Origin of the sequence: Amycolatopsis sp., assembly GCF_036008905.1 — a bacterium.
Taxonomy (GTDB): domain Bacteria; phylum Actinomycetota; class Actinomycetes; order Mycobacteriales; family Pseudonocardiaceae; genus Amycolatopsis.
On sequence record NZ_DASYMU010000016.1, the window covers coordinates 1 to 55,076 of the forward strand.

Consider the following 55,076-nt stretch of genomic DNA (forward strand, 5'->3'; position numbering starts at 1 on the left):
GGACCTCACCGAATGGATTCTGTAGCACGCCCTCGTAGAAGCAGGTCACGACGCCCGAAGTCCCCACGTCCAGCTGTCGTACGAGCTCACCCGCGTCAAGATGGCACGACGTCGACCAGACGACACCCACCATCATCCCCCCACACCCCGGCACCCCACCCACCATTTTCCACAGCTCACGATGGCCCCCAGGGCCCCACAAAGCTGTCGACAGATGGCGACAGACCTAGTTCACGGTTTCGAGCATGGTGGCGGTGGAGGCCAGGTCCAGCCACGAGCTCCAGCCACCCGCGGCCGTCGCGGGCTCGGCCCACGGCATGGAGCTCCGCACCAGCCGTACCCCCTGCCGGCCCAGCCACCGCAGCAGGACGCCCACTTCCTCACCGTTCGCACCGAACAACGGCCCGGGCTCCGGCAACACCGTCTCCGCCGACGCCACCAGCGCCTCCACCACCGGCATCGGCGGCGTCCCGCGCCGCGCGACGCCCGCGGACGCGAGCCGTCCGTACCTCAGCACGGCGAACTCCCAGCCCCCGTTGCCGTCCGGATGCGCGGCCACCAGCTCCGGAATCCGCGCCAGCGAGGCCAAGCGATGCGCTCTGTCCACCGCCCGCACCAACCCGGCGAGTTCGTCGCGATGGCGCGCCGCCTGCTCGAAGTGTTCAGCCTCCGCGAGCAGCTCCAGCTGCTGAGCGGCAGCGCGTAGTGGATCGCCGCCGCGCCCGGCGATCAGCTCGGCGACCGCGGCGACACCGGGGGAGTATTCGTCGGCGCTCTGACGGCCGTCGCAAGGCGCACCGCAGCGGCCGATCTCGGCGAGCACACACGGCGTGCCCGCCGGGGACTTCGTCGAGATGCGCTGGGTACACGTGCGAAGCCCCGAAGCGCCCGACAGAGTGTCGGCCGCTTCGCGTGCCGCGCTCTGTGACCGAAAGGGCCCGAGCGTCCCGTCTTTTGCTATACGCACCACCGAAAGCCGGGGGAACGCCTCCTCGGTGAGCCCGACCCACCATGACTTCTGCGTGTTCTTCGAACGCCGGTTGTAGGCGGGTCGGTGCGCGGCCAGCAGACGCAGCTCCCGCACCTCGGCTTCCAGGGAATGCGCGCACTCGATCGCGTCGACCCGTTCGGCCAGCGCGACCATTTCCCGGATCCGGCCGCGGCTTTCCGACCCGGTGAAGTACTGCCGGACGCGGCGGCGCAGGTTCGACGCCGTGCCGACGTAGAGCACTTCCTCGCTCGGTCCGCGAAACAGGTAGACCCCGGCCGTGGCCGGCAGATCCGCGGCCATCCCGCGTTTCTTGCGCTGGGCGTCGCTGACTTCGGGCAGGTAGTCGAGCAGCTCTTCGAGTGAGTGCACGCCGACGCCGCCGACGCGTTCGAGCAACGAATGCAGCACGTCGACCGTCGCGCGGGCGTCGTCGAGCGCCCGGTGGTTCGGTGTCGTGCGGGCGCCGAGGAGCGCGGCCAGCGCCGACAGCTTGTAGCTCGGCGTCTCCTCCCGGGGAATCACCCGGCGGGCGAGCTTGACCGTGCACACCACGGCCAGCCGCGGCCACAGGTACCCGTGTTCCTGGCAGGCCGCGCGCATGAAACTCGTGTCGAACCCGGAGTTGTGCGCCACCAGCACCGTGCCCGCGATGAACTCCAGGAACGCCGGCAGCACCCGCTCGATCCGCGGCGCGTCGTGGACCATCGCCGTGGTGATGCCGGTCAGCGTCACGATCTGGGGCGGGATGGGCATCCCCGGGTTCACGAACGTGCCGAACTCGCCGAGCACCTGCCCGCCCCGCACCTTGACCGCGCCGATCTCGGTGATGCCGTCCGCTCCGTGCCTGGTCCCGGTCGTCTCGAGGTCGAAAACCACGAATGTCGTGTCCCGCAACGGTGTTCCCAGTTCATCGAACGAGAGTTGCGTCTCCGGCCGTCGCCCCGCATCCATGATCGGCACCCTAGGCGCGACCACCGACAATCTCCGGCAGGCGCGGTGCCGTGGCGTGCGCAAGGCGTCCCATCCAGCGCACGGTCCGGCGTTGAGGCCTACGCTGTGCCAATGCACCCGCAGCCCGCCGAGCAGGACCAGCCCGAGGACGCCGTATCCGGCCCTTCGGGTGAACTCCCGCGGGCGGAAGCGGCGCCCGAGGCCGAACCCGTCGACTGGGCGGAGCTGCCGGAACCGGTCCGTGACCGGATAGCCGAGCTGGCCGCCGCGGCGCTGGGGAAACTGCAGACGGTCGACGTCCCGCGGCAGCTGCGGCCGGTGGCGAAGTTCGCCCCCGCCAAGCGCGCCAAGCTGGGCGCCGGCGCGCTGATAGCCACGCTCGGGGAGTCCTCCCGGTTCCGCACCGCGGTGCTCGAATGGCTGCGTGACCACCGGCCGGACGCGCTCGACCCGAACTCGGCCGACTCCGTCGCCGGGGCGGCCGCGGCGGTGCTGCTCGGTGAGTCGAGCGCCACGACCCGCGTTCGCCTGGTCGCGAAGAACGCCGAAGAAACCACTTTGCGGGCTGAGCGCGATGCCGCGGTCGCCCGTAACCAGCGCCTGGAAGCCGAGCTGGAACGGCTCCGCGCCGAAGTCGTCGAAGCGCGCGCCGCCGCCGAGAGCGTTCGTGGTGAGCGTGAGGCCGACCTCGACAAGCTCCGTGGCCGGTTGCGTGAGCAGGGCGTGCTGCTGCGCCAGGCCAAGGACGCGGCCGAGCTGGCCCGTACCGACGCCGGTCGGGGCGAGGTCGAACGCTCGGCCGAGCTGAAGGCGTTGACGGTCAAGCTCGAGCGGGAACGCCAGCGCGCGGCCAGTGAGCGGGTCCGTGCCGAGCGGGCCGTCGCGGACGCAGAAGTCGCCCGGCAGTCGGCGAAGGAAGCGCGCCAGGCCGACGAGGTGCGGCTGGCGTTGCTGATCGGCACCATCGACGGCGCGGTCAACGGGTTGCGTCGCGAGCTTTCGCTGGGCGACGGCGGGCAGCGGCCCGCGGACACCGTGCGCGGCGCGAGCGTCGGCATGGCCGAAGGTGGCCGGGTGCAGGACGTCGTCGCGCTGGACAGGCTGCTCTCGCTGCCGACGGTCCATCTCATCGTCGACGGCTACAACATCACCAAGACCGGCTATCCGGAGCTCGCGCTCGCCGATCAGCGCGACAGGCTGGTCAACCAGCTTTCGGCGTTGGCGGCCAGGACGGGCGCCGAGGTCACCGTCGTGTTCGACGGCGCCGGCGTGCTCTCCGTGCCCGCGGCCACCCCGCGCGGTGTGCGGGTGCTGTTCTCCGACCGGGGCGTCCTCGCCGACGACGTCATCAGGGCGCTCGTCGCCGCCGAGCCGCCCGGCCGCCCGATGGTGGTCGCCACCTCGGACCGCGCCGTCGCCGACTCCGTCCGCCGCCACGGCGCCCACCCCGCCCCCGCCGCGGTGCTGGTCAGCCGCCTGGGCCGGGTCTGAGTCACGCAAAGCGGGAGCAAGGGACCTTTACTGCCGTTTGGCGGTAGTAAAGGTCCCTTGCTCCCGTCCTTTACGGCGATGGGGAACCGCACTGTGGAACGGCACTGTGGAAACACATTCGGGACGCCGTTGTGCGGCACCGATACCCAATCGGACCCGTGCCGGTCAAAACTGTCGGTGGTCGAACTTAATGTGCGTGAGAGGAAGCCAACGAGCTCGAGGAGCGAGCCATGAAGCTCAGGCCGGACGCCGTGGACATCGGCGCTATGGACATCGACGACGTCGATACGATCCTCGTCGATTGTGATCGGTGTGAAGTCCGTGGTGACGCCTGCACCGACTGTGTGATCAGTGTGTTGTTCGGCGCTCCGCCGGTCGCCGAGTGGGACGTGGACGAGCAGCGTGCGATAGACGCGTTGATCGCCGGCGGCCTCGTGCCGGGGCTCCGGCTGCTGCCGATGGTTCCGGGCGCTGAAAGGCCGGAATCGAGGCCGTTGAATGCCCGTCGGCGGCCCGCGTGAAACACCCGGTTCGGGTGGCGCGCCGAGCGGTCGTTCGAGTTAGGTGAACGGTCGGTAATCGATTTTCTCCCAGCTTGTGCCATCAGTCACACAGATCTTTCCTTCCAGGTCCGATGGTGTTTCGGCGCATTACCCACAGTTTTGCCCGTCCCACTGGTGGACGTACCGGCCATCGTTTCGTAACCTTACCGAGATCTCGTGGCCGTAAGCCGTCACAAAAAGTGGTGGCTACGCGGGATTGTCGCCGAGTCAGCTTCGTCGGGGAGCTGAAACGGAACCACCGCGCCACCAATCCAGTTGCGGTAGAGCTCTGCTTGACGGCGGGGCCGTACCGAACGGGTGCCTCAGGTACGCGGCGGGAAGAGGGCCCCCGACCTTTTCCCGGATCTGGTCCCGTCGGCGGCCGACAGCAAAGGAGACACGCGCGACGTGCAGTCGCATCCCATCAAGCGCGTTGTTTCGGGCGCATTGGCAGCCACCGCCGTTATCGCGGCAGTGAGTTTCGTCCAGTCCCCCGCCACCGCTGCCCCAGCCCCTCAAGTTCCCCCGACCGAAACCTCGGACACGCTCGCCCAGTACCGCGACCTCGCGGCACAGGCCGAGAAGATCAACGAGGAGTACCTCAAGGCCCAGGACGACTTCAACGCCAAGCAGGCCGAGTTCGACAAGGCCACGCAGGACCTGGCCGCCGCCACCGACGCGGGGACCAAGGCCACCGGCAACGAAGAGCGCTACCGCGTCGACGTCGACAAGTTCGCCGGTGCCTCGTTCACCAGCGGCGTCCAGCTGAACAAACTTTCCGCGTTGCTCGCGGGCAGTTCGGCACAGGACTTCCTCGACCGCGCGTCGGCGCTGGACGTGCTGGCCACCGATCGCAACCGCGCGCTGACCAACCTGACCGGCGCCGTCGACCAGGCCTCGCGGGCCTCGAAGACGGCGGCCGACGCGCAGGCGCGGACGCAGGCGGCCAAGGACGCGGCGGCCAAGCTGAAGGCCGATATCGAGGCTCGCCAGAAGTCGCTGCAGGACCAGATGAAGCAGATCGAAGAGGCCAACAAGAAGCTCACCGCGGCCGACAAGGCGGCGCAGAGCGACAAGGGTGGCTCGATCCCCAACGTCAAGGCTCCCGGGCCGGCGGCGCAGGCCGCGGTCGACGCGGCGCTCGCCAAGCTCGGCAGCTCCTACGTGTGGGGTGCGACCGGACCCGGCACCTTCGACTGCTCCGGCCTGATGGTGTGGGCCTACAAGAAGGCGGGCATCACGCTGCCGCGGTCCAGCCGTGAGCAGTCCACCTTCGGCCAGGCTGTCTCCCGGGACCAGCTGCAGCCGGGTGACCTGGTGTTCTACTACTCGCCGGTCTCGCATGTCGGCATGTACCTCGGCAACGGCCAGATGGTGCACGCGCCCACTTCGGGTGACGTCGTCAAGATCTCGCCGCTGCAGGCTCAGTACGCCGGAGCCCGCCGCCCCGGTTAACGGGCGGACGGGTTCACTCGCCCTGGTGCGCACCACTAGCCGTGGTAACGCACCAGGGCGTTGGTGCGTTACCACGGGGGGTGGTGCGTTACCAGTAGCCTTCCCTTGTGCTGAGGACGCTTCTCGTGACCAACGACTTCCCGCCACGGCCCGGCGGCATCCAGAACTATCTGAACTCGCTGGCCACCAGGCTGCCCGCGGACGATCTGGTGGTCTACGCGCCGTCGTGGGAGGCCAGTTCGGGTTCGCACGGCGAGTTCGACGCCGCGGCCCCGTTCGAGGTGGTCCGGCACCCGACCTCGCTGATGCTGCCGACGCCGGACGTGCTCCGCCGCGCGAAGGAGATCATGCGGTCGCGTGAGTGCGAGGCCGTCTGGTTCGGCGCGGCGGCCCCGCTCGCCCTGCTGGGGCACTCCCTGCGGGACGTGGGCGCCCGCCGGGTCATCGCGTCCACCCACGGCCACGAAGTCGGCTGGTCGATGCTGCCGGGCGCACGACAGGCCCTGCGGCGCATCGGCGACACGGCCGACGTGCTCACCTACGTCAGCAAGTACACCCGCACCCGGTTCGCCGCGGCCTTCGGCCCGATGGCCGGCCTGGAGATGCTGCCGTCCGGCGTCGACACCGAGCTGTTCCGGCCCGATCCTGGAGCCCGCGAGGAGATCCGCGCGCGGCACGGCCTCGGTGACCGGCCGACGGTGGTGTGCGTTTCCCGCCTGGTGCCGCGCAAGGGCCAGGACATGCTGATCCGGGCGCTGCCCGAGCTGCGCGAGCAGGTGCCGGACGTGGTGCTGCTGCTCGTCGGCGGCGGCCCGTACCGCAAGCACCTGACCGGGATGGTCGACGAACTCGGCGTCGGCGACAACGTCGTGATCACCGGTTCCGTGCCGTGGCAGGAACTCCCCGCGCACTACAACGCCGGGGACGTCTTCGCGATGCCGGCGCGGACCAGGGGCAAGGGCCTCGACGTCGAAGCGCTCGGGATCGTCTATCTGGAGGCGTCGGCGGCGGGGCTGCCCGTTGTGGCGGGGAACTCGGGCGGGGCGCCGGAAGCCGTGCTCGACGAGGTCACCGGGCATGTCGTGGACGGCCGTGATGTCGGCCAGCTGCGGGAAACCCTCGCCTCGCTGCTGCTGGACCCGGTCCGCGCCCAGCGGATGGGCCAGGCCGGACGCGAATGGGTCACCGAGAACTGGCGCTGGGACGTGATGGCGGAACGGCTTTCGGGGCTGCTGTCCGGTGGGCCGATCGCGGCCGTGCGCTGATGACGAACCGTGAGCTGTCCGCCGGGCGAAGACTGTTCCTCATCGCCTACGTGCCGGGGCCCGTGGTCGCGCTGGGGTTGTCGCTGTCCCTGGTGCTGAACACCCCGTCCGGCGAGATCGAGACGGGCACGGCCTGGGGCGTGGTGCTCTGGGTGGCCGTCTCCCTCGGTTTCCTGACGTTCGGTTACGCGAAACGGAATTCACCGAGCTGGTGGCCGAAGATCGTCGCTGTCAGCGTCTTCTTCTTCGGCGCGCTGACCGGGCTGGCGGCCGCGACGGTGTTCGTGGTCCACGACATGCCGGTGGGCGTGGCGTTCGGCCTCGGGGCGGCGGTGTTCGTGGTGTGCGGGATAGTCCCGTGGGTGGTGGTGACCCGGGCGGCCACGAAGGTGATCGAGTTGCCTGCCGCCGCGATGGTCGAGTCCGAGGTCGAACTGTCGTTTCCCCTGCGCGGTGAGGACGACGGCTGGTTCCTGGTCGGCCAGGACGAGGTCCAGGTGCGAATCCGGCGGCGTGTCCGCCGTCAGCTGGACGACAACCACGACGACCGGGTCGATTTCACCGGGATCCGGGAGCTCGAGATGATCGAGCTCCGCGAGCAGGAGAAGACCCATGTCGGGCTCGGTTACGAGGCCCACGCCACCGACGGCCCCGCGGTGCGATTGCTGATCCTCAGCGACAGTCGTAGCGACGAACCCGAGGAATGGATCGTGGCGACCGATCGGGCGTGGGAAGCGATTCAGGCCATCGAAGCACGCCGCTTGCCCTAGCGCGGATTTCGCGCCAGCCGTCCAGTTCGGTGACGAGGTCGGGGTCTTCGACGCGGTGGCGATGGAGCAGGGTGATCCTTAGTCGTAGCGCTGCGCGGGATGGTTCGGGTCGTCCACGCGCACGACGACGTCGGCCGTTTTCGCCGGTGTGGCCTCGTCTTCATACCGTTCGTACGCCGGGATAGCCCACTGGTCTTCCTCGGGTAGCCGGCGGCGCAGCGCGTTCGGCGAAAGCCACAGATGCACGCTGACGTCGACGTCCAAGCCGCGTCCCAGCAGCATTTCCCCGTCCAGCAGCAGGACTCCGCCCGGCGCGAGCGGGACCCGTTCCGCGCGGGTCGCGCGATCGCGTGCGGCGTCCCACAACGAGGGCAGGATCTCGCCGCTGCCCTCGCTGACCAGCGGATCCAGCACCTCACGCCGCAGCGCGCCGACGTCGAGCCAATCGGTGTAGCGGGCGTCGGGATCCTGTTTGCCGTGCTCGAAACGCAGCGACGCCGGCCGCAGGAAATCCACCGCGGAAACGCGCACGGTGTCGCGGCCGTGCACCCGCAGCGGCTCTACCAGGGAGTCCGCGAGCTCTGTGGTGTTGGTCGCACCGGCGGCACCGTCCACGAGCACGGTCGTCCACGGACGGTCCGTGACCTCCAGAACGCGCTGGGTCAGTTCTTGGGCCAAAAGAGCGAAGGAAACGGGGCGGTAGCGCACATTGACGATCCTGCACTTGGGGCCGACCCGGGAAACTGTCGGTACCCGATGAGATGATGGATATATGAGCGAAGTGGGGCGTACCGCGGATGCCGGTTGGCAGATAGGCGTTTCCAAGACGGTGGCGTATCCCGTCGCGGACGTCTGGGAGTTCCTCGTCAGCAAGGAAGGCGTCGAGATCTGGCTCGGCAAATGCCCGGAGCTGCCGCGCAAGAAGGGCGCCACCTACGAGACGGCGAACGGCACCGCGGGGGAGATCCGGAGCTTCCACGAGGCGGACAGGGTCCGCCTGACGTGGCGGCCGAAGGACTGGGAGCACGACTCGACACTGCAGGTCGCCGTCTCCGGCTCCGCGTCGAAGACCACCCTGCGATTCCACCAGGAATGGCTGAACGGCGCCGAAGAGCGCGAGCTGCAGCGAACGTATTGGAAGGACGTGGCCGAACGCTTGGTCACCGCGCTCGACGAACGCTGAGGGACGCGAGTGAAATTAGGCGAGGAGTTTTTCCAGAGTCCGCACGCGGTGGCGGAGCTGCTCAGGTCCGAAGGACCGGCGCGGCCGGTGACCATGCCGCGCGGGCTGAAGGCGTGGCTGGTGACGGGATACGCCGACGCACGCGCGTTGCTGGCCGATCCGAGGCTGAGCAAGGACAGCGGGAAGGCGCACGAGCTGTTCGCCCGCCAGGCCGGCGTGACCAGCGCGGAAACCCCCGCACTCGCCCGCCACATGCTGAACAGCGATCCGCCGGACCACACGCGGTTGCGCAAGCTGGTGAACAAGGCGTTCACCGCGCGGACGGTGTCGAGGCTGCGGCCGCGGATCGAACAGATCACCGACGACCTCCTCGACACGATGGCCGGGGCGGACTCGGCCGACGTGATGGAGAAGCTGGCTTCGCCGTTACCGATCACGGTGATCTGCGAACTGCTCGGTGTGCCGGAGGCCGATCGCAAGGCGTTCTCGGGCTGGTCCAACACGATTCTGTCGGCCGCGGCCGCCGGTGAGATCCAGCAGGCCGGGTTCCTGATGAACGGCTATCTCACCTCGCTCATCGAGGCGAAACGGGAATCCTCCACCGAAGACCTGCTTTCGGACCTGGCGCACGTTTCCGAGAACGGCGATCAGCTGTCCCCTGGTGAGCTGGTGGCGATGGCGTTCCTGCTGCTGGTCGCCGGGCACGAAACCACGGTGAACCTGATCGGCAACGGGGTGCTCGCGCTGCTCCGGCATCCTGACCAGCTGGCCAAGCTGCGGAGCGATCCCGAGCTGCTGCCGAACGCCGTCGAAGAGATCCTGCGCTACGACGGCCCGATCAACCTCGCGACGCTGCGGTTCGCCCTCGAACCGGTCAAGGTCGGTGACGTCGAAATCCCCGAGGGCGGGTTCGTCGTCATCTCGTTGCTGGGCGCGAATCGCGACGGCGAGCGCTTCCCAGAGCCCGAAGACCTCGACATCACGCGTGCCACGGGCGGTCACCTCGCCTTCGGGCATGGCATCCACTACTGCGTCGGCGCTCCGCTGGCCCGGCTGGAAGCAGAGATCGCCATCGGCCGCCTGCTCGCGCGCTTCGACGACCTGACACTGGTGGGTGACCCCGGGGAACTCCGGTGGCGCGAAAGCACCCTCGTCCACGGCCTCGAAACCCTCCCCGTCCGCTTCCGCTGACCCGCGTCCGCGCGCGATGTCTCGCGCGCAAGAGGTCGCCATCTGTCGACAGATGGCGACCTTGCAACTGAGCCGGGACGGGCGCGGCTGGGTGGGTGGCACGTCGTAGGGTGCGGCTATGAGTCCGGAGGAGTTACTGGCGGCCGACGCCGAACACGTCTGGCATCCGTACGCGCCGATGCCCGGCCGGGTCGAGCCGTTACTGGTGACCGAGGCGAGCGGGGTGCGGCTGAAGCTGGCCGACGGCCGCGAGCTCGTCGACGGCATGTCGTCGTGGTGGGCCGCGATCCACGGGTACCGGAACCCGGTGCTCGACGCGGCGCTGGCGGACCAGGCGTCCCGGATGAGCCACGTGATGTTCGGCGGCCTGACGCACGAACCGGCGATCACGCTCGCGCGGACGTTGGTGGAGCTGACGCCTGAACCGCTGCGGCACGTTTTCCTGTGCGACTCCGGGTCGGTGTCGGTGGAGGTCGCCATCAAGATGTGCCTGCAGTATTGGCAGTCGTTGGGGCGCAAGGGAAAGCGGAAGCTGCTGACCTGGCGCGGCGGCTATCACGGTGACACGTTCCAGCCGATGAGCGTCTGTGACCCCGATGGCGGAATGCATTCGTTGTGGCGCGGGACGTTGACCGAGCAGGTGTTCGTGCCCGAGCCGCCCGCGGGCTTCGGCGCCGGAGTCGATCAGTCCTATGTGGACGTTCTAGCCGCGGCCATCGAGGCGCACGCGGATGAGCTCGCGGCGGTGATCGTCGAGCCGGTAGTCCAGGGCGCGGGCGGGATGCGGTTCCACGATCCCGGTTACCTGCGCGCGTTGCGTGAGCTCACCGAAGCGCACGGGGTGCTGCTGATCTTCGACGAGATCGCGACCGGGTTCGGCCGGACGGGCCGGATGTTCGCCGCCGAGCACGCGGGCGTTTCGCCGGACGTGATGTGTGTCGGCAAGGCGCTCACCGGCGGCTATCTCACGATGGCCGCCGCGTTGTGTACCTCGGAGATCGCCGAGGGTATTTCGCGCGGCGAAATGCCGGTGCTCGCGCACGGGCCGACCTTCATGGGCAATCCGCTGGCGTCGGCGGTGGCCAACGCCTCGCTCGGTTTGCTGCGGGACGGCGACTGGGCGGCCGACGTCCGGCGCATCGAGGCCGGGCTGGCCGAAGGGCTGGAGGACGCGCGATCGCTCTCCTCGGTCGTCGACGTCCGCGTACTCGGTGCGATCGGTGTGCTCCAGCTCGACCATCCGGTGGACATGGCGGCGGCCACGCAAGTGGTGACCGAACACGGCGTGTGGCTGCGCCCGTTCCGGGACCTGATCTACACGATGCCGCCGTACGTCAGCGAGGACGCCGACGTGCGGGCCATCACCCAGGCGATGGTCGCGGCGGCCCACAAGGCTTGATCTGGCGGAATTCACCACAAAGAGTGTGACTGCGAACACTCGCTACTTAATGTGCATCAGTGCGTACCATCTGTAGTTGGTCGTAGTCCTATTGGACGCGAACGGGCGAGTGCTGCCGAGCCGGCCGATGCCCCTTATGTCTGGTTGGTCCCAGGGGTTCCTTGTTCCTCTTTTCGCAAGAGAACGTGAGATTCGTTTGCATAGCGGACTTTTGCGGTTTTGTTCGGTTTCCTACCCCCATGATCAAGACAGCAGGCGACGAACGGACCACCGGACCCCCAGGCGAAAGCCGGTGGGACACCGCACGCGAGAACCTCCGGCGCGACGTCCCCGCGTCGATCGTGGTGTTCCTCGTCGCGGTGCCGCTTTCGCTGGCGATAGCGCTCGCCGCCGGCGCCCCGATGGTCGCGGGCCTGACCTCGGCCGTCGTCGGCGGCGTGGTCGCGACCGTGTTCGGCGGTTCGGCGCTGCAGGTCAGCGGGCCGTCCGCCGGGCTGACGGTGGTGCTCGCCGAGACCATCACCACCTTCGGCTGGCCCGTCACCTGCGCGATCATCGTCGCGGCGGGTGCGGTGCAGGTCGTGTTCGGGCTCAGCCGTATCGCCAGGGCCGCGCTGGGCGTCTCGCCCGCGATCGTGCGCGGGCTCCTCGCCGGGATCGGCGTGACGATCGTGGTGGGACAGCTCCACGTGGTGCTGGGCGGCACCGCGCACAGCTCCGCCGTCGACAACGTCCTCGCCCTGCCGAGCCAGATCCTCGGCCACCACGACGAAGCCGTGGTGATCGGCGTGCTGACGATCGCCATTCTCCTGGTCTGGCCGCGCCTGCCACCGCTGGTGCGCCGCGTTCCCGGGCCACTGGCCGCGATCGTGCTCGTGACGATTCTGGCCGTCCACACCGGAATGACGCTGCCGCGCGTCGAACTCCCCGCTGATCTCACCGCCATCAGGTTCACCCCGCGGCTACCCGACAGTGGCTGGGTCCAGGCCGCGGTCATCGCGGTGACCATCGCCCTGATCGCGAGCGTCGAAAGCCTGCTCTCCGCGGTCGCGGTGGACCGCCTGCGCGACGGCCCGCGCGCCGATCTCAACCGCGAGCTCGTCGGCCAAGGCCTGGCCAACATGGCCTCCGGTTCGCTCGGCGGGTTCGCCGTCACCGGGGTGGTCGTCCGCAGCCTCGCCAACGCCGAAGCGGGTGCGCGGACGAGGATGTCCGCGATCCTCCACAGCGGCTGGATTCTCCTGTTCACTTTGGCCTTGGCGGGGTTTCTGCGGGACATCCCGCTGGCCGCGCTCGCCGGGCTGCTCGTCTTCGTCGGCGCCAAGCTGGTGAACCTCGACCATCTCAAGGAAGTCCGGCGGCACGGTGATCTGCCGGTCTACGTCGTGACGCTCGTCGGAACCGTGGCCGTCGACCTGCTGACGGGGATGGCGCTCGGCGTCGTCGTGTCGCTGATGATCATGCTGCGCCGCATGGTGTGGTCCGGAATCCACGTCGAACTCAGCCACACGGGTTCGAGGGTCGTCATCGAAGGCGCGCTGACCTTCCTGTCCGTGCCCCGGCTCGCGCGGGTCCTTGGCGAAATCCCCGAGGGCGGCGAGGTCACCCTCGAACTGCTCGTGGACTACCTCGACCACGCCGCCTTCGACAGTCTTTTCAGCTGGCAGAACGCCTACACCCGTTCCGGCGGCAAGGTGATCGTCGACGAGATCGGCCATCCGTGGTTCGCGCACGGCCGTTCGGGCTCGCCGACCGTCCGCCGGAGCCTGGTCGGGAAGGTCGTCCCGCGCTGGCTCGCGCCCTGGTCGGAGTGGCAGGCCGACCACGCCGACGTGCCGCCGCAACGCTCCGGCCCGGCGACGACGGCGATGTGCCGGGGGACCTCGGAATTCCAGCGACGGGCGGCACCGCTGATGCGCCGGACGCTGAGCAAGCTCGCGCACGGGCAGGAGCCCCACGCGCTGTTCATCACGTGCGCCGACGCGCGGATCGTGCCGAGCCTGATCACCACCAGCGGGCCCGGAGATCTCTTCACCGTCCGCAACATCGGAAACCTGGTGCCCTCAACGGAAACCGCCGGGGCGGAACCGGATTCGTCGGTCGGGGCCGCGATCGAATACGCGGTGGAAGTGTTGCGGGTACGCGAAATCGTCGTCTGCGGCCACTCCGCCTGTGGCGCGATGAAGGCGATGCTGGGCGACGGGCCCGCCTTGCTGCCGAACCTGACGAGCTGGCTGCGGCACGCCGCGCCGAGCCTGCGCCGTCGGGCCGTCGGGCGTCCGTTCTTAGTGGACGGTCGGCGGCCGGAGACCGAAGCGGATCAGCTCGCGCTGCACAACATTGTCCAGCAGCTGGATCATCTTCGGGAGTACCGGGTGGTCGCCGACGCGGAGGCCAAGGGAGAGTTACGTCTCACCGGGATGTACTTCGACGTCGGTGCGGCGCGGGTTTCCCTGTTCGAGTATGCGAAGCAATGTTTCTTGTCCGCCAATGGGATTCACTCGAAAGTGTGATCATTTCGAGTGGCGGTTGCGTGCTTTTCGGGGCTATCGCTGGTCGGCGCGTCAACGGCAGGTTAACCGAAGCTAAGAGCTTCTGGCATAGCGGACATTTCACGTACTTACCGGGAACCTGGTGATCATGAAACTCTCCACCGTCCTGCGCCACGACGTGCCCGCCTCCTTGGTGGTGTTCCTCGTCGCCGTCCCGCTTTCCCTGGGCATCGCGCTCGCTTCGGGGGCCCCCATCGTCGCCGGGTTGATCGCCGCGATCGTCGGCGGTGTGGTCGCCGGCGCGCTCGGCGGCTCGGCCCTCCAAGTCAGCGGCCCCGCGGCCGGGCTGACCGTGGTGATGGCCGAAACGATCACCACCTTCGGGTGGGCGGTCACCTGTGCCATCACCGTCGCCGCCGGCGCGCTGCAGATCCTGCTCGGGCTGAGCCGGATAGCCCGTGGCGCGCTGGCGATCTCCCCGGCGATCGTGCACGGCATGCTCGCCGGGATCGGCGTGACGATCGTGCTGAGCCAGCTGCACGTCCTGCTCGGCGGCTCGGCCCAGAGCTCGGCGATCGCGAACATCGTCGCGCTGCCGGGCCAGATCGTCGGGCACCACGACGAAGCCCTGCTGATCGGCTTGCTGACACTGGCCGTCCTGGTGCTGTGGCCGCGGCTGCCCGCGGCCGTGCGCAAGGTGCCCGGTCCGCTGGCGGCGATCACCGTCGCCACCGGGTTGTCGCTGATCTTCGGGCTGAATCTCGACCGGGTTGAGTTGCCGGGCGACCTGCTCCAGGCCACCTTCATGCCGCGGCTGCCGTCGGGCGGCTGGTTCGCCTTCGCCGTCGCGGTGGTGACCATCGCGCTGATCGCCAGCGTCGAGAGCCTGCTGTCCGCCGTCGCGATCGACAAGCTGCACACCGGGGCGCGGACCGACCTGAACCGCGAGCTCATCGGCCAGGGCGCGGCCAACATGGCGTCCGGCGCGCTCGGCGGGCTGCCCGTCACCGGCGTCATCGTGCGCGGCTCGACCAACGTCACCGCCGGGGCGAAGACGAGGGCGTCGGCGATCCTGCACGCCGTCTGGGTCCTGCTGTTCGTCGTACTGCTCGCCGGGGTGATCCAGAACATCCCGCTCGCCGCGCTCGCCGGGCTGCTCGTCTACGTCGGCGCGAAACTGGTGAACCTCGACCACATCCGCCAGGTGTTCAAGCACGGTGACCTGGCGCTCTACCTGGTGACACTGGCCGGGGTCGTGCTGCTCGACCTGCTCACCGGCGTCCTGCTCGGGATCGCGTTGTCGCTGGCGATGATGCTGCAGCGCACGGTCTGGTCGGGGATCCGCGCCGAGCGTGACGGAGACGGCTGGCGAGTGGTGGTCGAGGGCGCGCTGACGTTCCTTTCGGTGCCACGGCTGTCGAAGGTCCTCGCGACGATCCCGGGCTCGGAACGGGTGACGCTGGAGATGGTCGTGGACTATCTGGATCACGCCGCGTTCGAGAGCCTGTCGAACTGGCAGCAAGCCTACGAACGCTCCGGTGGCACGGTCGTCGTCGACGAGGTCGGGCATCCGTGGTTCGCGCGTGGGAAGTCCGAAGCGCCGACGGTGAGCCGCGGGCCGGGGCTGCGGGCGGTGCCGCGCTGGCTGGCGCCGTGGTCGGAATGGCAGGCCAAGGACGTCCGCCTGCCCGGCCAGCGGACGGGCGCGCTGCACCGCGGCGCGAGCGAGTTCCAGCGCCGGACGGCCCCGCTCGTGCAGTCGACGCTGTCCCGGCTCGCTGATGGCCAGGACCCGCACACGCTGTTCATCACCTGCGGCGACGCTCGGATCGTGCCGAACCTGATCACCACCAGCGGCCCGGGAGACCTCTTCGCGGTGCGCAACATCGGCAACCTCGTGCCCGCCCCGCACGGCCCGGACGCCCGCGCGGACGACTCCGTCGGCGCGGCCATCGAGTTCGCCGTCGGCGTGCTCGGCGTGCGGGAAGTGGTGGTGTGCGGGCATTCCAACTGCGGCGCGATGAAGGCGCTGAAGTCGGGACCGCCCGAGGGCATGCCGTCGCTGAACAACTGGCTGCGCCACGCCGAGCCCAGTGTCCGGCGCTTCGAGACCTCCGATTCCGTCCTGCTCGAAGGCCCCGCGCTGGTCGGGCACGACCGGCTCGCCCTGCACAACGTGCTCCAGCAGCTCGAGCACCTGCGCGGGTACCGGGCGGTCGCCGAGGCCGAAGCACGCGGCGACCTGCACATCACCGGGATGTACTTCGACGTCGGCGCCGCGCAGGTCTACCTGTTCGACCCGGTAGCGGAGTCCTTCGTCGGTGTCGGCGTGGAGCAGCCCGTCGCGACCGAACGCTGACCGAGGCCTAGGCCCACCCGTCTCCCACCACCACCCTCAACGGAGACGCTCCGCGTCGCTGCTAGCGTAATTGCACGTGAGCATTCTGGTGGTGACCGGCACTGGTACCGGCGTCGGCAAGACGGTGACCGTCGCGGCGATAGCGGCGCTGGCTCGTGATCGTGGCCAGCGGGTCGCCGTACTGAAACCGGCGCAGACCGGCGTGTCCCCCGAAGAGCCCGGTGACCTCGAAGAAGTCCGGCGGCTGGCCGGGGACGTCACCGTCCGGGAGCTGCGGCGATATCCCGACCCGCTGTCCCCGGAAGCGGCCGCGCGGCGCAGCGGTATCCCGCCGGTTTTGCCCGGCGAGATCGCGCAGGCGGCGAGCGCCCTCGACGAGAACCACGACCTGGTGCTCGTCGAAGGCGCGGGCGGGCTGCTGGTGCGGTTCGACCCGCAGGGCAGCACGCTCGCCGACGTCGCGTGGTCGCTGGGCGCGCTCGTGCTCATCGTCGCCGAAGCGGGCCTCGGCACGCTCAACGCGACGGCGTTGACGGCGGAGGTCGCCACCAGGCGCGGGCTGAACGTGGGCGGGGTGCTCATCGGCGCCTGGCACGCCGATCCGGACCTGGCCGCGGTGTCGAACCTCGAAGACCTGCCGGTCGCGGCCGGTGCGCCGCTGCTGGGCGCGCTGCCGGCGGGGATCGGGGACACCGACGCCGGCAAGTTCCTCGAACACGCCAGGGCGGGGCTCTCGCCGTGGTTCGGCGGGGAATTCGACCCTGAATGCTTCGTCGGGAGCGCGTCCGCACAGACGTGATTTCCGTCGCTGTGCGCTTGACCGCAAATCAGGCACGATGAGCCGGACTGTCTTGCACCACGCACACTTGCGCCACGAAGAACACTTGCACCACGAACAGGAGACCCCGTGACTTCAGCCCCCGAGAAGACGAGCCCCTCCGTCACCGGGACGGACGTGCTCGCCGTCGCGCGTGCGCAGGTGCTGGAGGGCGGCGTCGGCCTCACCGAGGAGCAGGTGCTCGAGGTGCTGCGGCTCGACGACGAGCGGCTTACCGAGCTGCTCGCGCTCGCGCACGAGGTGCGGATGCGCTGGTGCGGTCCCGAAGTCGAGGTCGAGGGCATCATCAGCCTGAAGACCGGCGGCTGCCCGGAGGACTGCCACTTCTGCTCGCAGTCCGGCCGGTTCCCGACGCCCGTGCGTTCGGCGTGGCTGGACATCCCGGGCCTGGTGAAGGCCGCGCGGCAGACGCTCGTCGCGGGCGCGTCCGAGTTCTGCATCGTCGCCGCGGTCCGCGGGCCGGACGAGCGGCTGCTCAAGCAGGTCCGCGAGGGCATCAAGGCGATCCGTGAAGACGGCAACGAGATCCAGATCGCCTGTTCGCTCGGCATGCTGACGCAGGCGCAGGTCGACGAGCTCGTCGAGATGGGCGTGCACCGCTACAACCACAACCTCGAGACGGCCAAATCGCACTTTCCCGAGGTCGTCACCACGCACTCCTGGGAGGAGCGCCGGGACACGCTGCGGATGGTGCGCGAGGCGGGCATGGAGGTCTGCTCCGGCGGCATCGTCGGCATGGGCGAGACCGACGAGCAGCGCGCGGAGTTCGCCGTGCAGCTCGCCGAGCTGGACCCGCACGAGGTCCCGATGAACTTCCTCATCCCGCAGCCTGGCACGCCGTACGAGAACTACGACGTCATCGAGGGCAAGGACGCGCTGCGGATCGTCGCCGCGTTCCGGCTCGCGATGCCGCGCACGATGCTGCGCTTCGCCGGCGGCCGTGAGCTGACCTTGGGTGACCTCGGCGCGGAACAGGGCATGCTCGGCGGGATCAACGCGATCATCGTCGGCAACTACCTGACCAACCTCGGCCGCCCGGCCAGTCAGGACATCGAGATGCTGGCGGACCTGAAGATGCCGATCAAGGCGCTCAGTGACACCATCTGACCCCTTCTGCGTCCACTGTGGACAGTCAGAGGCGGGCGGGGACCACCCCGCCTGCCACAACCCGCGCACCGCGCTGGAGCCGCCTCGGTTCTGCGCGCAGTGCGCGCGGCGCATGGTCGTCCAGGTGACCCCCACGGGGTGGTCGGCAAGGTGTAGCCGACACGGTGAACTGACCAGCTCCTAGCTTTACACCGTGAGCGGTTAGTCTCGGTGGACACAAGCGAAGGAGGCCGCGTGGCTGACTCGTCCGTCGGGGCACATCGGCCTTCGGCCATCGACGATCCGTGGACGCCGCCGTCCTTCGTGATCCCACACGAGCGGCCGAAGGTCCGGATCAAGGCCGACCTGCTGCCCGCGATCAGCGTGCTGTCCACCGCGGGCCTGCTGGGCATCCCGCTCGGCTGGCTGTGGTCGCGGATGGCGCCGCCGCAACGGGTGCGGGTGGTTTCGGCCGCGCCCGGCGACCAGCCCATCCCGCTGGAGCTGGAGAGCTGGCATCGCTTCGACGACCTGGCGATCTACGGCCTGCTCACGCTCGGCCTCGGCATCGTGATCGGCGCCGTGGTGTGGCTGCTACGCGAACGGCGTGGCCCCGTCGTGCTGCTCGCCGCCGCCGGGGGAGCGACACTCGCCGCCTGGCTCGGGACGCAGATGGGCTCGGCGTTCGCCAACAGCCGCTACGAAATCACCGGCGCGCCCGCGCTCGGCGCCGTGCTCGAACAGGCGCCGGTCCTCGAGACTTCGTGGGTGCTGCTCACCGCGCCGCTGGGCACGGTGCTGGTCTACGGCCTGCTCGCCGCGTGGAACGGCCGCGACGACCTCGGCCGCCGCTTGGGCTGAGCTTGGCCCGCTCGCCATCTGTCGACAGATGGCGGCCTCTCGCGCGCAAGACATTCAAACCGCCACCACGGGTTGGGCACAGGCCATAGGCTGCCTGGGACCGAAAGGGGCGGCAGCGTGCCGGACGAGATCCAGGTTTCACAGTCCACCAGTCGTGTGCGGTTCCGGGGCATCAGTCCCAGGGCGTACGAACATCCCGTCGACAGGGGTGCGCTGGCGTCACTGCGAGCCTTCCCCGGGTTCGCCCAGGTCCTCAAGAGCATTTCCGGGTTCTACAGCGAGCGCGGCGAGCGGTTGATGGCGCTCGCGTCGTCGATCCGGGTCGGGCCGACGCAGTATCCCGAGCTCGACAAGCTGCGCCGCGAGTGCGCCGAGACCCTCGACATCGATCCGGTGCCGAACCTCTTCGTGGAGCGCAATCCCAACGTCAACGCCATGACGATCGGCATGGACGAGCCGTTCATCGTGCTGACCACCGGCGCGGTCGAGCTCATGGACACCGAGACCCTGCGGTTCGTGATCGGCCACGAGATGGGCCACGTGCTTTCCGGGCACGCCGTCTACCGGACGATGCTGATCCGGCTGATCAACCTGCAGCTGTCGATGTCGTGGACACCGGTCAGCGCGCTGGGCATCCGCGCGGTCGTCGCCGCGCTCAACGAGTGGTTCCGCAAGGCCGAGCTGTCCTGCGACCGCGCGGGGCTGCTGTGCTCGCAGGACCCGGCGGTGGCGCTGCGCGCGCATATCCTGACCGCGGGCGGGATCGACCCGTCGAAGGTCGACATCACCGCGTTCCTGCAGCAGGCCGCGGAATACGAGTCCGTGGACGACATCCGCGACAGCTTCCTCAAGCTGCGCTACGTCGAGGGCATGTCACATCCGCTGGCCGTGGTCCGCGCCGCGCAGCTGCAGAAGTGGGCCGCTTCCGAGGAGTACCGCGCGATCCTGGCCGGCGACTACCCGCGCCGGGACGGCGATACCCCGACGACTTCGTGGTCCGACGACATGAAGTCCGCCGCGAAGTCCTACAAGGACTCGTTCTCGACGTCGTCCGATCCGCTGACGAAAGTCTTCAGTGATGTCGGCGAGGCGGTTTCCGGTGCGGCGGGCAAGGTGTGGAGCAAGTTCGGCACCAAGGACACCAACGGTTCCGCCGAAACCGGAGGCGCCGCCAGCTGACCCGGCTCAAAAATAGAAGCGGGTTGACGCGCTCCCCCCGACAAGAGCACGTCAACCCGCCGGCTCACTCGGCGACGAAGAAGGTGTACCTCGCCTCGTACCTGGAACTGACCTGGGTGCCGGGCGCGCACGTCCCGGTGGGCGCGAGACCGCCCTTGGTTTCCAGGCGCTGCACGAAAGTCACCTTGCCGAAGAGGCCGTCGCCCCGCGTCGCTGCGGCTTTCAGCAGGAGCTCCGGTATCGCGCCTTCGCGCGTGACCGACGCGCCGGGGACCGCGGCGGCGTTGACCGCACTGCCGTCCACTGTGGACACCCAGACCGGCCCGCGGGTGTGCAGCGCGACTACTTCGTTGTGCTGCGTCAGCGTCGCGTCCGGTTCCAGCAGGGTCCACGCCTTGTCGATGCACTGGTAGACCTGGACTCCCCGCGCCGGGAGGGTCGCGATGAGCTTGTTGCCCTTGGGGACGTCGATCGAGCCCGGGGCGGCTTCGATCGGCTTGGCCGGGGTGGCCGAGATCGAGAGGGCCGGCGCCGGGAGTTTGGGCTCTGCGTCCGCGGTCGAACACGCGGTGAGTGCTCCTGCGATGGCAAGGCCGCCGAGCGTTGCGGCGATGGCCTTCACGTGGTTCATGGGGGACTCTCCTCGGTGGCGTTCAGGGGGCAACGTCACTCACACGGAGAGAACCCGCGAACGGTTCAGGTCAATTTGTCAGGGCACGCAGTTCCACGCAGCAAGCATCGGGTGCTGGTGCGAGAACCGCGCTGACCCCGCCCGCTTCGAGTCCGGTCAGGAAGCCGGAAAGGAACGCGTGGTTGATCCCGCAGACCAGTTCGGGTGCCTTCGCCGTCAGCGGGTGGAAGGGGCAGTTGCGCAGCCGCACGCAGGTCGGGCTGTCCCGGCTGGGTTCGAAGCCGTGCCGCGCGAGCACGCCCTCCGCCAGCGTCAACGCGCGTTCGGCGCCGAGCCGCCCCGGCTTGGTCCGGTCTCGTTCGGCCCCGCCGAGGTCTTCGCCGCGCTGCCCGGCGACCCTCGTCGTGGCTTCGCGGGCGTTCTCGTCGTCGCCTTCGGTGAGGACGGCGTCGAGCAGGATCCCGGCGAGCACGTCGTGGTGCCGGGGCGGGATGCTGACCTGGAGGTCGGTTCCGCCGGGTTCGTAGACCTTCGGCGCGCGCCCGACCTTGCGGACCGCGGTGGAGCCGACCCGCAGCAGCCCGGCGTCGACGAGCTTGTCGAGGTGGAACGCCGCCAGCTTGCGGGAGATGCCGACGGCGGCGGCGGCTTCCTCCCGGCTCACCGGGCGGCGGGCCTTGCGGATGAAGGCGTACATCCCGCCGCGGAGGTCGTCGTCCAGCGCGGCGACGGCCTTGACGGCCGGATCCCGGGTATTCGAGTCGATCGTCACCTTCGTCAGGATAACGCCCAACAAAGTATCCGCAACTCCCGAAATACGGGAACCTTGACCTTGCGGTAGATTAAGACCAATACTCATTGGCGAAATAGTGATCAACCGGAAAGAGTCCGCCGATGCGTTCCCCCACCGCACTCCGCGTCATCCACGAACCCGGCGACGGGGTCGACCTGGTGGCGGCCGAGCGTGCCGCCGAGCAGTTCCTGCGGGCGCTCGGCATCTCGCTGGACTCCGAAAGCCTGCAGGGCACGCCGGGCCGGATGGCTCGCGCCTACGTCGAACTCTTCACGCCCCGGCCCTTCGACCTGACCACCTTCCCCAACGACGAGGGCTACGACGAGCTCGTGCTCGCCCGCGGCATCCCGGTCCGGTCGGTCTGTGAACACCATCTGCTGCCGTTCACCGGCGTCGCGCATGTCGGGTACCTGCCCGGCGAACGCGTCCTCGGCCTGTCGAAGCTGGCGCGGATCGTCGAGCACTTCGCGTGCCGGCCGCAGGTCCAGGAGCGTCTCACCAAGCAGATCGCGGACTGGCTGTCCGAGCAGCTGAACCCCAAGGGCGTCGGGGTGGTCATCGAGGCCGAGCACAGCTGCATGACCCTGCGCGGGGTCCAGGCGGCCGGATCGAGCACGGTGACGTCGACGCTGCTGGGAACCCTGCGCGAGGACGCGCGCTCCCGTCAGGAGTTCTTCGCCCTCAGCGGGGTCTACCGCTAGTTGAGGCTCGCGGGCTCGGTGAGGTCGGCGGGCGGAGCCGGGACAGCCCGCAGCATGCCGAGGAAACCGGCTTCGCGCGTGAGCATCCGGCAGACGATCCGCAGCCGCCGCAGCGGATGGGTCTCCTCGAGCAGTTGCTGCCGGTCTTCGAGGGGCAGCAGGCAGTCCGCGGAAAGCAGGTAGGCCAGCGCTTCGGTGGCCGCGTCCTCCGGTGGGACGTGCCAGTCTTCGTGGTCCCAAGCCGACTCGCAGTACCGTTCGTGGGCCGTGCGCGCGACCGAGGACAGCCGTGCGGCCGCTTCGGCGCTCCCGTCGGGCATCGGCTCGTCGGGGATCCATTCGACCGTCCCGACCAGGTAGGGCGCCGCCTGGGTGTCGATGTCCAGCAGCCGGAACCGCCGCTTTCCCGTGGTCACGACGTCGAACCGGCCGTCGGGAAGCCGTTTGGCCTCCCGCAGCAGCGCGGTGCAGCCGACCGGGTGCACATGGTCCAGGGTTTCGATTTCCCGCACGAGCGAGCCGCGGATGGCGATGACGCCGAACTCCCGCCCCGGCACCGTGTCGGTCACGAGATCGATGGTCAGCTGCCGATAACGCGGCTCGAAGATGTGCAACGGCAGGTGCACTTCGGGGAGCAACACGGTTTGCAGTGGGAACAAAGGCAAGGTCGCCGTCTCACCGCGTCTCGCCGCTCGTTCTGCCACGTCGTCAACCGTACGGGGAACGCCACTTCCGCGCAGTCTGATTCGGCGGTGGACCTCGCTCAGCGCTGCGGCGGCCGGAAGACCGCGAAGGGGTCGGTGACCAGCACGCTGTCTTTGGCGAAGGAGAACAACGCCGCCGGACGCCCGCCGCTGCGCCCCGGCGGGGAGGTGTGGCCGGTCGCGACGAGCAGGCCCCGGCGCGACAGCACGCGCTGCAGGTTGGTCGCCGAAACGCGGTAGCCGAGCGCGGCCGAGTAGATGCCCCGCAGCGCGGAAATCGTGAATTCGCCGGGTGCCAGCGCGAAACCGAGGTTGGTGTAACAGAGTTTGGACCGCAGCCGGTCGCGGGCGCGCAGGATGATCGCCTCGTGGTCGAAGGCGGTGCGGGGGAGCGCGGCGACGTCGTGCCACTCGGTGTCCTCGGGAATTTCGGGGTCCACCCCGGCCGGGATGAGCCCGACGAACGCCGTCGCCACCACGCGGGGGCCGGGCACGCGGTCGGGCGCGCTGAAGACGGCGAGCTGCTCGACGTGCTTCAGCTGCCGGACGTCGACCTTCTCCGCGAGCTGACGCCGGATCGAGGTCTCGACGTCCTCATTGGGCCGCAGCCGGCCGCCGGGAAGGGACCAGCGCCCGAGGTGCGGATCGAGCGCGCGGCGCCACAGGAGCACGCGCAGTGTGTCCGAACGCACTTGAAGTACCGCCGCCAAGACCTCGTGTGCCAGGGGGGCGTGGGTGTTAATATGACTTCGCACGGTTTTCGATTATAAGGCGAAAACCGGGAGTCAGTCTAGGAGGGGCCACATGGCCGGCACCACGACCTTTGCGACCGAGATCCCGCGGGCGGACAACCTCGTCCCGTACGGCGGGGTCGAGGCGAACGCCGCTTGGGCGGAGGAGGTGCGCCGGCTGGCGAAACAGCGCGACGCGGTCCTGCTGGCGCACAACTACCAGCTTCCCGAGATCCAGGACATCGCCGATCACACCGGCGATTCCCTCGCGCTGAGCCGGATAGCCGCCAGCAGCGACGCCTCCACGATCATCTTCTGCGGTGTGCACTTCATGGCCGAAACGGCCAAGATCCTCGCCCCCGAGAAGACCGTTCTCATCCCCGACGCGCGGGCCGGCTGCTCGCTCGCGGACTCCATCACCGGCGAGCAGCTGCGCGCTTGGAAGGCCGAACACCCGGGCGCTGTCGTCGTGTCCTACGTGAACACGACAGCCGAGGTGAAGGCCGAGACGGACATCTGCTGCACGTCGTCGAACGCGGTCGACGTTGTCGCTTCCATCCCCGCTGACCAGGAAGTTCTGTTTTGCCCGGATCAGTTCCTCGGCGCGCACGTCAAGCGGATCACCGGTCGGCGGAACATGCACATCTGGGCCGGGGAGTGCCACGTGCACGCCGGGATCAACGGTGACGAGCTCGCCGCCAGGGCCGCCGAATACCCGGACGCGGACCTGTTCATCCACCCCGAATGCGGCTGCGCGACGTCGGCGCTCTACCTCGCCGGCGAGGGTGCCGTGGCCGCCGATCGCGTCAAGATCCTGTCGACCGGGGACATGGTCCACGCCGCCCGCGACACCAAGGCGACCTCGGTTCTGGTGGCCACCGAAATCGGCATGATCCACCAGCTGCGCAAGGCCGCGCCGGAGATCGACTTCCGCGCGGTGAACGACCGGGCGTCCTGCCGGTACATGAAGATGATCACCCCGGCGGCATTGCTGCGCTCGTTGCGGGACGGCAACGACGAGGTCCACGTCGACCTCGAAACGGCCGCCCGCGCGAAGGCTTCCGTGCAGCGGATGATCGAGATCGGCAAGCCTGGCGGCGGTGAATAGTGGACCAGGTTAGCGCCTATCAAGCGAAAACTACTCCGCAGTGGGAAGCCCGGGCCGATCTTGTGGTGATCGGCAGCGGGGTCGCCGGGTTGACGGCGGCGTTGCGCGCGCAGGAGCTCGGGCTGCACGTCCTCGTCGTCACGAAGGCGGCGGTCGAGGACGGCAACACGCGCTGGGCCCAGGGTGGCGTCGCGGTGGTGATGGACGGCGAACACGACGACAACGACTCCGTCGCCCGTCACGCCGAAGACACCCTGACGGCCGGTGCGGGGCTCTGCGAAGAAGACGCCGTGCGGGCGATCATCGAGGGCGGGCCGGCCGCGGTGGCCCGGTTGCGGGCGCGCGGTGCCGCGTTCGACCTCGCCGCGGCGGCCGGAAGCGAGCTGGCGCGGACCCGCGAGGGCGGGCACAGCGCGTTCCGGGTGATCCACGCCGGCGGCGACGCGACGGGTGCCGAAGTCGAGCGCACGCTGGTCGCGCAGACCTCCGATCGCCGGGTTCCCGTGCTGGAGCGGCATATCGCCGTCGACGCCGTGCGCACGCCGTTGGGCGATGTCGTCGGCGTGACCGTGCTCGACCGCAACGGTGTGCCCGGCGTGGTTCGTGCCTCAGCTGTCGTCCTCGCGAGCGGTGGGCTCGGCCAGCTGTACCAGGCGACGTCGAATCCCGAGATCGCCACCGGTGACGGCCTCGCGCTCGCACTGCGGGCCGGGGCGGCGGTGTCGGATATCGAGTTCGTCCAGTTCCACCCCACGGTCCTGTACACGCCGGGCGCGCGTGGCCGGTGCCCGCTGGTCACCGAAGCCGTGCGCGGCGAGGGCGCCACGCTGCTCGACGCGACCGGCGCGCCGGTCATGCGCGGGGTGCACCCGCTGGGTGACCTGGCGCCGCGGGACGTCGTGTCCGCCGCGATCACCCGGCGGATGATGCTCGCCCCTGGCGGCGTCGACGACCACGTTTTCCTTGACGCCACGGGAATCGCCGGCTTCGCGGCGAGGTTCCCGACCGTGCACGCGGCCTGCGCCGTGATTGGGATCGACCCGGCGCACGACGCGATCCCGGTGACCCCGGCGGCGCATTTCGCCTGCGGCGGCGTGGTGACGACGGTCGAGGGACGGTCCAGCGTGCGCGGGCTGTACGCGGCCGGTGAAGTGGCGCGGACGGGTCTGCACGGCGCGAACCGCTTGGCGTCCAACAGTTTGCTGGAAGGTCTGGTCGTCGGCGAGCGGGCCGCGGAGGCCGTCGCCGCGGATCTGGCCGCCGGGCTGCTGGCCGACCCGAAGCACGGCGTGCTCCAGGAAAAGACCACGGCACGCGTCGCCGAGCGGGATTCGCTGCAGCGCGTGATGAGCCGCTACGGCGCTATCGGCCGGGACGCCGAGGGGCTCGCCGTCATCGGCTCGGTTCTCGATTTGTCGACAGTGGACAGTCCGCTGTGGACGCACGAAACGGTGGAAGACGCGGCGCTGACCCTGGTCGCGCAAGCATTGGTCTCGGCCGCCGCCCGCCGGACGGAATCCCGGGGCTGCCATGTGCGCACGGACTTCCCCGATCGCGACGACGTCAACTGGCAACGCGGTCAGCTGATCCGGCTCAGCCCGTCGGGGCAACCGGTGCTGGCCGATCCCATCCTGGTCGAAGGAGCGGCATGACTTTCCAACTCTCCGAATTCGAACTCTCCGACAAGGTCCTCGCCGAACTGGTCGTCACCGGTCTCGACATTTCCGATGTCCAGCGGGTCGTGCAGACGGCGCTGGCCGAAGACCTGCGCTACGGCTCGGACGCCACCACCGAGGCGACCGTGCCCGAGCACGCGATGGCGTTGGCGGAGATCACGCCCCGCGTCGCCGGGACGGTCGCGGGGCTGCCGGTCGCGCTCGCCGTGTTCGACGCGGTGCTGAAGGGCCGGTACGAGGTGCTCGGCCGCCGCGAAGACGGAAACCGTTTGGTGGCAGGCGAACCCGCACTGGTCGTGCGGGGCTCGGTGCGCGGTCTGCTTACCGCGGAACGGACCGCGTTGAACCTGCTGTGTCACCTGTCCGGCATCGCGACCGCCACCGCGGCTTGGGTGTCCGAAGTGGCCGGTACGGGATGTTCGGTTCGGGACTCACGCAAGACGTTGCCCGGCTTGCGGCTGCTGGAGAAGTACGCCGTGCGCAGCGGCGGCGGGGTCAACCACCGGCTGGGCCTAGGCGACGCGGTGCTGATCAAGGACAACCACGTGGTCGCCGCGGGTTCGGTGACCGAGGCGATGCTGGCCGTCCGGCGGCACGCGCCCGCGCTGGCGTGCGAGGTCGAGGTGGATGACCTGGCGCAGTTGGACGAAGCGCTCGCGGCGGGTGCGGACGAGGTGCTGCTGGACAACTTCACGCCCGAGCAGTGTGTGCTCGCCGTGGCGCGCCGCGACGAGGTCTCGCCGAAGACGCGGCTGGAGGCGTCCGGTGGGCTGCGCCTGGAGAACGCCCGTGCCTACGCCGAGTCCGGCGTGGACTATCTCGCGGTGGGCGCGCTGACCCATTCGGCTGATGCGTTGGATCTCGGGATGGACCTTCGCTAAAAGCCTTTCAGCCACTAGTGTCTAGGGTGTGAGAGCTGTCTTCGTAGGTCTGGTGGTGACCGCGCTCGTCGGGGTGTCTCCGTTGGCACAGCGGGCTTCGGCCGCGCAGTGCGCGGATCCGACGGGCCCGTACACCGGCCAGTCGCCCTGGGGCCAGCGGCTGGTCGATCCGGCGCGGATCTGGCCGCTCACCACGGGAAGTGGGCAGATCGTCGCCGTCGTCGGCGCGGGAGTCGACGCCGCCAACGCGCAGTTCGCGCCGGGGCAGGTACTTCCCGCGCGGGACGTCACGCCCGGCGGCGGTACGGCGGAGGCGGACTGTGACGGCCGGGGCACGATCGCCGCGGGTGTCGTGGCGGCCAAGCAGAACTCCGAGACGACTTTCGCCGGTGTAGCACCGGATGTGAAGATCCTGCCGGTGCGGTATCGGCGGTCCACCGAGAACGGCGATCCCGCCGCGTTGGCCGCGGGCATCGATGCCGCGGTCCAGGACCGGGCGGGCGTGATCCTGATCGCCGTCCCCGCCGCGGCGGACAGCCCGGCTCTGGCGTCCGCCGTGGACAGAGCGCGCGAAAGCGGTTCGCTGGTCGTTTCGCCAGCCGCCGCAACGGAAGACGGCCGCCGCAGCTATCCGACGGCGACACCGGGCGTGCTGGCCGTCGGCTCGACCAAGCAGAACGGCGAACCCGCGCAGGCGGAATCCGGTGACTACATCGGTATTTCCGCCCCTGGCGCCGATTTGGTGAGCACCTCGGCCGGTGCTGGTGGCGCGCTGGCCCACCGTTTTCCCGTGACCGACCCGAGTCTGGCTGCCGCTTATGTCGCCGGTGCGGCGGCTTTGGTGCGCTCGTACCACCCCGGCTTGACCCCGGAGCAGGTCGTCACCCGGCTGACTTTGACCGCGAACCGGCCGCCGTCCGGTGGCCGTGACCCGCAACGCGGCTGGGGCATGCTCGACGCTTATGCCGCCGTGTCAGCGGAAATCCCCGCGGACGCGGTCGCTCCTGGTGGCTTGCCGGACTCCGTGGCGCGCGGTGCGATGGTCCCCGCCCTCGCTGACGAACGTCCTGCCACGGACCGGTTCTCGGGGTTCCTCGCGCTCGCCGGTGTCGGCCTGGCCGCGGCCGCCGGTGTCGCCGTCCTCGCCGTCCGGCGAGGCCGAGCCCGCTCCTGGCGCCCCAGCCGCCGCTGACCCGCTCACCGCACACGCCACGAGATGTCGACCTGTCGTGATACCCCGCGTCCGCAACTACCGCCACCTGTCGACAGATGGCGAAGCGTTAGGCGGGGAAGTGTCGACATGTTCCCCGGGAAGGGCTAGGGGGAGCCGGGGACGCAGCGGGTGGAGCCGACGATGGCGACAGCGCCGCTGTCCCGGGCCACGTGCACGTTGACGTTCGCGCCTTCGCGGCTGAACTGGACGATGAACTCCCCGGCGGTGCCGCGGTCGATGGCCTTCCAACCGGTGTCGGCGAAGGACCGTACCACGGCGGGCAGCGAATTCTCGGCGCTGTCAGGGGATTCGAGCCGGACGCCGTACTGCCGGCAGACGAGGGTGCCGGGGTTGACCGGGTCGCAGTCGAGATCCCCGTCGATGGTGGGGCCGGCGCCGGAGCCGAACATCCCGGCCGCGCCGTCGATCACCGTGCGGAGATCCTTGGCCAGCGCGTCGAGATCGGGGCTCACGGCAACCGCCACCTTCCGTTGATCGCCTCGACCGCGCCTTCACCGATCGACCGCGGCGCGAAGCTGTCCTCCGGCGTCACCGCACCTCCGGTGATCACACCGTAGATATTGTTCCACGAATCCGATCCGGGCTTGAGCACATCGCTGTGCGAGCTGAGGCCCCACAGCTGATCGCCGTCGGCGCCGCGGCCGGTTTCGAGCTCGGTCACGCCCGGGAAGGTGTCCGGGTCCGCGCCGTGGCCGATGCCGGTGAAGGAGTCGAACGGCGCGTTGCCCTGCGCGATGACGATCGGGTCCAGCGGGGCCGTCATCGAGAACCGCTGCACCCCGGCCTGGCTCGCGGGCAGGTCCGAAGGCGACCAGACGCCGTTGCCCATTCCCGCGGATTCGACGTGCACGACCTGGTCGACGTTGAGTCCCAGCGTTTCTGCCAGCCCCACTGTCGCGCCGCCGTAGCTGTGCCCGACGCCGGTGACGAGCACGCCGTCCCCGGCGTGCGTGACGATCTGCTGGCGCAGGTCGTTGCTGAACGCCGTCAGGTCCGGGGCCATCGCCCGCGCGTAGCTCGCCGAAGAGCCTTCGGTGGTCACGTTCTGCGGGAAGACGCCGTCCGCCCAGACGACCATCGCCGTGCGGCCGGTCGAGTCCGCGGCCACCAGGCTGTTCCCGAGGCCGGCGTAGCTCTGGTAGTTGTCGAACGAGGTGTTCACGCCCGGCACGAACAATCCGACATGCCGTGTGCCCGGTTCGATCTCGCCGATCAGCTCCGCGATCCGCCCGTTGCCGGCGGGATCGAACTTCAGGATCTGCCGGTTGTTGGCGATAATATCTTGGTACAGCGCGATTCGGCGCGGGTCCGTTTCGGTCCGCAGCGCTTCTTCGACCTGATGCCGGTTCTCCGCGATGGCGCTCGACCAAGCGCCGGGCGTCCCGGATTGCGTGCCCGCGCTGGGAACCGCGCTCTCGGGCAGCAGCGAGCGGTACATCGTGGCGATCTGGACGTCGGTGCGCCGATAGCCGCCCGCGCACGCGGTCAGTCCGGCTTGGACGGTGTGCGCGTGGTTCATCTGCTTCTCGAGCTTCTCACCGAGATCACGGGTGGCCTTCGTGAATACGTCCGCCGCCTGCTGAGACTGCGACACCTGCCCGAAGGCCTGCGCGGGAAGGGAATCCGCGGAAAGTCCTTTGTCGACGACGTCCAGCGCGCCCGCCTTGTCGGCCAGTTCGCGCGCGGCTTCGTCGAGCCGATCGGGTGCGACCCGGTAACCGCTGGATGAAAGACCTGAAGTCACCGGGCCGCCCCCATCGAAGTGATCAACGCAGTTCTGGTTCTTCACCGATCACCGAGGGCGCCACCGGGGCGGACTGGCCCCAGACGTCTTCGGTTTCCACCAGCCACGGCGGGATCCGCCGGCCGGAACCCATGTCGCCGCCGGCGCCCATGCCCATCGGCACCATGGGCATCATCGGCATGCCGCCCTTGGCCGCGGCCGCTCCCGCCGCCCCGGCCGCGCCACCGGCGAGGCCGCTCAAGGCGTTGCTGCCGCCGCCGTTGCCCGCGAGCCCGGCATGCGCGGCCGGATCCGAACCGGGGGCACCGCCGCCGACCGAACCGGTGTCCAGCCCGCCGACACCGCCACCGGCGCCGCCGACGCTGATTCCGGCACCGCCGCCGACTCCGCCACCCCCGCCCCCGATGTTCGCGCCGAGTTTGGGGTCCTTTGTGGCCTCTTCGTCGGGCTTCTTGCCGGTGGCCCAGGACGGCACCTTCGGCATGATCGAGCCGAACCGCCCGAACGCCGCCGCTGACGCGGCCGCGAGCCCGGCGGTGAACATGTTGCCGAACAACGGGTTGCTCGGCACCGGCGTGCCGGGCGCGGCACCGGGCACGGTGCCGTCTTCGCCGGGAAGGAGGTGCGGCTGCCCGGGATCGACCACAGTGGACCCCGCCGGCGGAACACCGGTCAGGCCGTTGCCGGCCGCTCCGCCACCGCTGACGCCGCCACCGACGACAGCGGGCGGCGGCGTGGCCGCGTTGGGGGAAGCGGGAATCGACTCTTCGGTGGTGCTGTAGTCCCCGGCCAGGTTCGTCATGACGACGATCGCCTTCGCGTGCGCCGCGCTCGCCGCGCCCGCGGCCTGCTGCTGCGCCTGGACGGTCGTGATCGCATCCTGGCGCTGCCTCGCCGCCAGCATCAGCGTTTCCGGTGAGGTGTCGGCGGGCAGGATCGGCGGGTTCACCGCGAGTTCGAACTGAGCGGGGGAGACGTCGGGAACGTCCACGGGCGGCGGCATTTCGGCCTTCGCCTTGACGAGCGCGTCGGCCGCGTCCTCGATCAGGTTCTGCATCTGGTCCGCGGTCTGCCCGACCTTGCGGATACCGGTGACCAGATCGGTGATCATCGTCTTGTACTTGTCGGCAGCGCCGCCGGTCCAGCTGCCTTCGAAGTCGGACAGCTCCGACGAAAGGTTGTCGGCCTGTTCGTAGAGGCCGATCCCGGTGGCCTTCCATTTCTCCGCCGCGGCCCGTGCCGTCGACGGGTCACCGGCCTGGAGCATCGCGTACAGCTGTTTGTGGTTGTACCCGGCGAAATTCGTGTGCGCGGTCTGGTGCGTGTGACTCATCCGTGGCTACCCCCCGAACTTCCATGCCCGCCAAGGACATTGCCGACGCCGCCGACGAGCCCGCCCACGCCGGAGACCAGGCCGCCGACGGCGTTGACCACGCCGCCCACGACCCCTTGATCGTGCCCGGAGTTGTGGAGATCGCCCGCGACGGACTGGTCCGCCTGCTCGTAGCCGTCCGCGACGGTGTGCGTGACGTCCTGCGCGAACGTGATGGCGCCCTTGACCTGGTCGAGCAGACCCTGCATCTCCGCCACCGCCGCGTTGTGCGCGTCGGCGAGCGAGCCGGCTTCGCCGAACTCACCGAACAGCAGGGGATGACCGTTGAGGGTGTGCAGGAAGTCCTGCGGCTTAGACATCCCCTCGATCTGGATTTCCAGCTCGCGGATGAAATCGGTCAGCGACTCGAGATGAACGTAATACGACTGGTCGTGCACAGTCCGACTCCTGAATATGCCGGGTCAACGCCGAAGGATGGGAGCGAAAAGCCGGTTGGCCGGTGTGAGTGGGGGAGGCTCACACCGGCCAAACGACGTTCTTGGACGGACACCGACTCGCTAAACCGAGAAGTAGCCCTGGTTCCTGTTCTCCAGCGAGTGCTGCAGGTCGTGCGCCTCGCTGACCTTGCCGCCGAACTGGGCGATGATGCCGATGATGTCGGCGGTCGCCTGCCGCAACCGGGTTTCGGACGACTCGGCCGCCTGACCGGCGGAGCTGCCGGAGGCGTACCAGCTGGCCTTGAGCGGCGCGAGGTTGCTCTGGAGCTGCTCGAGCTGCGAGGTGAGCGCCTTGGCCTTGGCGGCCAGCGACGCCGAGCTGTGCTGCAGCGCGGCGAAGTTGATTTCGACGACGTCAGCCATGGTGGGACCCTTTCTAGTTGGCACCGGAAAGGCGGCCCAGAACGGACCCGCCGGCGTCGGAGGCGAGGTTGGAGACGTTGCGCAGCTGCTGCGACACGTCCGCGTCACCACTGCCGTAGTTGTGGAAGCTCTGGTTCACCAGGTTCGACATGGTGTCGAGCTCCTTGACGGCGGCCGCCATCTTCTCCTGCAGCCGGCGCTGGAGGTCCCAGAACGCCACGGCCTGGTCACCCTTGTAACTGCGCAGGGTTTCGGACAGCTCGGACTCCAAGCCGGCCATCGTCGTCTTGGCGTTCGACGCGGTCTCCTCGAAGCCCTGGACCGCGCGTGTCATCGCAGCCGCATCCGCCTGGAATCCCGGACTACTCATCGACGGGCCACCTCCTCTCATCGCTGAAAATCCTGGAGAGCACGCCATGGCGAACCTGGCGTCTCGTTGTGAATGTCACGCTAGAAAAGACCGCGGTTCGGTCAAACGGCACAACTGCCGGTTGGGCTGGCGGCACAATTACCCACGCATGCCCTGGTAGGGACTGCCCTACCCCGGTTCCGGTGGCCGGCGCCAGTGTCTCCACAGTGGCCGCGAATCAGACTGGATGCCATGTCCAGCAACGAATCCGTGCTCCGCCGGGCCGCTGCCCTGCATCGTCCGCTCATCGGTTTCGCTACCGTCATGGCGGTACTTTCCGTGGTTGCCGCCATTGGCGTGATCTTCGACGATCGCACCCTCGTCAACGCGTCGATCTGGCTCAAGCCGTTCAAGTTCACCATCTCGATGGGGCTCTACGCGGTGACACTGGCGTGGATGATCTCGCTGCTGCCGAAGGCGCGGCGGTGGGGCTGGTGGCTCGGCACGCTCGTGACGGCCGGGCTCGCCGTCGACATGGTGCTGATCTTCTGGCAGCCGGTCTTCCGGGTCCGGCAGCTGCACTTCAACAGCGCCGACGCGCTCGACAGGTTGCTCGCACAGGAAATCCTCCCGGCCGCCACCTACCTGGCCTGGACGGCGTCGCTCGTGCTCGCGCTGATTCTGGTGTTCCAGAAGTTGGAGGACAAGGCGCAGGCCGCGGCCGTCCGCATCGGACTGTTGGTGGCACTGGTCGGGCTGGCGCTCGGGATGCTGATGTTCATGCCGACGCCGGGCCAGCAGGGCCTGATCGACGCCGGGATGAAGCCGACGATCGTCGGTGCGCACAGTGTCGGCGTGCCGGACGGTGGACCCGGCCTGCCGATCCTGGGCTGGAGCACGGTCGGTGGTGACCTCCGCATCCCGCATTTCGTCGGGATGCACGCCCTGCAGCTGCTGCCGCTGTTCGCGATGCTGCTCGCCGCACTGGCCACCCGTTTCCCGGCGCTGAGCGACCCGCTGGTGCGTCGCAGGCTGATCCGGGTGGGCGGACTCGGTTATCTGGGACTGATCGCGATCCTGACCTGGCAGGCGCTGCGCGGGCAGTCGATCGTCGCCCCGGACGTCTGGACGTTGCTCGCTGTCGGCGCGGACGCCGCGTTGGTCGGCATCGGGGTCTTGACTTCCGTCGCCACGGCGCGGCAACCCACGGAGACGATAACTCGGTGACGGAGAGGCGCCCCTTGGATACGGTGTGCGTGAACAAGGGGGAGTACTCAACGTGAGTGAAGTGGAAGTACCGGTCAAGTCCGGGAAGAAGAAGTGGATCGGGATCGGTGCCGCGGTGGTGGCCGCCGCGCTGGCGGCCGGGGGACTGGTTTGGTCGCTCTCGAGCGGGGAAGAGCCCGCGAAGGTGTTCGGGCCGCAGGAGTTCGGAAAGCTTTCGCTGGGCATGACGACGGAAGCCGCGCTGGCGACCGGTGAGCTGGCACCGGCGCCGACGTCTCAGCTGGACGGGTGCGCGGACTATTCGTTCGCCGGTGGTCCCGCACCGGATCCCGCGCGGATGGCGGCGGAAGCCGAGGCGGAGAAGAAGGCCGTTGAGGCCAAGCGCGTTTCGGCCGAGGTGAACGCCAAAGCCGACGAGCCGTTGCCGGCGAACGCGGGGGCGAAGGAGTACGCCGATTCGGCCGCACGGTTCGCCGATGGGGCGAACGCTATCGCGGCGTCGGCGGAGGCCGCTGAGGCTGTGACGGTCAAGCGGGACGCCCGGACGGCCGCTTTCGGAGCCTCGGGTGGGGCTTCGTTCGGCAAGAGCGGCCTGGTGTCGCTGGCCGCTCCCGTGGGCGTCAAGACCGCCGAGGGTGTCGGCCAGGAGTCCACTGTGGACGAGCTGAAGGCGGCTTACGGCGCTCGTGGTCTTGTCGAGGAGAACGGGAGCTTCAAGCTTCCGGTCGCCGAGAAGCCGGGCTGGGTTTACCAGTTCACCGTCGTGGGCGGCAAAGTCGCCTCACTGGTGGTCTTGAACCCGGAGCTCGGCTGCGCGGCCTGACGAGGTGTTCAACGCTATGAACGGACCCTTCCTCCCGAAAAATGAGAGGAAGGGTCCGTTCATAGCGTTGTGCCGGGGCTAGACGCCCGCGGTGGTGCGGATCCAGGAGCGGCTGCTGGCCACGCTGGCGTAGTTCTGGGTGCCCTGCGGGTTGCTGCCGGAGTTGTTGCCGGTCGAGCAGACGCCGACCTGGACACCGCCGGACAGCTGCGGGCCGCCGGAGTCGCCGTGCCACGACGCGCCGTTGATGCCCTTGCTGGCGATGGCCGTGCCGCCGAACGCGTCGGAGCTGGTGCCGGTCACGCGGACGTTCGCCGTCTTGAGGGTCGGCGAAGGCGGGCCACTGTTCAGGGTGCGGCCCCAGCCGTAGATCTGGTTCGTCGCGCCGACGGCCGGGTTGCCGCTGCCGAGTTGCATGTACGTGGTGCTGATCGACGTCGTCAGGTGCAGCAGCGCGATGTCACCGTTCGGTGAGGCCTTCTGCTGGTCCACGGCGGCCTGGGTGCCTTGGTTGAGTGCCACGTTGCCGACCTTGACGTGCATGCCCGGCGCGTTCAGGCAGTGCTGCGCGGTGAGCACCCAGCGGGCCGCGATGATCGTGCCGGAGCATTCGAAACCACCGTTGGCGGTCACGTCGTTCCAGTAGATCTGCGCGCCCCATGGCGCCGAACTCACGGTTCCGCCACCGATGATGGCCGGTTCGGCCGCCTGTGCGGTGGAGACGCCGGTGGTCGCGAGACCCAGCACGGCGGCGGCGCCGGCCAGCACGGAAATTGCCCTCGACAGTCGCATGAAAATTACCCTTCGAATGGTAAGGGAATTCGCTTCGCTCGAAGCAGTGATGTGACGGTAATTCGTCGAAGGCGACCTGGGTAACCTACCGAAGTTGGTAACTTACCCATAGAAAGTATGGTCCGTTTTATGGCAACTAGTCGCTTTCCGTCGGTTTGGTCCAGGCCACTTGGACGAGGCCCGTGCCGTGGCGGCGGCTCACGAGCGTGCCGCGGCCGGGGGGCTGCGGGCCGGGCTTGACGTCGCCGATCAGCGCGCCTTCGTCCTTGGCGCCCGACATGACCAGCCCCGGCGAGCCGAGTTCCCGGATCCGCTGCAGCACCGGCTCGAACAGCGATCGCCCGGCCCCGCCGGAGCCCCGGACGATGATCAGGTGCAGCCCGATGTCCCTTGCCTGCGGCAGGAACTCCAGCAGCGGCAGCAGCGGGTTCCGGCCGACGGCGGCGACCAGCTCGTAGTCGTCGACGATCACGAACAGTTCCGGGCCTTTCCACCAGGTCCGGTTCCGCAGCTGGTCCGGGGTGACGTCGGCGCCGGGCAGCCGGTCGCGCATCGCCTGCTCGCATTCCGCGATCAGCCCGGTCAGCACGTTCTCAGACCCCGCGTAGCCCAGCAGATGTCGTCCGGTGACCGTGCCGAGCAGCCCGCGCCGGTAGTCGGCGACGATGATCGCGGCCTCGTCCGGGGTGTACGCGGCCATGATGCCCTGCGCGATGTTGCGCAGCAGTGAGCTCTTCCCGGACTCGACGTCGCCGAACGCGAGGAAGTGCGGGTCGGTCGCGAAGTCGAGGTGCACCGGCTGGAGATCGGATTCCGCGATGCCCAGCGTGACGCGCTTTCCCGGTGCGGCCGGGAGGGAATCGCGGGGGATTTCGGCGGGAAGCAGCCGGACAGCCGGAGCTCCTTCTTTAAATGGCACGAGCTCATGCCAGGCCTCGGAAATCCGCCGGGTCAGGTCGATGCCACCGGCACCGAGCGTCGACGGGCGCTGGTCCGCGTCGATCCGCGGCAACGCGCTGAGGAAATGCAGTTTCTCCGCGGTGAGCCCGCGGCCGGGCGCGTCGGCGGGCACGTTCAGCGCGGTCTTGCGGTCGATCAGCGAATCGGCGGGATCACCGAGCCGCAGTTCGAACCGGGTGCCGATGGCGTCCCGCAGCGCCGCGCGCACGCCCATCCACTGGTTCACCGAAACGATGACATGGATGCCGAAACCGAGTCCGCGGGCGGCCAGTCCGGTGATCTGCTCTTCCAGCTTTTCGTACTCCTGGCGGATGGTGGTCCAGTTGTCCACGAACAGGAAGACGTCGCCGAATTCGCGGCCTTCGGTGCTTTCGGTGAAATCGCCGCGGCGCTGGCGGAACACGGTCATCGATTCGATGCCGTGCGCGGAGAAGAACTCCTCGCGCTGTTCCAACAACGTCGTCAGTTCCGCCACCACCCGGCGACAGCGTTGCGCGTCCCGCCGCGTCGCGTAACCGGAGGTGTGCGGCAGCCCGGAGATCGGCGCCAGCGCGCCACCACCCATGTCCAGCACGAACAGCTGGACTTCGCGCGGGGTGTGGGTGAGCGCGAGCATCCCCGCGATCGAGCGCATCAGCATGCTCTTGCCGCTCTGCGGGGCGCCGACGATGATCGCGTGCCCGCCGGAACCGGCGAAATCGGCCCACAGCATGTCGCGGCGCTGCTCGAACGGCTTGTCGACCAGCGCGACCGGAACCATCAGTTTGCCGTTGCCGCCCCACCCGAGCGGGCAGAGACCGCGTTCCGGGTCGACGCCGAGCGGCGGCAGCAACTGGTCGAGCGTGGGCGGTTCGTTGAGCGGCGGCAGCCAGATCTGGTGTGCGGCAGGGCCTTTGCCCTCGAGCCGGGAGAGCATCGCGCCGATGATCGTCTCGCCGGTGCCATTCGACACCGGGGCAGGCGCGTCGACGACGTCTTCCGTCCACTTAGGAGCGTCGACCTTCGCGAGGGTGAACGGCAGGACGTTGAGCTCCGGCGATCCCGCGGCCACGGCTTGGCTCCGCGGCGGAAGCTCGCCGGACACATATGCCGCTTTGAGCCGAATCAGCGTGTCGGTGTCGGACTTCAGATACGCCGATCCCGGCACGTTCGGCAGCTGGTAGGCGTCCGCGACCCCGAGCACCGCGCGGCTTTCCGAAGCGGAGAACGTCCGCAGGCCGATCCGGTAAGACAGATGGGAGTCGAGCCCGCGCAGCCGTCCCTCTTCCAGTCGCTGCGACGCGAGGAGCAGGTGGATCCCGAGGCTTCGTCCCAGCCGCCCGATCGTCACGAACAGGTCGATGAACTCGGGCCGCGACGACAGCAGCTCACTGAACTCGTCGATGATCACCAGCAGCGACGGCAGCGGGCTCAGGTTGGCGCCGCCGTCCCGCGCGCGTTCGTAGTCGCGCACCGACGCGTAGTTCCCCGCCGAGTGCAGCAACTCCTGACGCCGCAGCACTTCGCCGTTGATCGCGTCCGCCATCCGGTCGACGAGCGCGAGGTCGTCGGACAGGTTCGTGATCACCGCGCAGGTGTGCGGCAGTTCGGTCATCCCGGCGAAGGTCGCGCCGCCCTTGAAGTCGATGAGCGCCAGGTTCAGCTTCTCCGACGAATGCGTGACGGCCAGCCCGGTGACCAGCGTCCGCAGCAGCTCGCTCTTGCCCGAGCCGGTCGCGCCGATCACCAGCCCGTGCGGCCCCATCCCGCCCTCGGCCGACTCCTTGAGGTCCAGCTCGACGGGCCTGCCCTCGGGGTTGACGCCGAGCGGGATCCGCAGCCTGTCCCGCGCGGCCCGCGGCGCCCAGGTGACGGCCGTGTCGGTGTCCCGGGGGTCGCCGATGCCGAGCAGCCCGGCCAGCCCGAAGGTCGCCGACATCGGCGCCTCGCTGACCACGGCCGTTCCCTGGTACAGCGGCGTCATCATGCGGGCGAGCGCCTCGGCGGCCCCGCGGTCGAGCGTGTCGGGCGTGCCGAGGAAGCCGAGCCGCTGCTCGGAGCCGTCGCCGACGATCATGCCGAGCTGGTCCTTCGCCGCGTGCAGCGCCAGGGTCTGCTCGTTCGACGACGCCTTGGGCTCCTCGACGCCGATGTCCAGCAGGGTGATCCCGTGGTGGCCGCCGTCGCGCACGAGCCGCGGCTCACCGAACGCCCGGCCGCCGTCGATCACGACGAGGACATGCGGATGGTCGTGGCCAGGTGCGCTCCCGCGGCTGAACGACGGCCGCTCGCCGAGGTCGTTGCCCAGCAGTTCGGCCAGTGTCGTGAGGTTGTCGGCGACCAGGCGCTGCGGGCCGGTCGCGTCGGACGCCGTCGCCGCGGTGGCGTGTGGCAGCCATTTCGCCCATTCCCAGTCGTGCAGGCGGCCGTTATGGACACACAGCGCGATCCGCAGGTCGGACGGCGAATGGAAGGTCGCGAGCTGCGCCAGCAACGCCCTGGCCAGGCCCAGTGTGTCGGGTCGGCGGCCGCTGAGGAACACCGAAGAGAAGGAGCGCAGCGAGATCGCCACCGGCAGGCCGTCGACGGTCGAGTAGGTCCGGATGAAGTACTTGAGGCTGGTCGACGACACCGGGTCGAGGTCTTCCAGCGGCACGGTCTGCGGCGCCTTGAGCGGCGTGATCAGCCGCTGCGGCCCGGTGCCGGCGCGGATCTGCGCGAAATGCGGGTCGCCGCGCCGCCGGTCCCAGATCTTGCTCGCCTCGACGTAGGCCCACAGGTCGGCGGGGTCGGGCTGCAGGGAGATCATGGTGGCGCGCTGGTCGTCGGCGATGTCGCGGACCTGGCCGCGGAGCCCGGCGAGATACCGTTGGTAGTCGCGGCGTTCCTCGTTGACCTGTGCCTTCTTCGCCGCTCCGCCGCGGCCCAGTGACATCAGCACCATGCCGCCCATCGCGGTGATGAACAGCGCGCCGAAGATCCAGGTCATCACCCCGCCGTCACGTCCGATGTAGACGAACGACATGGCGCCCATGCCGAGCATCATCGGCAGGAACATCATCAGTTGCATCATCCCGCCTGAGCTGCCCTTGGGCAGCATCGGCGGCGACTGCAGGACGATCTCGCTCGGCTGCTCGCCGAGCATCGGCAGGCGGTCGCGGGACAGGCTCATGGCGGGACTTTCCGGGTCGGCGCGTGGGTACTCTGCCGATCATTTTGGCTACTGGTTATCTACTCACAGTGGGTACTTTTGCCGTCCGCCGCACGTTCCGCCCGAATTTACGCTGGCCGTCAACGCAAAAAGGCGCGGACAGCAGAGGGGAGCGCGATGAGCGGCGAGTACCGGGCGCAGCCCGAGGCGATGCGCTCCACGGTCGGCAACGTCGGCGGCATCATCGTCCAGGGCATCAACGCGGTCGCGGACCTCGAACGCACGGTCATCGCGCCGACGTCGTTCGCCACCTTCGGCGGGGCGGTGGCCGCGGCGAACACCGCGATGCAGAGCCAGCAGGTGACCGCGCTGCGGCGGCTGCTGACGCTTCTGCAGCAGGTCAACGATCAGGTCAAGAAGTCGGCCGACGAGTACCAGGCGGCCGACGAAGCCGTGTCCGGCGGTTACGGCGGACGCCCGGCGCCGGGCGGGTTGCTGTCCCAGATCTGGGGCAACGCGGGCGCTTCCGAGCTCGCCGCCCACGTGATCAACGACAGCGCCGGCGCCGCGGGCGAACCCCGTTCGGTCGGCAACATGCTGCGCTACCTCGGTGACATGGGGATGGGGCAGCTCGGTACGCACCCGATCACCGACGCCCGGTTCCGCGGGGTCGCGGACTTCAACGACTGGCTCGGCGGCGACGCGGACAACCAGGCCCGCGTCGGCGTCATCGAGGTTTTTTCCGGTACCGCGCGGAGTTTCGGCGACGTGCCGGGCGGGGTGCTCGGTGGCGACCTCGTCGTGGTCGAGCCGATGCCCCAAACGCGCGGCGAATCCGTCATCGGCATCGCGGGGGACGGTGGCCGGCTCTACAACCACGGTCCCGTGAACGCCGATATCCATGGCTTGGCGATCCTCAGCGTTTACCGCCCGGCGTCGGTTTAGCCCTACCCGAGAGGTTCAGTCGTGTTCTTCCCCAATTCCAGTGCCATGGACGCCACCGCGGGCTCGGGCGGGCCGATCACCGTGCTGCCGCAGATCCTCACCGGCCAGCCCGAGCAGATCGCCAAGCACGTCACCGAGCTCCTGAAGAAGGCGACCGAGTTCACCACGCTGTTCAACGACTTCACGAAAGCCGCGCAGCAGCTGGAAAAGACCTGGTCCGGTGCCGCTTCGGAGTCCGCGATCAAGAAGATCAACGACTCGCTGGCCTCGTTGACCAAGATCATCGGCGTGGTCCAGAAGGGTGCCGAACTGCTCGGTGTTTCCGGCACGCTGGTGAAGGCCGCGCAGGAGGCCTACCGGTCCGTGGTCGCCGCGGTGAACCCGACGGTCGCCTCGCTGATGTCGAACCCGTGGACTTATGGCGCGGCTGTCGCGCTGTCGACGGCGACGAGCGCGTCGCTGCGGGCGTTCATCCAGGCGATCGGCGCGCTGCTCAAGACACTCGGCGTGGTCGATCTCGCGAACCAGATCTCCCAGATCGCGACCATCATCGGTGAGATCGAGAAGCTCTTCGGCTCGAAGTCCGCCACGCCTTCGACCGGCACGACACCGGCGACCGGCGGGACCGGCACGGTGGGTTCGGTACCGACCAACACGAGCGTCGCCGGTGCGCCGGTAACCGCGCCGGTAGCGCCCGCGCCGGTGGCGAGCGCGTCCGGCCAGCAGGTCGCCGGGCAGCAGAACGGCAACCAGGCGCCGAGTTTCACCAGCTACGTCCCGCCCGCGCTGGCCGGGAACGGTGGTGGCGCGGGTGCCGGCGACCTGTCGAACAGCTGGATCCCGGTGGACCAGAACGCTCCGGTGACGACGTTGCCCGCCCCCGCGGCGCCGGTCGCGCCCCCGGCGACCGGCGGTGACCACGTCATCATCCGGACCGACCTCACCACCGGCACCTCGACGATCGAAGCTCCGGCGGGCAAGGACATCGACGTCGACATCGACATCGATTACAACGGCCAGCACTACGAGCAGCACGTCGACATCGACGCGGACGCCGACAACGCACCGGTCGCGGGCAGGTAGCGCGTGACCGGCGGGGGAGTCGTCGACGCGTCCGGCATCGTCGCCTCGATCCTGGCGAGCTACCGGAACGTCGGCGTCGAGTACCAGCGGCGGGTCACCGGCGATCCCGGGGCGCTGACCGCGGTGGCACAGCGGCGCGGTGGGCAGGCGAGCACGGTTTCCGGGAAGTCACGCGAAGTCGTGGACGCGGCGACCGGATTGCACGCGGCGTGGGAAGGTGCCGCGTACGACGCCTATGCCGCGGCGAGCGGCAAGATCGGCACCGAACTCGGGGCCGTCGGGGTCAAACTGGACGCGCAGGCGATGGCGCTCACCGGTGCCGCGACGGCGTTGCGCACGGCTCGCGCCAGTGTCGATTCGGCGCTCGCGCGGTTCGACCAGTACGCGCGCCAGCTGACCAACCCGGCGCGGACGGCGTCGGCGAGCGCGGTGAACGACTTCGTCACGGCGGCCCGTCAACTCGGTGAATCCCTTGTGGCGGCGGCGAAAGCGGCGGCGAACCAGCTGGGCGTGACGCTGGCGCAGTTGTTCCCTCCGGAGTCCACAGTGGAAATCGGGCGGGTCGAGCACGAGTTCGGCAAGTACGGCACCGGCGCGTTGCACTGGGTCAACGGCGAACCACTCGACGGCCGCAGCAGGCCGCGTTCTTCGCCGTCATGGTTCGGGAACTCGGGCTGGAAGAAGCTCACCTGGGACGGGCTCCAAGGCACTCGCGCCCCGCGTGCCGGGGACACTCCGTTCGGACGCCCGGAGCCGACCACGCTCGGCGGGAAAGCCTGGCAGAACACGGAAATCACCTACGCCAAGTGGCGGGGCGAGCAGAACGGGATCACCCCGGGATGGGACTTCAAGGTCGCTTCCCAGGGCTGGGACGCCAAGGCCGCCGGGCATGTGGAACTGGCCGCGCTCCACGAGAGCGTGGACGGGAAACTGGAATACGGTGTCGCCGAAGCCAGTGGCAAGGCGTCGGTTTTCGTTGGTGCTGAAGGGAATCTCGCGGTGCAGGCCGGTGCGGACGGTGTTGGCGCGCATCTCAACGGGTTCGTCGGTGGCAAGGTCGAAGGTGAGGTCGCGGCCGATGTCGCCGGTGTCGGCGTCGGCGCGAGCGGGACACTGCAGTACGGCCTCGGCGCGCAGCTCGACGCGCAGGCCGTGTACGACGCCGGGCACGTCAAGGTCGACTTCAAGGCGGGTGCCGCGCTCGGCCTGGGCTTCGGTGTCGGCGCGAAGATCGACATCGACCTCCCGAAGATGTACGAAACCGCCGAGGAGTACGGCGGTGCCGTGGTGGACGGCGTGAGTGGCGCCGCGAGCGACGCCGCCACCGCCATCGGGTCCATGTGGGACGGCGCGGCGTCCTTTGTGGAAACGGCTTATGCGGAGTCGTGGTGATGACAGTCGACAATGGACAGGACCGGATCTCCCTGCCGTTCGGTTTCGACGTACCGGACGGCTGGACCCCGGTCGACCCGGAGAAGGCCGGCGCGCCCTCGGCCGCGTTCGTCGCCGTGCGCCCGGATTCGGGCGGCGACTTCACGCCGAACATCACCCTGAGCGTCCGGCATCGCCCGGACGCCGCCACGATCCTCGAGATCGCCGACGAAGCCGTGGAACGTCTCGGCAGGTCGATGGCCGAGCTCGATGTCCTCAGCCGCCGGGAAGTCGGCGCACCGCCGGACAACGGCGTGGCACAGGTGCTGCGGATAGTGAGCGGGAGCGGGCAGGAACTCGTGCAGTCCCAGGTGCATCTGACCGTGCCGGGCACGGCCGGGCGCCGCGACCGCGTGATCGTCGAACTCGCCTGCACTTCGGCCCCTCAGCAGTCGGAGCCGGTCGTCGGCGAGTTCCAGCGGTTCGTCGCGAGCTTCCATGTGCGCTCCGGCGGCACCCTGAGTTTTGTTGATACACAAGGAGATACACAGTGAACGTCGATCCCTACGCGATGCCGGACATGGACGAGCTGCTGGCGCAGGTGCGGCGGCAGACCGAAGAGGTGCAGCGCATCCAGCGGACCGTCGAAGCGATGGAGATCAAGGGCCATTCGCGCGGCAACGAGGTCACGGTGGTGCTGCGCGGGGACGGCCGGTTCAGCGCCGTCGACATCGACCCGGAGGCCATCCGCCGTTATGACGCCCGGAACCTCGGCGAGATCGTGCTGGAAGCGGTGAACAACGGCCTGCAGAAACTGGCCGAGGCCAGCAACGCGAAGTTCGCCCCGGTGATCGAATCGGCGAGGTCCCTCGACTCATGACGGTTCCCGCCACGGTTCACGCCGGCTCCACGCGCAGGGTCACCGTGGTCACCCCGCGCGCGCGAGTCGACGTCGCGCTGCCCCCGCAAAGCACTTTCGCCGAGCTCGTCCCGCAGCTGGTCCGGCTCGCGGCCGCGTCCGGGCAGGCGGCGGCCGACCATCCGGGCTGGGTGCTGTCCCGCCTCGGCGGCGCGCCGCTGGCGCTGGGACTGACCGTCGCCGCCGCGCAGGTCCGCGACGGTGAGGTGCTCCACCTGACCCCGCGCGAACGGCCTCGCGGCCCGCTGCTGTTCGACGACGTCATCGACTCGATCGCCAGCGTCGCCGAGTCGGGCACGGGCGCCTGGGGACCGAAAGTCGCGCGCCAGGCGGGAATCGGCGCGGCGGTGGTGCTTCTCCTTGGTGCGGCGGCGCTTCTGCAGGCGGCCGACGCGGGAACCGTGCTGGCGCCGATCGGGACTGGCTTGCTCGCGCTGATGTTGCTGCTCGGTGGTGGTGCGCTGAGCCGTGCGTACGGCGACGCCGGTGCTGGAGCGGCCGGAGCGCTGGCCGGCGTCGGCGCCGCGTTTCTCGCCGGGATGTCGGCGTTGCCGCCGCACGCGATGGTGTCGACGACGGCGGGTTCCTTGGCCGCGGGGTTCGCGGCGGTGACGGTTTACGGTGTGCTCGCGGCGGTTTCGGTCGCCGACCGGCTGCCGTGGTTCGTCGCGGTTTCGGTGTCTTCCGGGATGGGCGCGATCACGACCGCGATCGTTTTGCTCGCCGGCACGCGGCCCGAGAGCGCGGCCGGAGTGGTCGCCGTGCTCGCGACGGCGTTGGCCGCGGTGGCGCCGATGCTCGCGCTGCGGCTCGGCAGGCTGCCGCTGCCGCGGGTGCCCGACGACATGGATTCCTTCCGTGCCAACGAACAGCCTTCCCTCGGCGACGACATGGTCGGCCAGACCTCGCACGCCCAGGGGCTGCTGAACAGTCTGCTGATCGCGCTCGGGCTCGTCGTGCTGGCGTCGTCGATCGTGCTGGTCGAGTCCGGTGGCGCGTGGGAAGCCGGGCTCGTCGCGTTGCTCGGGCTGGCCTGGATGCTGCGGTCGCGCTCGTACGCGGGCACGGTGCAGCGGCTGGTGCTGGTCGGTTTCGGGCTGGCGTCGCTGGTGAGCGCCGGGATCTGGCTCGCCGCCGGCGACGCGCGCTCGATGCTGTTCGCGGCCGGGCTCACGGTCGTCGTCGCCGCGGTGATCTGCCTGGTCTACGCGGGGCGGGTGGCGCGTGGACACCGTTCGCCGTACTGGGCGAGGCTGCTCGACATCTCCGAGTTCCTCTGCCTGCTCTCGCTCGTGCCGATGGTCGCCATGATCGCGGGGATCTACGAGGCCGTCCGCGGCTGAGAGTTGCTACTTCGGCAAGGTAGTTTGCCAGTTCTCGTGATTGTCGTGCACAGTCGGTTTCATGACGAAACGAGAGAAATACGACGTAGTGATCGTGGGCGGTGGGACGGCCGGGCTGAGCGCGGCGTTGACGCTGTCTCGGGCGCGGCGCGCGGTGCTGGTGATCGACTCCGGCTCCCCGCGCAACGCCCCGGCCGGGCACGTCCACAACTACCTGGGCCGCGAAGGCACGCCGCCGGGTGAGCTGCTGGCCATCGGCCGCGGCGAGGTCGAGGGCTACGGCGGCGAGATCGTGACCGGCTCCGCGACCGCGGCTCGCGCCCTCGAAGGCGGTTTCCGGGTGGAACTCGGTCGGGTGGAACTCGGTCGGGTGGAGCTCGGTCGGGTGGAGCTCGGCGACGGCGGTTCGGTGTTCGCGCGGCGCCTGCTGGTGACCACCGGCCTGACCGACGAGCTGCCCGAGGTCGCGGGCCTGGCCGAGCTGTGGGGGACCGACGTCCTGCATTGCCCGTACTGCCACGGCTGGGAAGTGCGGGACCGGGCCATCGGCGTCCTCGCGACCGGGCCGATGTCGCTCCATCAGGCGCTGATGTTCCGGCAGTGGAGCGCGGACGTGACGCTGTTCCTGAACGCCGCCGTCGAGCTCACCGCCGAGCAGGCGGAGCAGTTCGCGGCCCGCCGGATCGCCGTCGTCGACGGGCAGGTCGCCGCGGTGGAAACCGCCGGGGGCAGGCTCTCCGGCGTCCGGCTGACCTCCGGTGAGGTCTTCCCGAGACAGGCACTCGTGGTCGCGCCGCGGTTCACCGCTCGTGCCGATGTCCTTGCCTCCCTTGGGCTGGAGCCCGTCGTGCAGGAGCTCAACGGGTTCGTCCTTGGCAGCACCGTGCCCGCCGACCCGACCGGCGCGACCGCGGTGCCCGGCGTCTGGGTGGCGGGGAACGTCACGGATTTCAAGGCCCAGGTGATCGTTTCCGCCGCCGCTGGGCTGACCACGGCCGCCGCCATCAACATGGACCTCATCGACGAGGAAACCCGCGACGCCGTGGCCGCCCACCGCGTCTTCTCCGCGGAAACCGAACGCGAGGTTTCCGAGCTGGTACTCGGCAACCGCCGCCACGGCCTGTGAACACACCTAGACAAGGAGTTTCGAGCATGTTCGACGAGCAGTCGTGGGAAGAGCGTTACCGCGAGAAGACCGCCGTCTGGAGTGGGCAGCCGAACCAGCAGCTCGTGGACGAGGCGTCCGACCTGCCGGTGGGGACCGCGCTCGATGTCGGCTGCGGCGAAGGCGGCGACACGCTCTGGCTCGCTTCGCGCGGCTGGAAGGTGACGGCCGTGGACTTCTCCACCGTCGCCCTGAACCGCGCCGCCGGCCATCTGGGAGACCTGGCCGAGGGCGTCGAGTGGGTGCACGCCGACCTGACCAAATGGACCCCTTCCGCGGGGCACTTCGACCTGGTCACCGCGCAATTCATGCACCTGCCGACGGCCGACCGCGAACCGCTGTTCGCCCGGCTGGCCGACTCCGTCGCGCCCGGCGGGACGCTGCTGATCGTCGGCCACTGCATGAACGACCTGCACGTCGCCGCGCACCGGCCGCCGGACATGTTCTTCACCGCCGACGAGGTCGCGAAGTCGTTGGACCCCGGGCAGTGGGAAATCGTCGTCGCCGAGGAACGGCGCCGGCCCGCCCACCCCCACGAAGGCGAGAACATCCACGTCGCCGACGCCATCCTCCGCGCCCGCCGCCGCTGACCGCCCCGCCATCTGTCGACAGGTGGCGATCTCTTGGAAACCGAGAGATCGCGTTCTGTCGACAGATGGCGGAGGGCCGGGGCTAGACGTCCAGGGCGAGAGGGAGGGTGCGGCGGATGGCGGCGGCGTGGCGGCCGTGGAGGGGGACGACCCGGAGGCCGAGGTCGGCGGCGCTCGGCAGGTCGCCCTGACGGGAGCCGACGCGCAGCGTGACCTCGGACCGTTCCTTGCCCGCGGGAGTCCGGCGCAGCGTGTACGAGCACGCCGTGAAAGCGGCCGTGGGCAACGAAAGATCCAACGCGCGGCCGATGTCCTGCCGGGATCGCGGCGCGAAGCAGGCTTGCGAAGTCGCCCCGGCCGACCAGGTCCGCCAACTGTCCGTGATCTCCGGTGTGCCCTGCCGCTCGACGCCGAGCGAAACCCGGAGTTCCTCGCCGAGCTCACCGGCTTCGAGCACCGTGCTCTCATAACCGGCTTCGGCGAGCGTGCCCATCAGGCCGAGCGCGGCGCACGCGGTGCTGCGCAGCGCGCCGATTTCGCCGCCCCCGCGGGCGAGCGCGGCGATCGGGGCTTCGTCGGGCCGGTACCGCACGGCGAACCAGTGCGCCCGGAACGGCTCACCGTCCTCGCGCGGGACCGTCCACGTGAGCAGCTGCGCTGTCGCGAGCGGGATGTCGGTCTGCCGGTAGGTCTCCCGCAGGATCGCCATCAACGCGTCCGGCTCCGGCGTGACCGGCCCGGTCAGCCGCACGATCGCGGTCCAGCCGCCGTCCACCTCGGCGACGCCGAACCGGTTGCCCGCGCGGTCGACGTGCTGCCGGACGCGAACGGGCCCGACGATCCGGTGCAGCGGGTCGGAGCTGTCGCGGCGGTTGTCGTGCTGGCGCAGGCGGTGGCCGATCCAGATCAGCGCCCACCCCGCCAGATGCCGTCCGGAGATCCGGATCGACGTCGTCAGGAACGCGACGGCGGCCAGTGCGCAGATCGTGATCCACAGCGGCTGGGCGACGTGGTCGAGCCCGATCGCGAGCAGTACCGCGATCCCGGCGAGTTCCCAGATCGCGAGCTGCAGCGGCCGCACCGGCAGGATCCACGCCCACGCCGAAGCGCGCTGGGGACCTGTTGTCGTTGTCTCTTGGGTGCCGATACGAGCGTCAACGGACACAGCTCTCCCCTTTTCGCGCGTGAATTCAACGGTATAGGTGACTTCCTGGTCGCTCTGCCGGAAAAATTGCCCACACGATCGGATGAGTGCGACGCCTAGCATCGGGGTCCAAGTCAGGTTTGGGAACTCGGGGAGCACTGGGTGTGGACACAGCGTGATCAGATCCAGGCGTACCAGTTCCTGCGCCGGAGGCTGGTTTCCGCATTGGTCGCGGCCGACGCCAACCATCCCGTTTCGCCCAGCCGGCGCCTGATTCTCGGTACTTCCATCGGCGTCGGGGTGGCGTTGCTGATCACGGCCGTGTTCGGGGTGATCGGTTTGCTCAAGCCGTCCGGCGGCAAGGACTGGCTCTCCGGCGGGCACGTGATCGTCGAAGAGGGCACCGGCGCGCGGTTCGTCCTCGGGCAGGACAACGCGCTGCACCCGGCCCTCAACTACGCCTCCGCCCGGCTGCTCGCGGGCGGTAACGGCGACGGGACGGTGACGGTCCCGGCGAAGAATCTCGCCACCGCGCCGCGTGGCGCCACCGTCGGCATCGTGGGCGCACCGGACTCGCTGCCCGGCGGTGCCGGTCTCGTCACGACGCCGTGGAACAGCTGCTCCCGCACTACTCAGGACGCACCGTCGGGCGCCGAACCGACGTTGACGGTCCTGCTCGGCGCGGCGGCTACGGGCCGTGAGCTCGCCCGCGGCGAAGGCGTCCTCGTCCGCCTGCCCACCGGCGAGCGCTACCTCGTCTCCGCCGGCCATCGGTTCCGCCTGAGCGCCGACGCGAGCGCTGCTCTCGGTTACGACCAGCGCGTGCCCGTCGTCGTCTCCGGACGCTGGATCAACACCGTGCCCGCCGGGCGTGACCTGGGGTTCATCGAGGTTCCCGACGCCGGGCGCGCGGGCCCGCGGATCGGTGGCGAGCCGAGCAAGATCGGCCAGGTGCTGGTCGTCCGCGACTCGGTGACCTCGCCGCCGACACCCGCCGGCTACTACCTCGTGCGCAGCGACGGTGTCGAAGTCATCAGCCAGACCGAAGCCGCCTTGATCATGCAGACGCCGGAAAACGGCGACGCCTACGACGGCGCGCCGGGTGAGCCGCTCGTCGTCGCCGCGGCGAATATCGCGAACGTCGCCAGGGCGGGCGATCCCGGGCCTGGCGCCGGCGGCGCGGACGCGGCGGACTACCCCGAGCGCATCCCGGCGGCCGTCGCCGTTACCGGTGCGACAGTGACTGTTTGCGCGGAAGGCACCGGAACGGGTGCTTCGAGGATTACCGTGTCAGGACAGGTGCCGTTGCCGAACGGCGCGAAGAGCATTCCGGTGGTCAACCGGGCGGACGCCCGCGTGGCCGACGAGGTGTACGTGCCGCCGTCCGGTGGCGCGATCGTCGCGGACCGATCTGGGACGGGCACGGTTTATTTGGTGACTGACTTGGGCATGAAGTATCCGGTGGTGAACTCGCAGGCGCTAACCTCACTGGGATACGGCGCGATGGCCAAGCAACCGGTTTCCGGTGGCTTGCTGGCACTGGTGCCGACCGGCCCCGCGCTGGACCCGGTCAAGGCAGCCGGGTTCGCGGGTCCCGCCGGTGGAGCGGGCTGAAATGACGCAACTGCTCACGAAGGCGAAGGAGGGCGGACGCATCGTGGAACGTATCAAGGTGGGGGTCATCGAGGATCATCCGCTGTATCGGGAGGCCGTCGCGCGGGTTCTCGACGAGGCCGAGGACATCGAGTTGGGCGCGGTGGCCGACTCGGTGGCGCGGTTCGCGGTCTGCCGTCAGCCGGTCGGCAGCGTGATCGTGCTCGACCTCAAGCTGCGCGGGGTCGCCGACGCGGCCGCGGTGCTCGAGGTCAACGGCATGGGACATCGGGTGCTGGTGGTTTCGGCGCATGCGGGGAAGAACGAGGTGCTCGGCGCGATAGCCGCGGGGGCGCACGGGTATCTGTCGAAGGACGCCGACGGCGAGGAGATCCTGCGCGCGATCAGGACGATCGCGGTCGGCAACACCTATGTGTCGCCGACGCTGGCGTCGATGGTCCTCAACGCGAGCCAGACGACGAACGCCGGGCCGAAGCTGGACCTGTCCAAGCGCGAGCGCGAAGTGCTGCAGCTGGTCGCGGCGGGGGAACGGGACGTCGACATCGCGTCGATCCTCGGCATCAGCGTCCGGACTGTCCGGTCCTATCTCGACCGCATCCGGGACAAGACCGGAGAACGCCGTCGCCCGGGCCTCACCATGATCGCCATCAAAGAAGGCCTAGTCCCCGAACCCCAGCTCTGAAACTTCCGAATATGTCGACAACTCTTGTTAGCGAACCTAACAAGAGTTGTCGACATATTCGGAACGTCAGAGGCGGCGGTTGGTGAGGGCGCCAGTGGCGGCGCGGGCGCGGGTCGCCAGCTCGGGGTCGATGTCGACGACGACGACCTCAGGCCCCGCGCCGAGGTGTGCGTGGACGTGCCCGAAGCCGTCGGAGACGATCGAGTGGCCGATGCCGGTCGGGGCCTTCGGGTTGACCTCGGTGTCCGTCGCCTTCGGATCCGCCTGGTCGCAGCCGAGGATCCAGCAGCCCGAGTCGAGCGCGCGGGCCCGCACGAGGACCTCCCACTGCTCGACCTTGCCCTCGCCCGCACCCCAGGACGTCGGCACGACGACAGCGGCCGCGCCCCCGTCGGCGAGCGCGCGGAAGAGCTCCGGGAACCGCATGTCGTAGCAGGTGGCGACACCGAGCTTGACCCCGTCGACCTCGACCGTGACGAGTTCCGTCCCGGGCGCGACGGTGTCGGACTCGCGGAAGCCGAACGCGTCGTACAGGTGGATCTTGTGATAGCCCCGGTGCTCGCCGAGCCCGGTGATCAACGCCGTGTTCCGCACGCGGCCGTCGTCGGACGGGGTGAACATCCCGGCGACGACGAGCACGCCGAACTCCTCCGCGATGCCCGCAACCGTTTGCGCCCAGGGCCCGTCCAGCGGTTCCGCGATCGGCCCGAGCGGCCCGCCGAAGCGCGCCTGGGTCGCTTCGGGGAAGAGCACGACCCGTGCGCCGTCGGCCGCGGCGGTGGCGACACCGTCACGGATGAGCTTGAGGTTGGTCTCGGGATCGTCGCTCGACGTGAGCTGGCACAGCCCGATTCGCAGCACTGCTGACTCCTTCATTGTGGGACGGTCCTCCCACGGAGTATGCCCCGGAGGGCCACCTCGTACCCTTGACCCATGCTGAACCGCACCGACCTGCGTGGGCAGGTTCCGTCCGCCGCCGAACTACGCGCCACCCTGCCGCGCGCCGAGTACGACGTGGACGCGGCGCTGCATCAGGTACGACCGGTGGTCGAGGCGGTCCGCGAACGCGGCGTCGAAGCCGTCCTGGAGTACACCGAGCGGTTCGACCACGTCCGCCCGAAGACCGTCCGTGTCCCGCGTGAGCTGCTGACCAGCGCCCTCGCCGAGTTGGCGCCCGCTGTGCGCGCCGCGCTCGAAGAGGCCATCGAGCGGACCCGGAAGGTCCACGCCGACCAGCGCCGCTCCGACGTCACGACCCAGGTGGTCGACGGCGGCACGGTGACCGAGCGCTGGGTGCCGGTCGAGCGGGTCGGGTTGTACGCGCCCGGCGGGCTCGCGGTGTACCCGTCGACGGTGGTGATGAACGTCGTCCCGGCGCAGGCCGCGGGCGTCGAGTCGCTTGTCGTCTGCTCGCCGCCGCAGGCCGATTTCGGCGGGTTGCCGCACCCGACCATCCTGGCCGCCGCCGAACTGCTCGGCGTCGACGAGGTGTGGGCCGTCGGTGGCGCGCAGGCCGTCGCGCTGCTCGCGTACGGCGGCACGGACACCGATGGCACCGAGCTGACCCCGGTCGACATGGTCACCGGGCCGGGCAACATCTACCTGACCGCGGCCAAGCGCATGCTGCGCGGCCTGATCGGCATCGACAACGAAGCCGGGCCGACCGAGATCGCCGTCCTGGCCGACGAAACGGCGTCGCCGGTGCATGTCGCCGCCGACCTGATCAGCCAGGCCGAGCACGACCCGCTGGCCGCCAGCGTGCTCGTCACCACCTCCGAGGCGCTCGCCGACGACGTCGACGCCGAGCTGTCGAAGCGGATTTCGGAGACAAAACACGCCGAGCGCGTCGCGGATGCGTTGAGCGGCAAGCAGTCCGGGATCATCCTGGTGTCCACGGTGGAGGACGGCATCAAGGTCGTCGACGCGTACGCCGCCGAGCACCTCGAGATCCAGACGGCCGACGCCCGCGCGGTGGCGGCCAAGGTCCGCAACGCCGGCGCGATCTTCGTCGGGGCGTACGCGCCGGTTTCGCTCGGCGACTACTGCGCGGGCTCCAACCACGTGCTGCCGACGGGCGGTTTCGCGCGGCACTCCTCGGGGTTGTCCGTGCAGAGCTTCCTCAAGGGCATCCACGTCGTGGACTACGGCGAGCAGGCGCTGCGCGAGGTCGCGTCGATGGTCGTCGCGCTGGCCAACGCCGAAGACCTGCCCGCGCACGGCGAGGCCATCACCGCGAGGTTCGAGGGGGACGCCAAGTGACCACGCTCGATGAGGTGACGCTGGCGGACCTCCCGCTGCGCGACGACCTGCGCGGCCGCAGCCCGTACGGCGCGCCGCAGCTGGACGTCCCGGTTCAGCTCAACACCAACGAAAACCCGTACCCGCCGCCGGACGCGCTCGTCGCGGATGTCGCGGAAGCCGTGCGCGTGGCGGCTTCTTCGCTGAACCGGTACCCGGATCGTGACGCCGTCGAGCTGCGGCACGACCTGGCGGACTACCTCTCGGTGTCGACGCGGGTGCTCGTGCACGAGCGGAACGTGTGGGCCGCCAACGGTTCCAACGAGATCCTGCAGCAGATCCTGCAGGCCTTCGGCGGTCCCGGTCGGACGGCTCTCGGTTTCGAGCCGTCGTATTCCATGCACCCGATCATCGCGTCCGGCACGCGCACGGAATGGGCGCCGACGCCGCGCCGGGCGGATTTCACGCTGGACACCACGGCAGCGGCCGAGGTCATCGCGCAGCGGCGTCCGGACCTGGTTTTCGTGACCAGTCCCAACAATCCGACCGGCGGCTCGATCCCGTTGCCGGAGCTGGAACTGTTGCTGGAGAGCGCGCCGGGCATCGTGGTCGTGGACGAGGCGTACGCCGAGTTCTCGTCGCAGCCCAGCGCGGTCGAGCTACTGGAGAAGTTCCCGGCGAAGCTGATCGTCTCGCGGACGATGAGCAAGGCGTTCGCGTTCGCCGGCGGGCGGCTCGGTTATCTCGCCGCCGCACCGGCTTTCGTCGACGCGCTGCAGCTCGTCCGGCTGCCGTACCACCTTTCGGCGTTGACCCAGGCCGCCGCGCGGGCGGCACTGCGGCACGCCGACGCGACGCTCGCATCGGTCGCGAAGCTCGCGTCCGAACGGGACAGGGTCGCGCAGTCGTTGCAGGGACTGGGTTTCACGCCCGTTCCCAGTGACTCGAACTTCATCCTGTTCGGCCAGTTCGCCGATCCGACGGCGAGCTGGAAGTCCTATTTGGACCAAGGGGTGCTGATCCGCGACATCGGCATCGAGCACCACCTGCGCGTGTCGATCGGGACGCCGGAAGAAAACGACGCCTTCCTCGAGGCGAGCAAGGAGGTCCCGCGATGACCCGCATCGGCAAAGTGGAACGCACCACCAAGGAGTCGTCCATCAGCGTTCAGCTCGACCTGGACGGCACGGGCGAGGTGGAGATCTCCACCGGGGTCCCGTTCTACGACCACATGCTGACCGCGTTCGGCGTGCACGGCTCGCTGGACCTGAAGGTCGAGGCCACCGGCGACATCCACATCGACGCGCACCACGTCGTCGAGGACACCGCCATCGTGCTGGGACAGGCGATCCGGCAGGCGCTCGGCGACAAACGCGGCATCCGGCGCTTCGGCGACGCGTGGATCCCGATGGACGAAACCCTCGCGCACGCCGCGATCGACGTCTCTGGGCGGCCGTACTGCGTGCACCTCGGCGAGCCGGAGCAGTTCAACGCGTTCACCATCGGCGGGAACTACCCGTTCGTGCTGACCCGGCACGTGTTCGACTCGCTGTCGTTCCACGCGCAGATCGCGCTGCACGTCCGCGTGCTGCACGGCCGGGATCCGCACCACATCGCCGAAGCCGAGTACAAGGCTGTTGCCCGTGCTCTGCGCACTGCGACCGAACCTGACCCGCGCGCCGGTGGTATCCCGTCCACCAAGGGTGTTCTGTAGTCGTTCTGCTCGGCTTTGGGTGGTCACGGGTGGGTGGGTTTCAGGTGGTCCGGATGGATATTTTCGCTCCTCGCATTACCTTGGTGAGGTTTGCGGCAGCGAAAACACCCATCCGGCATGGAACCTCTGCTCACCCCGCCGCCGGTGGTGACGCCGCCGTACTGCCAGCGCTTCAGACCCGGGGTGGCACTGGCAGAGGTCCCGGGCGGGCCGGTGGCCGCGATGACGGTCGAGGTCGTCGCGGTCAGGCGGCCTGCTCATGCGGGAGAACATGGGCGAGGTTGCGGATCGGGACCTGCTCCTGATCCAGCCACTTGGGTGGGATGAACTCCGGGATCCCGTGCACCATCCGGATCGACCAGCCCCCGTGATGCACCTCCATATGGTGAAACAGGCACAGCAGCACCGTGTTGCCCAGGTCTGTCAGGCCACCGTCGGCCCATTCCGTCACGTGATGTGCCTGGCAGTAGCGGGGCCTGCGGTGACAGCCCGGTCGGGCGCAGCCCCGGTCCCGGGTCACCAGGGCCCGGAACTGTGC

At 69.3% G+C, this 55,076-nt stretch carries 51 protein-coding genes and 1 pseudogene; 35 read left to right on the forward strand and 17 right to left on the reverse strand.

What is annotated here, in order from left to right:
• Positions 1 to 226: 226 nt before the first annotated feature.
• Positions 227 to 1,942, reverse strand: coding sequence for a DEDD exonuclease domain-containing protein (locus VGP60_RS02705; protein WP_327546210.1), 1,716 nt, complete (start codon positions 1,940 to 1,942; stop codon positions 227 to 229).
• Positions 1,943 to 2,053: 111 nt separating this feature from the next.
• On the opposite strand from VGP60_RS02705, the gene VGP60_RS02710 reads away from it, so the two are divergent.
• The 5 genes from VGP60_RS02710 (at position 2,054) to VGP60_RS02730 (ending at position 7,465) form a co-directional block, all read left to right on the forward strand.
• Entirely contained in the window at positions 2,054 to 3,433 is a 1,380-nt protein-coding gene (locus tag VGP60_RS02710; protein WP_327546211.1) for an NYN domain-containing protein, read from the forward strand.
• 230 nt (positions 3,434 to 3,663) lie between these two features.
• The gene (locus tag VGP60_RS02715) at positions 3,664 to 3,954 is read left to right on the forward strand and encodes a hypothetical protein (protein ID WP_327546212.1); all 291 of its coding nucleotides are present in this window, start codon (positions 3,664 to 3,666) and stop codon (positions 3,952 to 3,954) included.
• Between the two features lie 429 nt (positions 3,955 to 4,383).
• Positions 4,384 to 5,430 (forward strand): C40 family peptidase, encoded by a 1,047-nt coding sequence (locus tag VGP60_RS02720; RefSeq protein ID WP_327546213.1) that lies wholly within the window; start codon positions 4,384 to 4,386, stop codon positions 5,428 to 5,430.
• A gap of 107 nt (positions 5,431 to 5,537) precedes the next feature.
• A complete protein-coding gene (locus tag VGP60_RS02725) occupies positions 5,538 to 6,695 on the forward strand; it encodes a glycosyltransferase family 4 protein (RefSeq protein ID WP_327546214.1) in 1,158 nt (385 codons plus the stop codon).
• The gene (locus tag VGP60_RS02730; protein WP_327546215.1) at positions 6,695 to 7,465 is read left to right on the forward strand and encodes a hypothetical protein; all 771 of its coding nucleotides are present in this window, start codon (positions 6,695 to 6,697) and stop codon (positions 7,463 to 7,465) included. Before VGP60_RS02725 ends, VGP60_RS02730 begins: the two co-directional genes overlap by 1 nt.
• Before the next feature lie 78 nt (positions 7,466 to 7,543).
• Here VGP60_RS02730 and VGP60_RS02735 read toward each other — a convergent pair whose 3' ends face one another.
• Positions 7,544 to 8,173, reverse strand: a complete 630-nt coding sequence (locus tag VGP60_RS02735) for a uridine kinase (RefSeq protein ID WP_327546216.1) — start codon at positions 8,171 to 8,173, stop codon at positions 7,544 to 7,546.
• A gap of 64 nt (positions 8,174 to 8,237) precedes the next feature.
• Here VGP60_RS02735 and VGP60_RS02740 point away from each other — a divergent pair, with 64 nt between their 5' ends.
• The 10 genes from VGP60_RS02740 to VGP60_RS02785 all read left to right on the forward strand — a co-directional run bounded on the left by VGP60_RS02740 (position 8,238) and on the right by VGP60_RS02785 (position 20,053).
• A complete protein-coding gene (locus VGP60_RS02740; protein WP_327546217.1) occupies positions 8,238 to 8,648 on the forward strand; it encodes an SRPBCC domain-containing protein in 411 nt (136 codons plus the stop codon).
• A gap of 48 nt (positions 8,649 to 8,696) precedes the next feature.
• Complete coding sequence (locus tag VGP60_RS02745; RefSeq protein ID WP_327546218.1) at positions 8,697 to 9,839, forward strand: cytochrome P450; 1,143 nt, start codon at positions 8,697 to 8,699, stop codon at positions 9,837 to 9,839.
• 118 nt (positions 9,840 to 9,957) lie between these two features.
• Positions 9,958 to 11,238, forward strand: coding sequence for an adenosylmethionine--8-amino-7-oxononanoate transaminase (locus VGP60_RS02750; RefSeq protein WP_327546219.1), 1,281 nt, complete (start codon positions 9,958 to 9,960; stop codon positions 11,236 to 11,238).
• Between the two features lie 239 nt (positions 11,239 to 11,477).
• Positions 11,478 to 13,751: a bifunctional SulP family inorganic anion transporter/carbonic anhydrase gene (locus VGP60_RS02755; protein WP_327546220.1), complete on the forward strand. Its 2,274-nt coding sequence runs from the start codon at positions 11,478 to 11,480 to the stop codon at positions 13,749 to 13,751.
• 127 nt (positions 13,752 to 13,878) lie between these two features.
• The gene (locus VGP60_RS02760) at positions 13,879 to 16,089 is read left to right on the forward strand and encodes a bifunctional SulP family inorganic anion transporter/carbonic anhydrase (protein ID WP_327546221.1); all 2,211 of its coding nucleotides are present in this window, start codon (positions 13,879 to 13,881) and stop codon (positions 16,087 to 16,089) included.
• 76 nt (positions 16,090 to 16,165) lie between these two features.
• On the forward strand, positions 16,166 to 16,888 hold the full coding sequence (gene bioD, locus VGP60_RS02765; protein WP_327546222.1) for a dethiobiotin synthase: 723 nt from the start codon (positions 16,166 to 16,168) through the stop codon (positions 16,886 to 16,888).
• A gap of 108 nt (positions 16,889 to 16,996) precedes the next feature.
• Positions 16,997 to 18,034, forward strand: coding sequence for a biotin synthase BioB (bioB, locus tag VGP60_RS02770; RefSeq protein ID WP_327546223.1), 1,038 nt, complete (start codon positions 16,997 to 16,999; stop codon positions 18,032 to 18,034).
• The gene (locus tag VGP60_RS02775) at positions 18,021 to 18,218 is read left to right on the forward strand and encodes a hypothetical protein (protein WP_327546224.1); all 198 of its coding nucleotides are present in this window, start codon (positions 18,021 to 18,023) and stop codon (positions 18,216 to 18,218) included. Before bioB ends, VGP60_RS02775 begins: the two co-directional genes overlap by 14 nt.
• 50 nt (positions 18,219 to 18,268) lie before the next feature.
• Positions 18,269 to 18,874 (forward strand): DUF2567 domain-containing protein, encoded by a 606-nt coding sequence (locus VGP60_RS02780; RefSeq protein ID WP_327546225.1) that lies wholly within the window; start codon positions 18,269 to 18,271, stop codon positions 18,872 to 18,874.
• A 117-nt stretch (positions 18,875 to 18,991) separates the two neighbouring features.
• Positions 18,992 to 20,053: a M48 family metallopeptidase gene (locus tag VGP60_RS02785; protein WP_327546226.1), complete on the forward strand. Its 1,062-nt coding sequence runs from the start codon at positions 18,992 to 18,994 to the stop codon at positions 20,051 to 20,053.
• Positions 20,054 to 20,117: 64 nt separating this feature from the next.
• Here VGP60_RS02785 and VGP60_RS02790 read toward each other — a convergent pair whose 3' ends face one another.
• Positions 20,118 to 20,684 carry a DUF3455 domain-containing protein gene (locus tag VGP60_RS02790; RefSeq protein ID WP_327546227.1) on the reverse strand — a complete coding sequence of 189 codons (567 nt, stop codon included), beginning with the start codon at positions 20,682 to 20,684 and terminating at the stop codon, positions 20,118 to 20,120.
• A 70-nt stretch (positions 20,685 to 20,754) separates the two neighbouring features.
• Positions 20,755 to 21,456: a helix-turn-helix transcriptional regulator gene (locus VGP60_RS02795; RefSeq protein WP_414640279.1), complete on the reverse strand. Its 702-nt coding sequence runs from the start codon at positions 21,454 to 21,456 to the stop codon at positions 20,755 to 20,757.
• Between the two features lie 122 nt (positions 21,457 to 21,578).
• Between VGP60_RS02795 and folE the strand changes: the two genes are divergently transcribed.
• Positions 21,579 to 22,178 carry a GTP cyclohydrolase I FolE gene (gene folE / locus VGP60_RS02800; protein ID WP_327546228.1) on the forward strand — a complete coding sequence of 200 codons (600 nt, stop codon included), beginning with the start codon at positions 21,579 to 21,581 and terminating at the stop codon, positions 22,176 to 22,178.
• Here the strand turns inward: folE and VGP60_RS02805 are convergent.
• Positions 22,175 to 22,882, reverse strand: a complete 708-nt coding sequence (locus VGP60_RS02805) for an LON peptidase substrate-binding domain-containing protein (RefSeq protein ID WP_327546229.1) — start codon at positions 22,880 to 22,882, stop codon at positions 22,175 to 22,177. The genes folE and VGP60_RS02805 overlap by 4 nt on opposite strands.
• Positions 22,883 to 22,941: 59 nt before the next feature.
• Positions 22,942 to 23,607 carry an NUDIX hydrolase gene (locus VGP60_RS02810; RefSeq protein ID WP_414640281.1) on the reverse strand — a complete coding sequence of 222 codons (666 nt, stop codon included), beginning with the start codon at positions 23,605 to 23,607 and terminating at the stop codon, positions 22,942 to 22,944.
• 79 nt (positions 23,608 to 23,686) lie between these two features.
• Between VGP60_RS02810 and nadA the strand changes: the two genes are divergently transcribed.
• From nadA to VGP60_RS02830, 4 genes are read left to right on the forward strand one after another with little or no spacing between them, the layout of a single operon-like run.
• The gene (nadA, locus tag VGP60_RS02815; protein WP_327546230.1) at positions 23,687 to 24,721 is read left to right on the forward strand and encodes a quinolinate synthase NadA; all 1,035 of its coding nucleotides are present in this window, start codon (positions 23,687 to 23,689) and stop codon (positions 24,719 to 24,721) included.
• Entirely contained in the window at positions 24,718 to 26,373 is a 1,656-nt protein-coding gene (locus tag VGP60_RS02820; protein ID WP_327546258.1) for an L-aspartate oxidase, read from the forward strand. Before nadA ends, VGP60_RS02820 begins: the two co-directional genes overlap by 4 nt.
• Positions 26,370 to 27,278, forward strand: coding sequence for a carboxylating nicotinate-nucleotide diphosphorylase (gene nadC, locus VGP60_RS02825; RefSeq protein WP_327546231.1), 909 nt, complete (start codon positions 26,370 to 26,372; stop codon positions 27,276 to 27,278). The genes VGP60_RS02820 and nadC overlap by 4 nt, the downstream gene beginning before the upstream one ends.
• A gap of 28 nt (positions 27,279 to 27,306) precedes the next feature.
• A complete protein-coding gene (locus tag VGP60_RS02830) occupies positions 27,307 to 28,470 on the forward strand; it encodes a S8 family serine peptidase (protein ID WP_327546232.1) in 1,164 nt (387 codons plus the stop codon).
• A 125-nt stretch (positions 28,471 to 28,595) separates the two neighbouring features.
• Here the strand turns inward: VGP60_RS02830 and VGP60_RS02835 are convergent, their stop codons facing one another.
• The 6 genes from VGP60_RS02835 to VGP60_RS02860 form a co-directional block, all read right to left on the reverse strand.
• Positions 28,596 to 28,964 carry a hypothetical protein gene (locus tag VGP60_RS02835; protein WP_327546233.1) on the reverse strand — a complete coding sequence of 123 codons (369 nt, stop codon included), beginning with the start codon at positions 28,962 to 28,964 and terminating at the stop codon, positions 28,596 to 28,598.
• Complete coding sequence (locus tag VGP60_RS02840; RefSeq protein WP_327546234.1) at positions 28,961 to 30,256, reverse strand: alpha/beta hydrolase; 1,296 nt, start codon at positions 30,254 to 30,256, stop codon at positions 28,961 to 28,963. The genes VGP60_RS02835 and VGP60_RS02840 overlap by 4 nt, the downstream gene beginning before the upstream one ends.
• Positions 30,257 to 30,278: 22 nt before the next feature.
• Entirely contained in the window at positions 30,279 to 31,589 is a 1,311-nt protein-coding gene (locus tag VGP60_RS02845) for a WXG100 family type VII secretion target (protein WP_327546235.1), read from the reverse strand.
• A complete protein-coding gene (locus VGP60_RS02850) occupies positions 31,586 to 32,026 on the reverse strand; it encodes a hypothetical protein (protein ID WP_327546236.1) in 441 nt (146 codons plus the stop codon). The genes VGP60_RS02845 and VGP60_RS02850 overlap by 4 nt, the downstream gene beginning before the upstream one ends.
• Before the next feature lie 120 nt (positions 32,027 to 32,146).
• Positions 32,147 to 32,449, reverse strand: coding sequence for a hypothetical protein (locus VGP60_RS02855; protein WP_327546237.1), 303 nt, complete (start codon positions 32,447 to 32,449; stop codon positions 32,147 to 32,149).
• A 13-nt stretch (positions 32,450 to 32,462) separates the two neighbouring features.
• Positions 32,463 to 32,819: a WXG100 family type VII secretion target gene (locus VGP60_RS02860; RefSeq protein WP_327546238.1), complete on the reverse strand. Its 357-nt coding sequence runs from the start codon at positions 32,817 to 32,819 to the stop codon at positions 32,463 to 32,465.
• Positions 32,820 to 33,050: 231 nt separating this feature from the next.
• On the opposite strand from VGP60_RS02860, the gene VGP60_RS02865 reads away from it, so the two are divergent.
• Together VGP60_RS02865 and VGP60_RS02870 are read left to right on the forward strand one after the other, a co-directional pair.
• Entirely contained in the window at positions 33,051 to 34,025 is a 975-nt protein-coding gene (locus VGP60_RS02865) for a hypothetical protein (RefSeq protein ID WP_327546239.1), read from the forward strand.
• A 52-nt stretch (positions 34,026 to 34,077) separates the two neighbouring features.
• Positions 34,078 to 34,848, forward strand: coding sequence for a hypothetical protein (locus VGP60_RS02870; RefSeq protein ID WP_327546240.1), 771 nt, complete (start codon positions 34,078 to 34,080; stop codon positions 34,846 to 34,848).
• A 78-nt stretch (positions 34,849 to 34,926) separates the two neighbouring features.
• Here the strand turns inward: VGP60_RS02870 and VGP60_RS02875 are convergent, their stop codons facing one another.
• Both VGP60_RS02875 and eccCa read right to left on the reverse strand, forming a co-directional pair.
• Positions 34,927 to 35,640 (reverse strand): S1 family peptidase, encoded by a 714-nt coding sequence (locus VGP60_RS02875; protein ID WP_327546241.1) that lies wholly within the window; start codon positions 35,638 to 35,640, stop codon positions 34,927 to 34,929.
• A 136-nt stretch (positions 35,641 to 35,776) separates the two neighbouring features.
• Entirely contained in the window at positions 35,777 to 39,751 is a 3,975-nt protein-coding gene (gene eccCa, locus VGP60_RS02880; RefSeq protein WP_327546242.1) for a type VII secretion protein EccCa, read from the reverse strand.
• Positions 39,752 to 39,907: 156 nt separating this feature from the next.
• On the opposite strand from eccCa, the gene VGP60_RS02885 reads away from it, so the two are divergent.
• The 8 genes from VGP60_RS02885 to VGP60_RS02920 all read left to right on the forward strand — a co-directional run bounded on the left by VGP60_RS02885 (position 39,908) and on the right by VGP60_RS02920 (position 47,146).
• Entirely contained in the window at positions 39,908 to 40,675 is a 768-nt protein-coding gene (locus VGP60_RS02885; protein WP_327546243.1) for a WXG100 family type VII secretion target, read from the forward strand.
• 45 nt (positions 40,676 to 40,720) lie between these two features.
• Positions 40,721 to 41,758, forward strand: a complete 1,038-nt coding sequence (locus VGP60_RS02890) for a hypothetical protein (RefSeq protein WP_327546259.1) — start codon at positions 40,721 to 40,723, stop codon at positions 41,756 to 41,758.
• Positions 41,759 to 41,761: 3 nt separating this feature from the next.
• Positions 41,762 to 43,150, forward strand: a complete 1,389-nt coding sequence (locus VGP60_RS02895) for a hypothetical protein (protein WP_327546244.1) — start codon at positions 41,762 to 41,764, stop codon at positions 43,148 to 43,150.
• Complete coding sequence (locus tag VGP60_RS02900) at positions 43,150 to 43,683, forward strand: hypothetical protein (protein ID WP_327546245.1); 534 nt, start codon at positions 43,150 to 43,152, stop codon at positions 43,681 to 43,683. Before VGP60_RS02895 ends, VGP60_RS02900 begins: the two co-directional genes overlap by 1 nt.
• Positions 43,680 to 44,009 (forward strand): YbaB/EbfC family nucleoid-associated protein, encoded by a 330-nt coding sequence (locus VGP60_RS02905; protein WP_327546246.1) that lies wholly within the window; start codon positions 43,680 to 43,682, stop codon positions 44,007 to 44,009. Before VGP60_RS02900 ends, VGP60_RS02905 begins: the two co-directional genes overlap by 4 nt.
• Positions 44,006 to 45,391 (forward strand): type VII secretion integral membrane protein EccD, encoded by a 1,386-nt coding sequence (gene eccD / locus VGP60_RS02910; protein WP_327546247.1) that lies wholly within the window; start codon positions 44,006 to 44,008, stop codon positions 45,389 to 45,391. Before VGP60_RS02905 ends, eccD begins: the two co-directional genes overlap by 4 nt.
• 61 nt (positions 45,392 to 45,452) lie before the next feature.
• Positions 45,453 to 46,517: an NAD(P)/FAD-dependent oxidoreductase gene (locus VGP60_RS02915; RefSeq protein WP_327546248.1), complete on the forward strand. Its 1,065-nt coding sequence runs from the start codon at positions 45,453 to 45,455 to the stop codon at positions 46,515 to 46,517.
• A gap of 26 nt (positions 46,518 to 46,543) precedes the next feature.
• Positions 46,544 to 47,146 (forward strand): class I SAM-dependent methyltransferase, encoded by a 603-nt coding sequence (locus VGP60_RS02920; protein WP_327546249.1) that lies wholly within the window; start codon positions 46,544 to 46,546, stop codon positions 47,144 to 47,146.
• 82 nt (positions 47,147 to 47,228) lie between these two features.
• On the opposite strand, the gene VGP60_RS02925 is transcribed toward VGP60_RS02920, so the two are convergent.
• Positions 47,229 to 48,311 (reverse strand): type VII secretion protein EccE, encoded by a 1,083-nt coding sequence (locus tag VGP60_RS02925; RefSeq protein WP_414640280.1) that lies wholly within the window; start codon positions 48,309 to 48,311, stop codon positions 47,229 to 47,231.
• Positions 48,312 to 48,452: 141 nt separating this feature from the next.
• On the opposite strand from VGP60_RS02925, the gene eccB reads away from it, so the two are divergent.
• Positions 48,453 to 49,904, forward strand: a complete 1,452-nt coding sequence (gene eccB / locus VGP60_RS02930) for a type VII secretion protein EccB (RefSeq protein WP_327546250.1) — start codon at positions 48,453 to 48,455, stop codon at positions 49,902 to 49,904.
• A gap of 1 nt (position 49,905) precedes the next feature.
• Positions 49,906 to 50,586: a response regulator transcription factor gene (locus tag VGP60_RS02935; protein ID WP_327546251.1), complete on the forward strand. Its 681-nt coding sequence runs from the start codon at positions 49,906 to 49,908 to the stop codon at positions 50,584 to 50,586.
• A 66-nt stretch (positions 50,587 to 50,652) separates the two neighbouring features.
• On the opposite strand, the gene VGP60_RS02940 is transcribed toward VGP60_RS02935, so the two are convergent.
• A complete protein-coding gene (locus VGP60_RS02940; protein ID WP_327546261.1) occupies positions 50,653 to 51,447 on the reverse strand; it encodes a carbon-nitrogen hydrolase family protein in 795 nt (264 codons plus the stop codon).
• Between the two features lie 72 nt (positions 51,448 to 51,519).
• Between VGP60_RS02940 and hisD the strand changes: the two genes are divergently transcribed.
• From hisD to hisB, 3 genes are read left to right on the forward strand one after another with little or no spacing between them, the layout of a single operon-like run.
• Positions 51,520 to 52,845, forward strand: a complete 1,326-nt coding sequence (hisD, locus tag VGP60_RS02945; RefSeq protein ID WP_327546252.1) for a histidinol dehydrogenase — start codon at positions 51,520 to 51,522, stop codon at positions 52,843 to 52,845.
• On the forward strand, positions 52,842 to 53,942 hold the full coding sequence (locus VGP60_RS02950; protein WP_327546253.1) for a histidinol-phosphate transaminase: 1,101 nt from the start codon (positions 52,842 to 52,844) through the stop codon (positions 53,940 to 53,942). Before hisD ends, VGP60_RS02950 begins: the two co-directional genes overlap by 4 nt.
• Entirely contained in the window at positions 53,939 to 54,538 is a 600-nt protein-coding gene (gene hisB, locus VGP60_RS02955; RefSeq protein ID WP_327546254.1) for an imidazoleglycerol-phosphate dehydratase HisB, read from the forward strand. The genes VGP60_RS02950 and hisB overlap by 4 nt, the downstream gene beginning before the upstream one ends.
• A 244-nt stretch (positions 54,539 to 54,782) precedes the next feature.
• On the opposite strand, the pseudogene VGP60_RS02960 reads toward hisB, so the two are convergent.
• Positions 54,783 to 55,076 (reverse strand): annotated as a pseudogene (locus VGP60_RS02960) (HNH endonuclease signature motif containing protein); the annotation flags it as partial.

Excerpts from the sequence above, each read along its gene's own strand:
- VGP60_RS02900 (WP_327546245.1), top strand. The coding sequence starts at position 43,150 with ATGACAGTCGACAATGGACAGGACCGGATCTCCCTGCCGTTCGGTTTC.
- VGP60_RS02890 (WP_327546259.1), top strand. The coding sequence starts at position 40,721 with ATGGACGCCACCGCGGGCTCGGGCGGGCCGATCACCGTGCTGCCGCAG.
- VGP60_RS02885 (WP_327546243.1), top strand. The coding sequence starts at position 39,908 with ATGAGCGGCGAGTACCGGGCGCAGCCCGAGGCGATGCGCTCCACGGTC.
- VGP60_RS02755 (WP_327546220.1), top strand. The coding sequence starts at position 11,478 with ATGATCAAGACAGCAGGCGACGAACGGACCACCGGACCCCCAGGCGAA.
- VGP60_RS02845 (WP_327546235.1), bottom strand. The coding sequence starts at position 31,589 with ATGAGTCACACGCACCAGACCGCGCACACGAATTTCGCCGGGTACAAC.
- hisD (WP_327546252.1), top strand. The coding sequence starts at position 51,520 with ATGCTGAACCGCACCGACCTGCGTGGGCAGGTTCCGTCCGCCGCCGAA.
- VGP60_RS02790 (WP_327546227.1), bottom strand. The coding sequence starts at position 20,684 with ATGAACCACGTGAAGGCCATCGCCGCAACGCTCGGCGGCCTTGCCATC.
- VGP60_RS02855 (WP_327546237.1), bottom strand. The coding sequence starts at position 32,449 with ATGGCTGACGTCGTCGAAATCAACTTCGCCGCGCTGCAGCACAGCTCG.
- VGP60_RS02875 (WP_327546241.1), bottom strand. The coding sequence starts at position 35,640 with ATGCGACTGTCGAGGGCAATTTCCGTGCTGGCCGGCGCCGCCGCCGTG.
- VGP60_RS02860 (WP_327546238.1), bottom strand. The coding sequence starts at position 32,819 with ATGAGTAGTCCGGGATTCCAGGCGGATGCGGCTGCGATGACACGCGCG.
- eccCa (WP_327546242.1), bottom strand. The coding sequence starts at position 39,751 with ATGAGCCTGTCCCGCGACCGCCTGCCGATGCTCGGCGAGCAGCCGAGC.
- VGP60_RS02715 (WP_327546212.1), top strand. The coding sequence starts at position 3,664 with ATGAAGCTCAGGCCGGACGCCGTGGACATCGGCGCTATGGACATCGAC.
- eccD (WP_327546247.1), top strand. The coding sequence starts at position 44,006 with ATGACGGTTCCCGCCACGGTTCACGCCGGCTCCACGCGCAGGGTCACC.
- VGP60_RS02740 (WP_327546217.1), top strand. The coding sequence starts at position 8,238 with ATGAGCGAAGTGGGGCGTACCGCGGATGCCGGTTGGCAGATAGGCGTT.
- VGP60_RS02710 (WP_327546211.1), top strand. The coding sequence starts at position 2,054 with ATGCACCCGCAGCCCGCCGAGCAGGACCAGCCCGAGGACGCCGTATCC.
- nadA (WP_327546230.1), top strand. The coding sequence starts at position 23,687 with ATGGCCGGCACCACGACCTTTGCGACCGAGATCCCGCGGGCGGACAAC.
- VGP60_RS02705 (WP_327546210.1), bottom strand. The coding sequence starts at position 1,942 with ATGGATGCGGGGCGACGGCCGGAGACGCAACTCTCGTTCGATGAACTG.
- VGP60_RS02730 (WP_327546215.1), top strand. The coding sequence starts at position 6,695 with ATGACGAACCGTGAGCTGTCCGCCGGGCGAAGACTGTTCCTCATCGCC.
- VGP60_RS02760 (WP_327546221.1), top strand. The coding sequence starts at position 13,879 with ATGAAACTCTCCACCGTCCTGCGCCACGACGTGCCCGCCTCCTTGGTG.
- VGP60_RS02935 (WP_327546251.1), top strand. The coding sequence starts at position 49,906 with ATGACGCAACTGCTCACGAAGGCGAAGGAGGGCGGACGCATCGTGGAA.
- nadC (WP_327546231.1), top strand. The coding sequence starts at position 26,370 with ATGACTTTCCAACTCTCCGAATTCGAACTCTCCGACAAGGTCCTCGCC.
- folE (WP_327546228.1), top strand. The coding sequence starts at position 21,579 with ATGCGTTCCCCCACCGCACTCCGCGTCATCCACGAACCCGGCGACGGG.
- VGP60_RS02750 (WP_327546219.1), top strand. The coding sequence starts at position 9,958 with ATGAGTCCGGAGGAGTTACTGGCGGCCGACGCCGAACACGTCTGGCAT.
- hisB (WP_327546254.1), top strand. The coding sequence starts at position 53,939 with ATGACCCGCATCGGCAAAGTGGAACGCACCACCAAGGAGTCGTCCATC.
- VGP60_RS02915 (WP_327546248.1), top strand. The coding sequence starts at position 45,453 with ATGACGAAACGAGAGAAATACGACGTAGTGATCGTGGGCGGTGGGACG.
- VGP60_RS02920 (WP_327546249.1), top strand. The coding sequence starts at position 46,544 with ATGTTCGACGAGCAGTCGTGGGAAGAGCGTTACCGCGAGAAGACCGCC.
- VGP60_RS02865 (WP_327546239.1), top strand. The coding sequence starts at position 33,051 with ATGTCCAGCAACGAATCCGTGCTCCGCCGGGCCGCTGCCCTGCATCGT.